The organism is Rummeliibacillus sp. SL167 (assembly GCF_007896505.1).
GTDB lineage: Bacteria > Bacillota > Bacilli > Bacillales_A > Planococcaceae > Rummeliibacillus > Rummeliibacillus suwonensis.
Window position 1 is genome coordinate 1,240,085 of the sequence record NZ_VCBM01000001.1, and the last position, 57,671, is coordinate 1,297,755.

A 57,671-nucleotide genomic window follows, 5' to 3' on the forward strand; every position below is an offset into this window, starting at 1 on the left:
CTGAAAGCCCCGCAGTAACGTAGTGACGAGGAGATTGAAGCCAAGCCCGTGGAAAGCGCCGTCTGGAGTGGAACAAAAACTTCTGAATATTAACGTTCATGTTGATTAGAAATGTTCGTGTTTTTCATCTGGATTTTGCATTATGAAATTGATTCATTTATAAATCAGTAGGCCTTTTTAAATGAAATTGTTACAATGAACTATATATTAGAAAAATTGGATGTGAAAATGATGGATGTGGAAATGGTGATGCAGGAGTTTGAACAACTTGGAAAAGAACGAGCGAAAAAAACATATATACGTAATGGCGCACATGAACCATTGTTTGGGGTGGCTACTGGTGCTATGAAGCCATTGTTCAAAAAAATCAAGAAAAATCAACCATTAGCAGAGCAATTATATGCCACAGGCAACTATGATGCTATGTATTTTGCTGGGATGATTGCAGATCCATCGGTGATGACTATGGAAGATTTTGAACGTTGGATAGATGGCGCTTATTTTTATATGCTGTCCGATTTTGTGGTTGCTGTCACTTTGGCTGAAACAGACATTGCACAAGAGGTTGCTGATCAATGGATCGCAAGTGGTGAAGAACTCAAAATGTCAGCGGGTTGGAGCTGTTATTGCTGGCTATTAGGAAATCGAGCAGATAGTGAATTTAGTACCACAAAAATTGCCAATATGCTTGATCAAGTAAAAAAGACGATTCATCATTCTCCTAACAGAACAAAATCAGCTATGAACAATTTTGTTTACACAGTGGGCATTTCATATGTGCCGCTACATGAAAAAGCAGTGGAAACAGCGAATGCTATAGGCCCTGTTGAGATAAACCATACAGGCAAGAAAAAAACGATTTCCGCCTCTGAAAGTATTCAAAAAGAGGTTGAAAGAGGAAAACTAGGTTTCAAACGGAAATATGTCAGATGTTAAAATCAACTGTGATTCCACGATCCAAAAATGCATTGATGGTACAAGCAGATTCGTGAATTAACTCAAACAGTTCCTATTGTCCATCCTAACGCGTCGCTTGTAACTCTAAAAGTAAGATACATACCAAATTATCCCAAATAAATATCGAAAAACGTTAATGGTTTCGCATCGCACGGTCAATATAATAGTCGATTCCTTCAAAAGGATGGGCTTATTAAGAGAAATATACCCCATCATGAGCCGCTAACTCAAGCTGGGGTATTCTTTATGATTAAATGATGACTAAGTGTCACATACTTTCCTCTAAAGATTGATGACTATATAAAAAGAAAGCTAGATCTTTCCCCTACTCTACATATAATTTAATAGAGTCTGGATCAAATCCTAGTACCCAGTGTCCATTAATGTTTGTTTGAGGCACACCAAGCTGTCCAGTAGCTTGCACAAGTTTTGCTGCAGCGTTTTGGTCTAATTGAACATTAACCTCTCTATAAGGAAGACCCACACTGTTTAAATAATTTTTAAGCATCGTGCAATATGGACATGTACTCGTTGTATAAACTGTAATATCGTTCATGAAGATTCACCCTTTCAATTTATAATATACCTATATGGGTATATTATAATGACAGAAACAATTAGTCAATGATTATGTTCTTTATTTATGGTTCAACATAAAAATCTGTTTTCAACATAAAAAATAGGCAATTCATTATATCATCTTATCCTCAAAATATAGCTACTTCATTGATCCCCGCAACAGCTTGCTTTCTTATGGAATGTTGAATTTGCTTCCTTAATTAACACTGACAAAGTGAACGAGTATACATTTTCGAAGACTTGAACAATCCTCCCACTTCAAACAACCATAAGGCGACATTGAAAACATGAGTTAATGTGTTCTTTCGCATTTTATGTATGATGAAAAATCATTATTCAAATGAATCAATTTTACAAATCATGTTCTTCTTGAAAAATTGGGCCATTTAATGCTGACTGATTTTAATGGTGACATTGAATGGACTTCCTGAATCAACACCGCACGAAGAAAATGCTTGCATTTTCGAGGACTCGAGCAAGCCGCAGCGAAGATCTTTATAAATGGTCCTGAAAATACAGGATTTTTCAAAAATTGCACCAAGTAATTCCTAATTTTTATAAAATCAACGCACGTGTTTCATTATAAGTATATGTTTGGATAAAATCCGTGAAAAGGCACCCAAATCTAAATATTAATCTCAGACATATTGGTGAGTAAAACGTGAAAAACTTCCAATTAGATGTCCCACGTGAGAAACGAAACAGTTCATAATAAATGTTCATATTTTTTATATAGATCCTTGCTTTATGGTATTGATCCTATTATAAGGATTTTTAGAATCTACCTTCTAATAGATATCTAAGAGATTGTATTGTTTAGCGAACTCAATCCAATAGCTTCGTTTAGAATTACCCAGTTTGTTACTTATATTTCTTCGATGATTTTCTACTGTACGAACGGAGATTCCCAATTTTTCAGCAATCTCTTTTTGAGAATTGCCAAATACTGTTAAGATAAACACATCTTTTTCACGTTGAGTTAAAGGAAGATCCCATGGCGTTTTTTTATCGTTTATCACTTTTCCATCTTTTTCTACAATTTGTTGATTGGCAAACAATTTTTCACCATGAATAATCTTTTTTAATTGTTCCACTAATTCATCTCGCTTTAGCTGCTTGATCAAATAGCCATCTGCACTAGCTTCATAGGCTTTTCGTTGATATACCTCTTCATCATACATGGAAAATATAACGATTTTAGCGTGTGGGAGAATCCGACGTAGCTCCCCAATCGCTTGCATACCATCCATTCCCTCAGGCATTGATAAATCAAGTAAAATCAGATCGAATGGATGATTCAGAGCTTTCACAATTGCCTCTCTTCCATCCTCAGCGAAATGTGTTTCTTCAATTTCAAACAAATCTTCTAACAAAAATGCTAATCCATCTCTTACGACTGGATGATCATCTACAATTAACATCTTCATCTGTCATTTCTCCTTTAACTTAATCGAGCCTATTACTTTCGTCCCCTCTTCTATATTACTTTCCCAATCGATTTTGCCACCAATCATTTCCATTCTCTCGATCATATGATAAAGACCGAATCCATTCTTTTTAGATGCCAACACATTAAACCCTTTTCCATTGTCTTCTATTTTAAAATAAAGTGTATCTGCCTCCACTTTAAAAGAAATATCGATAGCTGTAGCTTGTCCGTGTTTGACTGCATTTCGAACAGCCTCCTGGATAATACGATAAATATGCAATTCTTTCTCCTTATCTATCATGGCGATATCTTCTATATGTAAGGCAATCGCAATTTTATAAATATATTCCCAATCCTTAACGCTATCCTGCAGAGCTTGTTTGATCCCTAATTGATCGATAATAACCGGTCGAAGTTGTTTGGATAAGCGCTTAATATCTTCCATTGTTTGCTGTAGAGTATGGTCTAATAATTGCAGATGTTTCTGATACCTGTCATTTATCGTCGCCCCTTTTAATCCTTGCAAACCTAAAAATACACTATATACACTTTGACCGATATGATCATGTAATTCTTGGGTCAAGCGTTTTTGAGTTTCCTCTTGAACTCTTAAGGTATCATGGACAAGCAGCCTTTTAATCTTATTCTTCTCTTTTTCCATATTCCATTTAGGATCACGAACAGTAAGAATAATATAAGATTCATCCTCAATTTCAATACGCGACGAACTCATTTCTAATGATTCATCCACACCTTCATAGGTAGGCATATGCGCTTGGAACAGAGGAAGGGGATTATCTAATGCTAATATACAACGCTGTTCTCCAGGCTGAACTTCTCGAATCCGACAATAAGAACAATAAGGTACAAGTCCACCTATATGCCAGCCGGTTAAATCTTTTGCTTTTTGATTTAAATAGTAAATGCTACGTTGTTCATCCATTAAAATAACGCCATCTGATAAATAATTAAGGATGATTTGAAAAGCTTGCCTATCCATTTGATTGCCTCCTATACAAACCCTATAACTCGACCGTATCAAACAAAAACCATTAAGTCAAAAATGAAGATTTCAATCCGTTTTCTCGATAATTCAAGCGTTATTTTAATATAAAAAAGTAGATAAGGTACAAGTTAGTAACTAATTGATGTTAGTATTAATTTTGAAAATAAAACCGTATGAAAACAAGGGTTATAAATTTGATTTCATACGACCTATTTATTTTTAAGAAGGTTATGTTCCAGCCTTCTCATCATATTTTATTATAAAATCATTGAATGTCTCAAACCCATTGGCTGTATCCACCTGTCATGTTTACTACATTTTCAAAACCTTTTGCTTTTAACAAGCTAATAGCAATTGCTGAACATCCACCAGCCTGACATTGAAGGATTACTTTTTGTCTGCAGGTACTTCGCTTAGTCGATTCTTCAATGTCCCAACCATGATATGTTTAGCACCTTCGATATGACTTCATTAAATTCTGTTAAGTTGCGTACGTCGATCAATTCAGCATTTTCTTTTTCTAATATTTCTTTTGCTTCAAGTGGTGTTACATTTTCATAGCTGTCTAATTTTTCAGCTTGTTCCATCACTGAATCCACATCTGCATAACCTAACACATAATCGATACCGATTGAACGTAAAGCGATTAATATATCTTTCATTTGTTCCGGTTTTGCTAATAGGTAAAGCGGTTCTTTATACTCTACAATCCATCAGACCAGTTTGTAAAAGAATTATTGAATGGAATGTTTACTGTACCAGCAATAAAACCTTTTGCATATACATCAGATGGACGAGTATCAATTACTTGGTTGCCCTCTGCAATCAGTGTTTGTAGTTGTTTGTAAGACTCTATTACTTTTACTTCTGGTAAATTTTTTATTAATTTGATGCCAACTTTATTGACTGATTTCATCACAGCAAAGTAGTATGGCGGTTCTGGTTGACCGTCTAATAAATCTTTGATGAAATCTGCCTCATTATCATATTGCAGGGCCCAGTTGAATTGTTTTTCATAACCAACAGTTGAAGATGGTATTGCCCCTAATGCTTTACCACATGCATTACCTGCACCGTGAGCAGGCTATACTTGCAAGTAATCTGGTAGTGCTTTAAAGCGTTCAATTGATTTGTACATTGCTTTTGCACCAACATCTGCAGTCCCAGCTATACCGGCTGCTTTTTCAAGTAAATCCGGACGACCGACATCACCTACGAATACGAAGTCGCCAGTGAAGATCCCCATTGGCTTGTCAGCTTTGCCACCTCGATCTGTTAATAAAAATGAAATACTTTCTGGCGTATGACCTGGTGTATGCATTGTTTCAAAAAGTAGATTGCCAATTTTAAATTGATCACCATCTTTTAATAGTTTATGTGAAATACCTTCTAAATTTTGATATTTCCAGTTTTCATCTCCTTCGTCAGAAATGTACATGGTTGCATCAAAACGATCCGCTAATTCTCGAGAACCTGTTACAAAATCAGCGTGTATATGTGTTTCAAGAGAACCTACAATTTTCATGTTTTCTTTTTTGGCTAATTCAATATATGGTTCAACATTACGCATTGGATCAACTATTACTGCCTCACCAGCTTTTTGACATCCAACCATATACGAAGCATGTGCTAACTTTTCATCATAAAAATAACGTAATAACATATGGAATTTCTCCCCCTTTTCTTATATACGAAAATGGCTAAGTCCAAGTCCCTCATTTTTTCTAATTAAACTGATTGCTATTTACCTTTTATTTTAATGAGAAAAATCAACTTATTGAGTGCATATCTTCTTTTAAATAACCATCTTCACAAACTAATTTATACCCCAACGGGTATTTTGTCAAACAATATAGATATGGCTGTTTTTAAACTCATTAGAATCTCTAGATAGGCATTTTCTAAAAGCAATTATTCGATCTTGTACTCGCTTAATGTGCCGCTTGTATAATTTTCTAGCTGTAGCTTCCCACTCTTCATCTGCGATTAGATGCCATCTATGTAGCTTTGCATATTCGACACATCATTGGATAATTATTCTATATCTTTACTTTGATTGTAATTAAATCAATGAACTTTTTCTTCAATATGTTTCAATGACCTATCAGCCATATAAAATTAAAAAATCCCCCAATCTCTATACTTGCGAAAGGGGAATTTTATAACTTAAATTGTATTCTATTATTGTCTGAATAGTTTTGGGGACAGGCACCTAAAACTTGATATTTCCTTCGTAATACTTTAAAGCCAGCCATTTTATTAGAGGTGTGTTTTGTAACAAGTGAGAAAGATGCAGCTGCCTATCATAAAAACTTTAAAAATCTATGTCAAGCAATTGCCAAAGTGATTGCAGAGGAACTTGGATACAAGAAAAAAGTGACAAAAGCTAGTAAAGCTAAAAATAAAACGTCTTCTTACTATAAAAGTGGCACAGGTTTATACAGGATTAAAAAAAATTGTGGAGCATATGACGGAGTGAAATTTAGTGGCTCTAAAAAGATCCACAAGCTGAAAAAAGGAGAAGTCTTTACGATTGTGGACGTGGTGTGCTGTGGATCGGTATATCGCTTAAAAACGAAATCCGGATTGTTTATCACTGCCAATAAGGAATATGTTGAAAAAGTATAAAATAAGCCCTTCTGCCGTTTGTCTGGTAGAGGGGCTTATTTATTGTAAGGTAATTTAAAAAACATATACAAGAAGTACTGAAATGATAATAGTCTGAATTAATGTGATTAATGAAAATCTCTTATAATCAATATCATTAGAATTAATGATGAGTTTTTGCCCAACGATGTTCAGGATTAACATCAAAATGAGTGTAATAAAGAATGTTTGTAACATGTTATCCTCCTTTTATTCTCAAAAATGGTTTACTTTTGAAGTAAATAGTATTACCCTTAAATAGTACTATAACATATTTTGTAAACGGAGGTAATTGTAATGAAGAAAGTTTTAATGATTGTAACATTAGCATTTGTATCCATCTTTTCATCTGTATCATTTGGCATATTCGATTCAACAGCTTTCGCTGCTGAATCTGAAGATGCACAAATTTTGACACCCGATCAAATAAATGAAATGAATACAGTGTTAGAAGATTTAAGAAAACAAGTGAACGAAAAATTAGATCAAGGGGAAACAGATATAACTGTATATGGTAATGTAAGTTTTCAAGATGAACCAGTATGTTTATCGTTTAAAACTGAAGACTCGGGCTTTAAAGAACCATTCAGTTTGATAGATACAAACAGCATCCAAAGTACAGCAAGTTCAGCAAAACAAAATAGGTCTTATCGTGCAATATTAAAGAATACTGCTGGATTTAACTTTTCGCACGAACTATCTGGAAACTTTTTGTGGGGTTCGGGTAAAGTAGGTAAATACACTTATGATGCAACCTTATACGGTCCCCTCTACGGTAAATCAGATAAGACAAAAGCTACGAGACTAGATAAAAGTGTCGTTGAAATATCAAGCACTGGAAAATTTAGAGCTTTAAAATATGCACCTGTTGAGTACAGTACACATATTGTAGTAAGACTTTATGGTAGTGGTACGTATAGTGTAATTAAAGCTACAATGGGATAATTTAATTTATTTAGCGAAAAAGGCAGTCAGAAAAGACTGCCTTTTTATGTGTGTTAATAATCCCTTATTCACTTTCTAAGCCTATTCCATTTTTTTAGTGGTGGAGGAGAGTACTTTGCCAGCGACGGACGTTATCGAGGAATTGCGAAAGTTGAAAAGGAAGATCATTGAAGTGCTTGAAAGCATTTAGAAATACATATGAACGAAAAAAGACTAGGACTCACATTTTAAATGAGCACCTAGTCTTTTGGTTCAAGTTTTCCACTATATACATTTATGGAAAAACCTATTATATATTTATGATATGTGGTATTATAAATAAATAATAAAAGAAATGGAGATGCAGTTATGATTTTGAAAAAATTTATAAAATTATTTGTTGTAGCATTAAGTTTTGCAGTAGGGATAACATTATTGTCACCAGATCTATTAGCATCAGCAAAAACTAATGATGAAAATGAACTTGTCACAGATCAGGATTCAGAAATTAAAATTGATTTATCAAATGGTAATACACAAGAAAGTACATATGTTGATGAAAATGGTACAAAAGTTACATTTGGTGCAGAACCTGAATTAGAAGATAATGAAGGAGTAATTATGCCACTTTCTACAGAAACTCTTCCGAGCGGTACATCAAAATGGCATATTTATTGGTATTCGGGTGCTGTAAATATGTCTTATCATATTAAAGTAAAACGTACTAGTTCTAGTACGAAAATTTTAGATGCATACGATCTAAGCGTTTCTTCATTTGGTTACTCTTTAAGTGATACTTCTTTTACTCATACTTCAAAAAAGGCTGAGTATAGTGCAACTGCTACAATATACACAGGGTTGTTTAGTTTAAATGTTTATTTAAAAGCTAGTGTTAGTGGTAAAACATTAACCATTAAAGCTAAAGCATAAATTGTATTAGAAATTGGGAAGGAGTGAAAGTGGATATGGTAGCGACGACAGTTCTTATTGTTTTTACAGCAGGTCTAGTTTTACTCATAAGATTTTTATTTAAAAAGTATGCCTCAAGTGGTAAACATTGAAATAAGCAGAAAGATAATTTACTTTATTAAAAAACAGAAGACCAGGACTCACATTTAAATGAGTACCTGGTCTTTTTCGTTCATTCACTTTTTGGTTCAGGTCCATACCATTTCACTGTGTGGGTGCCTGTCACTTGAACTTCATCACCGATCTTTTTCATCTTCCTCCCAGTTTTCTTTCATTTCGTTTAAATAATTCCAAAAAAACTCTAAAAAATTGCTAGCTTCTTCAGAGTCATAACTTCCGCTATCAACATCCCATGATATTACCGGACATTCACCGTTATTCATCTTATTGGTGTCTAAACAATATGCGAAAGCATCTACATCAACAATTACTACAATCCCATCATTTAAGCCATAAAATTTTCGATAGTTTTCTGTAGTCTTTACTACTGCCGCTCCTCCAAAATTATATCCTATTATTTGTACACCAAAAATTCCACCTGACCCATATTTTCTTAAAAACCACTTGTAACTTTTAGGTAATATAACATTAAGCTGTCTTTCAATGAAATTAATCTTTTCCTCATCAATACCTCCAGTAAAATCTTTTTCTTTACGAAATTCTTCGATAAATTTCTCGACAGTGATAAAGTCCATATAATTCACCTCATTTGTTTTCTATTTCAAATTGTTTCGCTCTCCATTTCCAATATCTTAACCGAAAATTGTTATATTGAGCTTTCAAAATTAGATTATTCCTAAAGCTTTCTCCATTTTCTTTTAGACCATGTAATATCTTACTATATTCTTGATGCAGACTTCCAGGTATCTCTACCATAGAACCTGGCTCTTCCTGAAGTAGATGATGTAGATTAATTTGGGATCCATCCTTTGCAAATGGTGCATTCCCATCCTTCATTAATTCTAAATTTGTTTTTCCCGCTTCAGTCATTTGATTTATATCTAAATCTTTTAGTGTATAAACCCTTCTATCGATATCTTTTATTTTACCCTTAGCTTTAACTTTCCCTTTTATTTCGACAGCATTGTATTTTTCACCCAACCATGGTACTGATATGCTTTTTCCTGTGAATGATACTCTGCTTGTATTAGAAACTTTTTGTGCTTTAGAAATCAACTGATCTCTCAAGCGAACGCTATTCACCGTATTATAAGGCACACCCCCTGCGTTCACGTTCACACCAACTAATTGGTGTTGGGGCGCATACGGATACAGGTCGAGCGTCGGGATTTTTTGGGCTGCGCCTTTTACTTTGTGGACGCCTACTTTAGCAGTGGCTTTGACTGTGGTCATTCCTGTCTTCGTTACAGCGCCTAATCCTTTGGTGCCCACTACAGATAATTGTGTGGGTGCCTGTCACTTGAACTTCACTTGAACTTTAAGGCTTCTCATTACTAGACGTTATTGATTTTGTCTTTATAAACTTTTAAAATTATTGTGTTTAAATCACTGATTTCTGAGAAATGCCATTCAAACGTCGTTAGAATTCTATGAAGTTCAAATAACATTTTCTCTATTTCATCACCATTGTTCATATCTAATGAACCAAAATTGTTTAATATAATATCTAAATCTCTAGTTAACACCCTAAAATCCTCAAGGTTCTCGTACTGTTCATCTAAATCTTCTTTATTTACAATATTAATATTTGAATTAAGTTTATCTAGTATGTCCAATATTCCTTCTAACTTCTTATCCATATAAATTCCTCCACTTTTATTTCCACTCCTTAACTACTCGTCCAAGTGCTTTCTTAGTCTTGTCAGGATTTAAAGTACCATCTAAATTCAATACGTATTTCACATTCCCTGTCTTATCTATTACTTCCAAATGGTCTTTGTGTAATGCGTCAAGATAAACTCCATAACCCTTTTTCAGATATTGGTTATCAGTTTTCTTTTCCACCTTATCAATTGATTGTCCATCATACTTTACTTTTGATTTTGATAAGGAATTACTTATTATTTTTCCAAATTCCATATCAAAAAACTCATTCATATTTGATACAGGTTTAACAATACCCTTAGTAACCGCACCACTTCCCTTACTTTCCACCTTCGCCATAGAAATCAACTGATCCTCAAGCCAACGCTATTCACCGTATTATAAGGCACAATACCTGCGTTCACACCCGCTAATTGGTGTTGAGGCGCATAGGGATACAGGTCGAGCGTCGGGACTTTTTCGGCTGCGCCTTTTACTTTGTGGACGCCTACTTTAGCAGTGGCTTTGACTGTGGTCATTCCTGTCTTCGTTACAGTGCCTAATCCTTTGGTGCCCACTGCGGATAATCCGAGGGTTCCTAATGCGTAGGATATCCATTGTGCGCGTGACTTGGCATCTCCATTAATGACATCCCACTGAAATGATAATGAATCCAATTAAAATAATTCGAATTTAAAAAGCCTTCAATCTTTGTAAAAATTAAAGACTTTAATTGTAGCTTATTGTCAGAATTGTGTGGGTGCCTGTCACCAAAACTTTATAGTACAATATCTTGATAACCTACTTCTTCTACAATTTCATCTTCAATTTTTATTCCTAATCCATTTTCAATATTCCAAGAGACATCGCAAAGTAAACCAAGTCTTCTTTTTCCATTCTTCCTTACTCTTCTTACAATTAATTCAGTTGGCTTCACTAATTTTTTTAAATCTGAGATAGAATCAATTTTTGAAGCAAAATTGTCTGCTTCTGAATCACTTCCTAACATCTCTCTATACTCTTCATAGTTTTCATTATAGTAATCATATATTTGCTTTTCTGCCTCATTTATTATATTTTTCATATCTTCAGTAAAATGAAGAAATGCCTCTCTCTGTACATTTGAAAAATCAGCACTTTCATGTGCATCAACACTTAATAGTATTTCTTTTTCCAAATCAAACATTCTAATAGTTGTTTTTCCTCTCCAAAAGTTATTTTTATATTCAAGTTTGCCAAATAAATCATCATTAATCATTGTCATTCCTAATTATTCTCCTAACTTAACTTTTATATTATATTCGCCAATTCCACCCAAATGTTTAAAAACACTATTGATTTTACTTGGCACCAATTGTATTGTTTCCAAGTCATTAAGTTCATGCCAAGTATATTTATTATCTTCTCTCCAATCAGCTATATCTTCTGCTGTCCATTTTTGATCCGGTGTACTCCACTTTTTAGCCAATTCTTCATCAGCAGTTGAAAAATTTGATTTTCTATCATTAGTCATGTTTTCTAATTTAATTTTTCCTTTGGAAAATGGAGAAAAATCTGGCATTCCATTTTTGTACTCAACTCCGTCAACACCAGCCTCATCAAGATATTTTTTGATTTCTCCAGTCTTATCAGAGATAAATAACGATTCTGCTCGTTCGCTACTCCATTCACCTCTATTAACGGGTGTAGTTTTTACCCTTTGCTCATAAGTGCTATATTTAGGCTCCACGTCAAAACCTCTAGTAGAGTCTATCCACCTAGCTTTCGCCGTACCCTTATCACTACCTCTAATTGTGAGGGTGCCTGTCACCAAAACTTCATCTATACGATAACCGCCATACAATTAACTTACAGTATATTTATTTCCATTTATAACGATGCTTTTTGCTTCAACTAATAATAAAGCATTCCATATTTCCAACGCAAAATTAGCATTAGAATAATATTGATTTACCCATTCCTCTTCTATTGATGAGGGCTTAATTTGTCCTATTCCCCCAACATAAAAATCAATTGACGTTAATTCTAAATAGTCATCTTCCTCGACATTAGCTTTTGTATTAAGCCTTTCTTCACCGGTATTTTCAACGAAATACCATGCCGTTACTCCTTCAAAAATCATTTTATACTTATTTTCATAGCCGTTATCCATTGTCTTCAACTCAAAACTAATAGTGTTTTTCAAGATATCAAATTCATATCTTTCAATAATCGCAGCCCACATTTCATTGAGTAAATCGGATAATCTATCCTCCATATTATCACTTTCCTTTATATGATTTTATCATTATATCAATCTGTTTTAGTGCGTCATCGGTTATATCAATATGGGGAAGGCTTCTATCATTAAATATTTTACCATCACGAGTTAGTGAGCCTTTTCCATCAATACTAACTCTAAAATATGGTTTATTTCTCCCTCCAGAACCTGCTTCCATGACCTTACTGTAATTGTGTGGGTGCCTGTCACCAAAACTTCTTGCTCCACAAATTCCTTCATCTCTAAAAATATGTATCAAGTTCAAGCCTTGTTCTTTACAGTATACTTTAATTTCCTCTTCTTGATACTTCAAGCTGTATCCATCTCTTGCTTGTCCTTGAGTCGAGACTCGTATATACCCAACAACATTCAACTTCTCACTCTCCCCGTTACATAAATTTTAATTTTCGTAACGCTTTTAACGAATAGCGAGTATTATACGACCCTCTCTAGTAAAAATACAACCAAATTTTTGTCTGCCCTGTTGCTAAACTTGTAACCTTCTTACGTAACATACCTTTTATCGCCACGAGCTTTGTCATTCTCGTTAGTTTTAGCCATTCCATGTCATAACTACCCCGGCTATATAAAATGTCATCTCGCCTATTTATCCAACCTAAGTATTAAAATGATACTCCATGATGGTACAGCCATCATGAGCTATCGATTCTCAAACAAACCATTTTCTTATTGTCTCATACAAATTTTTCTAATTTAATCTAAACTAAAGTAAAAAACCCTTGAAAAGCGTTTAGCCAATCAAGGTTTTAAAATATTATTTATAAACAACTTTACATTTCCATTGTGGATATTGTTCGTTAAAATCATTTAAGAGGTTAATGAAGATTTGAGAATCTTTTGGTAGTCTCTCTTCAACGTTGCTCCACCCCTCAAAAATCAAAGTTTCAGGTAATTCAATTAGTCCAGTAATTGCATCCCAAAATGCATCCCAGTTCATTCCATAAAAATCGGGTAATTCAAGATTCTTTTTTAACAAACAATGAAGATCAGTTGAATTTTGAACTGCACTCACATCCAATATAAGTTTATCTTGTTTTGATTCATTCTCCTGTGTCATCAATATAATCCCTCTTTATTTATAAGTTCCGATAAAATGAACTGTTTTATAATGATCAGTAGTTATATACATTTGCCCATCGTTAGAATAAAGTAGTCTTGAACCAGGCTGTTTACTTCTTGCCATTGTGTTATTTAGGCCAACATCCGCTTCATACCACACTCTTCCAGGTGCATTAGGTAGCACATTTGTAGTGTTTTTGAATACATCTCCACCAAGTTGCCCACCAGATACATAGTTATTAAGCGCTTTTCCCGGTTTCCAGCCGTTTAATACAGCCACATCCTTATTAACATAATTTGAAGGTAATTTTCCAGTTTGCCTTAAACTATCTACTATTGGATTAGCTGACTCAGTAACTTTAAGACCTTCCTTGTATTTAGCATGTAATGCGATATTGTCTGCCCCGGATTTACCCTTACCCTTACTTTTCACCTTCGCCATAGAAATCAACTGATCTCTCAAGCCAACACTATTCACTGTATTATAAGGCACAATACCTGCATTTACACCAGCTAATTGGTGTTGTGGCGCATAGGGATACAGATTGAGTGTCGGGATTTTTTGGGCTGCGCCTTTTACTTTGTGGACGACTACTTTGGTAGTGGTTTGGCTGTGGTCATTCCTGTCTTCGTTACAGCTTCTAATCCTTTGGGTGCCTACTGCGGATAATACGATGTTTCCTAATGCATAGGAGATCATCTCGCTCGTGAATTGGCATCCCCGTTGGTAACATCTCGTTTAAATGATAATGAATCCAATTAAAATGATTCGAATCTAAAAAGCCTTCAATCTTTGTAGAGATTAAAGACTTTAATTGTAGCTTATTGTCAGAATTGTGTGGGTGCCTGTCACTTGAACTTATATTTTTTACCGGAATCTACTCTGTTTTTACAAAATGCCTAATCTAAGCCTATTGTCTAGGTTAAGTTCCCACAATTCAATAATTGGAACCATATTTTTTGAACGATTATTCAACTCTTCCCCTTCAGCCCAAAGATATGGATAAATTAAAATACCTTTATCTCCTGAAACATGACTAACATCTTCTTTCCAATTATTCCACCGAAAATCCTCATAAAACACTTTTAAATTTCCATTTAATGACCAATTTATAAAATCTGCATATCCCATTCTTAAATCTTCCCACTCTAACGTGTCCGGTGCTAAATAAAAAATATTACCTACTTCACCATCAAATACTCCACCGTTTAGAGCAAAAAAACCACCGACTGCATCGTCAGCAACTAGCAATGAACCTTTTTGAAGTGTTGCTTTACCACCCGCATCAATTTGATTCCATGAAGATATATCTCTACTTAACCTATCATGACCAGATCCAAGTATTCGTAACCAACCATTATCAATTAGCATACCACCTGTATTATAAATAATAGAACCTAAAACAGACTTTGTAGACACTTGTAGTTTTACAAGTACCTCCCCATTAGAACTTGTATTAGCAGAAAGTACTTCTACATGGTTGATCGCGTTTTTTATCCATTCTTTGATGGTGCCCCAAGTTTCAGAAGGTATTAATAAATCATTTAGCAGTTTCATGTATTTACCTCTTTTCATATCATTTTATTATTTTAATTTTTACTTTTGTTCCATCAGGATATGGACGTAATTGATGTCCCATTGTTGATCCAGAACCTCTATTATCTGATTGAGGAATAGGTCTTACACTTGCTCCTTTTCCTCCCTCTTCAAACATTGCAGGGGGATACTCATCTAAATCCTTTCCTGTAACTTTATTCAGCCCTTTTAATGATTCTCTTCGATTCGCTTTTGAGGTATCGCGCTTAATTGTTAACTCAGATGGCTGACCATTTTTTTGAGCATCTTCGATATGCTTTGCTGATTCAGGGTATTTACTTTTTGAAATTGTCACTTCAACATTACCCGTACCCTTACCGCTACCTCTTGCTTCCATCTTCGCCATAGAAATCAACTGATCTCTCAAGCCTACACTATTCACCGTATTATAAGGCACAATACCTGCGTTCACACTCGCTAATTGGTGTTGGGGCGCATACGGATACAGGTCGAGCATCGGGATTTTTTGGGCTGCACCTTTTACTTTGTGGACGCCTACTTTAGCAGTGGCTTTGACTGTGGTCATTCCTGTCTTCGTTACAGTGCCTAATCCTTTGGTGCCCACTGCGGATAATCCGAGGGTTCCTAATGCGTAGGAGATCCACTCGGCACGTGACTTGGCATCCCCATTGATGACATCCCGCTGAAAGGAATCAGTAATGGATTTCGAAAGATAATCGTACGTTTCGATGGGATGAGCAATGGCATCCATTGTCCTTTCTATTGTTTTTACGGGATGAGTGGCGAAGTCAAATATGCCTTTTACAAAGTCTTTTCCCGCTTTAAGGAGACCCTTTGAGATGCCCTCCGCGGTTTCCAGCATAGTGACGATTTGTTTTTGGTCATCATCGAGATTTTCGATGCCTATTTCTTTCGCGATTTTTAGATACTCACTTGGTGTGGAAGCTTTTGCGAGTTTCTTTTGCAGTTCTTCGATGCGATCCACTTCTTCTGTCTCTACTCTTGAACAGGTACTTCCCACCTCATCCTTCAGCCAGCTATCTAGCTGATACTGGCTTAATGTGCCGCTTGTATAGTTTTCTAGTTGTAGCTTTCCGCTTTTCATCTGTGATTGGATGCCATCAATGTAGTTTTGCATATTCGACACATCATTGGATAATTCTTCAAAAGCTTTACTTTGATTGTAATCAAATTGGTGAACTTTTTCTACCGTAGACTGAATCTGTTTTTGAGCGTCCGTCACTTCCTCCAAAAAAGAGGCATCATTTAATGACGGTGTTGCCACAATATCTTGGATGGAAAGAATCGTTTGATTGGCCTCATCTGTAAGATTGATGGTACGATTGGCTGTGTTTTGGAGGCTAGTTTTTAAGTCCTCTGTTAAAAAAGCTTCGTCGATCCGGCCATTTTTGGCGGATTCTAGCTTTTGTAATTCATGGTCCATAGCTTTTAGTTGACGCTCGTAATCAGCTATAAAAGCTTGGTAATAGGAGATAAATGGCAGGTGCACTTCTTGATAATAGGCTCGAATTGCCTCCCCACTTTCTCCTTTAAAAGCATCTTCCAGCGCCAGTATCCCTTGTACCGCTTTTTCAATCTCCGCCATCTCAGTTTGTTTATTTTTTAAGGACTTGAGCGTTTTCTCGATGCCATTCTGTAAACCTGCCACATCTAGTACTTTTGTGATAACGATCCACCTTCCTTTACGTTTCGTTCAACTTAATGTCGTTTTGCGTTTCAATGTGTGCTAGCTAAACCGGTCGGGATATCCACCACTTTTTACTACTTCGTAATGAAATGGATTTTCCTACCTCTTCTATCCCTTCATAAGCATAAACAGTTCATTTAATTGTGTGGGTGCCTGTCACCAAAACTTACATGCTCCGAATATTACTGAACTGGTCCCATAAATTCAGTAATAATAAGAATATGTTCTTTCAATTTGACTATTTTTAGATTCTCTACTTTTTCTGCTCCACCTAAACCTAATAGAGGTGTATAGCCGAAGCACTCATCATAGTTAGGGGCACTGTATTTACTAATCGCTTCAGGATAAGGCTGCCACATTAATTCATCGTTCATAAAGTCATTATCTTTTAAGTCATCAAAAAAGAATTCAAATCCAGATGAAACAACATTAACATATCCTTTCCTAAAGTTTAATAAATTTACATACTTATCTTTTTCCCATACTATAATATCACCCATTGCGGTTGTAAAAATAGGAATGGCCTGCTCATACCTTAGATAACTTCTCTCTAAAATACCTAAATAATCGTCTGGATTAATAACTTTTAAAAAGTCATTTGCGAAAGTACCAAAACCATATTTTTCCATGTTTCTATTAATTCTTCAGGAATTTTATCCTTATATTTTAAAATAACATCTTCATCTACTGTTTCATGTTTAATAAAATCGCTAAATATAGCTTCCAATTAACATACCCTCCTTTGATTATTGGGTTAATTTCACATTTAAATAAGTATTCTTTAGCTGCTCAGGTGACATATTCTTTGCAATTTTCCTAATTTGCTCATCAACAATATCAATTCTATATTTCCATTGTGAACCTATCGAGGAATTTACTCTTTTATCCCCCATACCTCCAATAGTGTCTGCTCTTCCTCCAGCTATTTGATCTGGATTATGAAGCGCTGCTTTTGTTTCCAGCCATTCTGAAGCTTGCTTTGTCGCATCTGCTCTGGAGAATTGTGTGGGTGCCTGTCACTTTCAACTCTCCGCAATAAAATGCAAATTATTAATAGTTATTTTTCCTTAACTTAGAAGATAACCGTTTTATCAGTTAATAATTCTTACTCTATTTATCTGAATTATTTTCTAACTCTTTTAAAAAATCTGAGTCAACCCATACTTTTTTCACTTTGTATCCCTCCTCTGATTCCTTTATGTCATCTCTCTCAATAGAATTTAAAAATTCATTAAATGTTTCCGCAATAAAATGCAAATTATTAATAGTTATTTTTCCTTCTTCGTAGTTAAATTCTTCTTCATGATCCCAAAAGTAAACATATCCATATCTATCTTCTGATAGATTTAAACATACCAAATTCCCGCCTGCATCTCTTCCAATTGGAATACAGGTATTAGGTATTCTATTTTTATATGTTTCAAATTGGCTTATTAAATCATCGTCTGCCCCTAATCCAAACATAGATGTAAAAATAAACCTTTGCTCTCCATTTTTATAATAACTACTAATGCTATTTTTTACATAGCCACCATTATGTTGCCGCAGAAATTCACTATAATCATTTGGCAACTCATAACCAATTTTTTTAGAAAATGCAATTAATTCATTTTCATTAAATCCTTCATTTGAAACTATGTTAATCATAAAACACCTCCACTATTTTTTCTAAGGTTTTAGACCTTTATTAATCAGGGAAGCACCACCAGTGTGCCTTACTGCTCCATGAATATCACTTGGAACCAACATCATCGTTCTTCCATCTTCTACATGATGCCATGTATATCCTGCTGGAGTATTTTTAAGACCTAATACCTCATTAGCTTTTTTAAAATCATAATAATGGTCCCCGATTAATCCATCTATTTCTAATTTAGCTTTTGAATAGGGTCCAAAGTCAGGGAAGCCTTCTTTCGAAAATTTGACACCTTCAGGATACTTTTGGTCTAAATCACTACTTAGTTTATAAACTTCTCCAGCATATTTTTTATTTATTATTCTAACCCTGTCTAAGGTATTACCCGTACCCTTAGTACCGCTACCTCTCGCCTCCACCTTTGCCATAGAAATCAACTGATCTCTCAAGCGAACACTATTCACCGTATTATAAGGCACAATACTTGCATTTACACCAGCTAATTGATGTCGGGGCGCATACGGATACAGATTGAGCGTCGGGATTTTTGGGGCTGCGCCTTTTACTTTGTGGACGCCTACTTTAGCAGTGGCTTTGACTGTGGTCATTCCTGTCTTCGTTACAGCGCCTAATCCTTTGGTGCCCACTACAGATAATCCGAGGGTTCCTAATGCGTAGGAGATCCACTGGGCGCGCGACTTGGCATCCTCATTGATGACATCCCTTTCAAATGATAATGAATCCAATTAAAATAATTCGGATTTAAAAAGTCTTCAATCTTTGTAGAGATTAAAGACTTTATTTGTAGCTTATTGTAATTGTGTGGGTGCCTGTCACTTGAACTTAAATTTCAAAGGTGTTTTGTTATAATAATCCGTTTTAAATTATTAAAAAAACCTTGAAAGGCATTAAGCCAATCAAGGTCAACAAACTAGAAAATTACAATATTGATTCTCTATCTAAATCAAAGATATCTATTTCTTCCTGTTCAAATAATTCTTCTAATGAATCTGTTCCTTTTTCTTGAGCAAATAGATACTCATTCTCAGATATTGGAACAGCTAGCAGCCAAGTCACTTTTTTGTTTGGAAACTCAAGAGTCTTTAAATCTTCCCACAAGAAAGGTGACACAAATAACACATGTTTCATCTCAGTATTGGGATAATACATCTTTATTATATCTCGAAATACTTTACCATGGGAAACTGAAAATTTTGAGTTAATAATACAAAATGCACAGCTTGCCAGTATATTGGGAAATTGCTCATAATCTGTTGCACTTGCTCCTACTATTTCTATTCGCAAAGGTGTTTCATCAACAGTCAATTCAATCGAATGGTCAGATAGTCCAATAGTTGAGTATGATGATACACCGTCAAAGGGCCTGTTGACTGTTGTTAGCATATCTATGTTACTGACATTATTTTCGTCCCAGTATTTCGAGACACTAGGTTTACCCCCAAAAGCATGTAGTGCTGTCTTTGCAATTATTTTATTCTCATTAGAAATACTCAAAGTAAACCTCCTTATGCATCTTTACAATTTTAATCTCCGAAATAATTGTCGGTCAAGTCTTCACCTTTATGGCTTCTGTTAGAAGAAGGTAATTCAGGTCGGTAATGGTCTGGATTATTGTGTTCATCTAGAAACTCTTTTCTTGAGATACCCCTTTCTTGGGCACTCCGTTGATGCTTTCTAAATTCGTATCCAGGTTTATGTCCCATATCCCATGGTTCTTCTTTTTTCATTACTTTTCCAGTACCTGGGTCTCTTACTTCACTATCTGCACCTTTAGCTTTTTCCCAAGCTTCATCCCTAACACCTTTTCTATAACCTGAAGGACGGCTATATGTTTTGTCAATCTTATCCGTACCCTTAGTACCCGTACCGCTACCTCTCGCCTCCACCTTCGCCATAGAAATCAACTGATCTCTCAAGCCAACGCTATTCACCGTATTATAAGGCACAATACCTGCATTTACACCCGCTGATTGGTGTTGGGGCGCATACGGATACAGGTCGAGCGTCGGGATTTTTTGGGCTGCACCTTTTACCTTGTGGACGCCTACTTTGGTAGTGGCTTTGACTGTGGTCATTCCTGTCTTCGTTACAGTCCCTAATCCTTTGGTGCCCACTGCGGATAATCCAAGGGTTCCTAATCCTTTAGTAAATCTTCATCTAAAAATATATCAATATCATCTAATTTAATATCATTTTTTATTGCATGATTCTTAAATTTCAAAATAAATTCTTTGAAAGAGTTCGCAATAAGATAAAAATGTTCCCTTCCATCTTCCTTCTCCATTTCTTCTTCATGATACCAATAATAAACTTTATCTCTATAGTCCTTTTTCAAGCCTAAACATATCAAGTCTCCCCCACCTGCATCTGCAATAGGCATAATATCAGTACCTAAAATCTCATGATAAGTTTGTACAGCTATCTCAATATCATAGTTATTATTTGTAATTCCATAAAAACAATGTATTGAATCAAAACCATCTTTTGGAGTTACAGGTGTACGCTCAATTGGATGGTACATTATGTCATCTTTAATAAAACTTCCTCCATATTCAAGTAAAAATTCTTTATAGTCCAATGGAATATTTACATTATAAATACGTTCTATCTTATTAACACTGTCTTCATAATTATTTCTTTTTACTACTATCATATCCATATCAACAATCTTATTTAATGTGCTTTTTAGTGCTTCATTCACTTATATTTCCTCCTCTCAAATCAGATGCAGAACCAATATGAGGTATATTTCCATGCAGATCAGTTGGAATCAATTCAATTTCAGTAGAACTTTTATGGTGTGGTGTTAATCCTTTCTCTTTAAGCCAAAACTTTGCTTGATTAATTGATTTAAATCCTTTTAACTGTTTAATTTTTTCATAAACTAAATTAAAATCATTTTTAGTACCATCTAGCATCCCCTCTTTAAACTTGATAGAACCTTTACTCCAGGGTGTAAAATTGGGTCTTCCCTCTTTAAATTCTATACCTTCATCATTCGTTATTTTTTTAACCTGTGGTTTTTCTGAATACCATTTCGAATTACCAGGTTCACCTTTCCATTGACCATTTCTTCTTGGTAACCTTGTTTTAGGACTACCTATACTTTCCACCCTCGCCATAGAAATCAACTGATCTCTCAGCCCAACACTATTCACCGTATTATAAGGCACAATACCTGCATTTACACTGGCTAATTGATGTTGGGGCGCATACGGATACAGGTCGAGCGTCGGGATTTTTTGGGCTGCGCCTTTTACCTTGTGGACGCCTACTTTGGTAGTGGCTTTGACTGTGGTCATTCCTGTCTTCTTTACAGCGCCGAATCCTTTGGTGCCCACTGCGGATAATCCGAGGGTTCCTAATGCGTAGGAGATCCTGGGCGCGTGACTTGGCATCTCCATTGACTACATCCCGTTCAAATGCTAATGAATCCAATTAAAATAATTCGAATTTAAAAAGCCTTCAATCTTTGTAGAGATTAAAGACTCTATTTGTAGCTTATTGTCAGAATTGTGTGGGTGCCTGTCACTTGAACTTTGGAAATCAAGTGTCTGTGGAAAGAGTTATGGTGTCTATTCACCAATTTTCTTCATCTTCTTCCCAGTTTTCTTTTTTTTCGTTTAAATACTTCCAAAAAAATTCTAAAAAATTGCTAGCTTCTATAGAATCATAACTTCCACTGTCAACATCCCATGATATTACCGGACATTCACCGTTAATCATCTTATTGGTATCTAAACAATATGCAAAAGCATCTACATGAACGATTACTACAATTCCATCAGATAGACCATAATATTTTTTATACTCTTTAGTAGTCTCTACTACTGATGCACTTACTAAACCATAACCTAGAATATTTATACCAAATATACCGCCTGATCCATACTTTCTTAAAAACCACTTGTAGCTCTCTGGTAATACCACATGAAGCTGTTCTTCAATACTATTAATTTTTTTTTCGCTTATCCCTCCAGTAAAATCACCATCATTGTACTTCTCAATAAATTTCTCAACAGTTTCAAAGTCCATTTTGTCACCCCATTTATTTTTCCACTTCGAATTCTTTTGCTCTCCATTTCCAATATCTTATTCTAAAATTGTCATATTCAGCTTTTAAGACAGGATCATTCCTAAAACTTTCTCCATTTTCTTTTAGTCCATGTAGCATTTTAGAATACTTTTTGTGTAAACTTTCGGGTATCTCTAACATAGTACCTGGTTCTTCTTGAATTAAATGATGCAAATTAACGATTGATCCATCATTCGCAAATGGAGGACGCCCTTTCTTCATCAATTGTAAATTTGTTTTCCCTGTTTCTGAATCTACTCTATGAATATCTAAATTTTTAATCTGATAAACCCTTCTATCGATATCTTTTATTTTACCCTTAGCTTTAACTTTCCCTTTTATTTCGACAGCATTGTATTTATCACTCAACCATGGTACTGATATGCTTTTTCCTGTGAATGGTACTCTGCTTGTATTAGAAACTTTTTGTGCTTTAAAAATCAACTGATCTCTTAAGCCAACACTATTCACTGTATTATAAGGCACAACCCCTGCGTTCACACTCGCTAATTGATGTTGGGGCGCATACGGATACAGGTCGAACGTCGGGATTTTTGGGACTGTACCTTTTACCTTGTGGACGCCTACTTTGGTAGTGGCTTTGACTGTGGTCATTCCTGTCTTCGTTACAGTGCCTAATCCTTTGGTGCCCACTGCGGATAATCCGAGGGTTCCTAATGCGTAGGAGATCCATTCCGCACGTGACTTGGCATCCCCATTGATGACATCTCGTTCAAATGAATCAGCGATGGATTTCGAAAGATAATCGTAGGTTTCAATCGGATGTTTAATGGCTTGGATAGTGCCTTCTATTGATTTTCCAGGATCGTCTATAAAATCATCGATTCCTTTTAAAAAGTCTTTTCCCACTTGGAGGAGACCCTTTTGGATGCCCTCCGCCGTTTCCAGTCTAGCGACGATTTGTTTTTGGTCATCATTGAGATTTTCAATACCTATTTCTTTCGCGATTTTTAAATACTCACTTGGTGTGGAAGCTTTTGCGAGTTTCTTTTGCAATTCTTCGATTCGATCGACTTCTTCTGTCTCTACTCTTGAACAGGTACTTCCTACCTCATCCTTCAGCCAGCCATCTAGCTGATACTGGCTTAATGTGCCGCTTGTATAGTTTTCTAGTTGCAGCTTTCCGCTCTTCATCTGTGCTTGGATGCCATCTATGTAGTTTTGCATGTTCGACACATCATTGGATAATTCTTCAAAAGCTTTACTCTGATTGTAATCAAATCGATGAACTTTTTCTACTGTCGTCTGAATTTGTTTTTGGGCGTCCGTCACTTCCTCCAGAAAAGAGGCATCATTTAATGACGGTGTTGCCACAATATCTTGGATGGAAAGAATCGTCTGGTTAGCCTCATCTGTGAGGGTGATGGTACGATTAGCTGTGTTTTGGAGGCTAGTTTTTAAGTCCTCTGTTAAAAAAGCTTCGTCGATCCGGCCATTTTTGGCGGATTCTAGCTTTTGTAATTCATGGTCCATGGTCTTTAGTTGACGCTCGTAATCGGCTATAAAAGCTTGGTAATAGGAGATAAAGTGAAACTCCATCAGTGGGGGTTTTCTTCATCCCCCACTGATGGTTAGTTGAACCAATCGGACTTTTACGGGCAGTTGATCCTCCATCTATCTTTCTCGTTTCTCTCTAAATCTTCTTGAGATGGGGGTCTTACTGCCCGTTAAAGCGGGATAAATGGCAGGTGTACTTCTTGATAATAGGCTCGAATTGCCTCCCCACTTTGTCCTTTAAAAGCATCTTCTAGCGCCAGTATCCCTTGTACCGCTTTTTCAATCGCCGCCATCTCAGTTTGTTTATTTTTTAAGGACTTGAGCGTTTTCTCGATGCCATTCTGTAACCCTGCCACATCTAGTACTTTTGTAATAACGATCCACCTTCCTTTACGTTTCGTTCAACTTAATGTCGTTTTGTGTTTCAATGTGTGCTAGCTAAACCGGTCGGGATATCCACCACTTTTTACTACTTCGTAATGAAATGGATTTTCCTACCTCTTCTACCCCTTCATAAGCATAAACAGCTCATTTCAGCATTTGATGGTGATCTCCCAGCTTTTCATCCAGTTCGATCATGCTCTGAACAGCTTGTCGGCTGGTTTTCTCGTTTTGTATTAATAAAATTTTGTAGGATTCTAACACTTGTCCGATCGTTTGATGGAGATCCTTCCATTTCTGGATGACCGTTAGAACATTATCCTCACCGATTGCAGAAGGGAGCGAAGTCTGAAGCGTATTTGTGGAAGATTTCATCTTAGAAAGGGCTTGGTCAATGTCCGTTTGTTTGATTTTAATTTCCGTACTCATCCCATCGCGTCTCCTTTGATTTCAGTTATTTTGCTTTTGCCTTCTCTTTCTCCTTTTCAGCGGCAAGAGCTTCTTCCAGACTTTGAATCGTCTGCTTGATCGTACTGATTTCACTTTGTAAGCTGCTCGTCTTGTCGCTTATGGCCTTATAAACAGCATCAAATTGTTGCGCGTCTAGCTCAAGATATTTTGTCTGCATCTGTTCATGGCGAGTTTGATCAAACTTATTAGCTAATACCCCTTGCCAGGTATGACTGGAGAGGTCAGGTTGCGTCAGCTTTTTTTCATACCCAATCAATTCTTGTTGATATATGTGTAGCTGATTGCTACAGGTCTGAAGCCTTTGAAGTTGATATTGCTTTTCACTTAAAAGTGCATAGTAATACGCTAAAGACATAGGTTCCTCCCCCCTTTTATAAAAAACAAAAGTTCTCTAAACTCTTTCAGAATCATTCAATAAGTACCATCCATTAAAAATAAAATATGATTATGTTAATATTTATCAATTATACCATGTAAAAAACCGACTATTGAGATTAAATTTTCCTATTTGTTTCAATACAAAATAGGAAAAATAAACTAATTACTGGTACCCAAATCTCAGACTATCTAAAGAAAAAGTCCTTAACCCCTGAAGAGATGAAGGACATCATTTGCACCCTATTGTCTGAATTATTTCAGCGCCTATCACCTGTAATTTGGACTACACAATATGTGATAGAACAATACCTCCGTATAGAAATGCCGCTAAAATAACGAAAGCTGGATGCACTTTTCGAATATGCATCGCAAAAAAGGCTACCGCTGCAATACCAAGAAATTGCCAAATTCCAATAGTCGTAAAAGATTCTTTAGCTAATTGCCATGTTACAATGAGCATCATGATGGTTAAAATCGGTTGGACTAGCAATGTCATCCCCTTCACAATGGGCGATTGACGATGTTTATTTAATAAGTTCATCAATAAAATAAGGAGAATCGCAGATGGAGCAATCGTTGCCAGAAGTGCAATGATAACCCCTAACCAACCGTATTCATCGTACCCAACGAATGCCGCAATTTTTGTAGCGATAGGTCCAGGGAGCGCATTACCTAATGCTAGCATATTTGAAAACTCACTATTATCTAACCATTGGTAATGTTTGACGATTTCATCATACATCAATGGAATCGATGAAGGTCCTCCACCATAGCCAAGTATATTGGCAGTGAAAAAGGCGAAAAATAAATAAAGCAGAATCATGTCATTGCACCACCTTTTTTCCATTTCGCTAGCAATTTAAAATGGAACATACCATAAATAAGGAACAATACAACCGCTATGCCTGAGTTCAAATGAACCACTTGCAATAGAATATAAGCGCTAGCAAAAGCAATGATCCCTAATACAATACCAAGTCCTTTTAATGTTTTCTCTCCAAATCTATAAGCCATTTCTCCAAGCATCACCGCAACGACTGGCATGACAGCGGCAATCATCCCTTCAATAATTTTAGAGCTACTTAAAATAGAAACGATCGAAAATAATGTAATCATAAAGAGGGTACTCGGTAAGATGTGACAAATGATCGCCCATACAGCACCTGTTTTCCCCTTTAACATATAGCCTAAATAGCCTGCCATTTTAGTGGCAATAGGTCCCGGTAATGCATTCGCAATGGCTAAAATTTCTCCAAAATCTTCATCATCCATCCATTTATATTTTTTCACCGCTTCATGGCGAAAGAGTGGCATTACAGAAGGTCCACCGCCAAATCCTAAAATACCTGTTCGAATCATTGATATAGCAAGTTGTTGATAAACTTTCTCCACAATCTTCCCCCCTATAATTTCATGCCAATACGGCTTTTATAACGTTTAATCAATATTTGACAATCGACGCTCATAATACCTGGTAATGGATATAATCGCTTCTCCAAAAATTCTTCCATTTCTCTATTATCTCGAAATAATCCATGCATATGAAGTTTACTAGGTCCTGTCATATGATATAAGCTCGATACTGCTGGATCACTTGCTAAAATTTCCGCTACTTCTTGCAAATTTTTGGGCTCGACTTCTACATTAAAAAAAGCAGAAACTTGAAAACCAATTTGTTCTGGATTAATAACAGCTGTAAAACGTTCAATAACACCCTTTTCTAATAACGCTTGAATACGTGCTTGTACTGCAACACGTGATAGATTAACTTTTTTCCCTAAGTCAGTAAATGAGATACGGCCGTTCTGATTTAAAAGCTCAATAATTTGGTGATCCATTTCATCTAATTGTATTTTTCCCTCATTCATCATGTCATCCTCCTCATTTCTTTTCGTACAACTTCATCTATATTTGCTTTCAGTACGAATAATATTTGAAAATAATCAATTCTTTTCTTCATAAAGAGAACAATAACATTTACGAAATGTCCTTTTTCTTACACTTTATATTATCGTAAAACATCACGTTTTTTTATAAAAAATGCAATTTTCTGCGATTCATTAATAGAAAGCGGTTTCAAATATCTATTATTTAACACAATGTATTAAAAAATGATTTTATTCATTCAATTCGTAATACAAACTCATATAATACTTTTCCTTTCGTTTTATAAATAACGGTTAAAGCCTTCTTTTTTACAAAACAACATTGACATCGTATAAAGTGTTATGTTTAATAACATTTAAAAGTTACTTTTTTTATCATTTATAATTTTTAAAATTAAATGTTAGAAAAAGTAACACAAAAGGAGGAGATTTCTATGAAAACGAAAAACCCAATTGTCTTGATTGTTCTTTTTTCACTTGGTTGGGCATTTATGTATGCGGATCGGAATATTCTGTCACCTGTTATGAGTATTATTCAAACAGATTGGGGGTTAAACAAAGGTGAACTTGGTTTAATTTCTACAGTATTTTTTATTGCTTATGCCTTTATGCAAATTCCAGCTGGATTTTTGGCTGATCGGTTTGGACGTTTAAAAGTTTTAGTTATCGGTTATATCTTATTTGGAATAGGGACAATCCTTAGCGGCTTTGCACCAAGTTTAATGATCTTTTTATTGGTGAGAATTATTACAGGACTTGGCGAAGGTATGTATTATGGACCTCAATATGCTATTTCTTCCAGTACCATTTCTAAAAAATACCGAGGGATTTCTTCGGCTCTTATTAATAGCGGAATGGCAATTGGGATTTCACTAGGGTTTATTGCTTCTAGTTATTTCACATTTACACTAAAGAAAGATTGGCAATTCTCATTTTTCTTTTTTGGAATACTAACCATCATTGTTGCCGCTTTAATTGCGTTTTTTATAAAAGATGACTATAAACCTATCAAAAATTCACAGGCTGTTTCAAAGAATCAAAGAATAAGCATCAAAGCATTATTCAGTAAAAATCACATTATCACTTATATCCTAATTTTCTGTTCATTATATGGTTTTTTTAGTATGATTACGTGGCTGCCATATTATTTACAAACAGAACGCGGAATTGAAGGTTCTAAAACTGGAATCATCTCTTCACTTGTTCCATGGGCTGCTATTCCAGGAGCTATCTTATTTGGCTATTTATCTGATAGAATAAAAAATAAAAAAGGCATTGTAATTTGCCTTGCCTTATTAGGGACCGCCTGTCAATTTATCGTTCCTTATACCGAAAATTTCTCGCTCATGATTGCAGGATTAGTCATTTATGGCTTAATCGGTAAGTTGGCATTAGACCCCGTTTTAATTGCTTATATTGCAGATAACACACATCCATCTATGTATTCTAGAGCATATAGCATCTTTAACTTTGCAGGCATGACATCCTCAATCTTTGCTCCATATATCACTGGTTATTTAGCAGATATTACTGGGCATATTGAAATCGGATTTTATTTATCTGGTGTGTTATTGCTTATTGGCGGGATTGCCTTCTTATTTACAGAAAGTCCACTAAAAAAGACAATGAACACGACAAATGATCCAACACATCCATTTCAACACTCAGATAAAATCGCACATAGTTAATAAATATTAAAAATAAGGAGAGATGTATATGAATCAAACAAAATCGACGATTGGCACAAAAACAATGATTGTTAGTCCACATTATTTAAGTTCAATGGCTGGTGCTCGTATTCTAGAAAAAGGCGGAAATGCATTTGATGCAGCTGTTGCTGTAAGCGCATGTCTAGCAGTTGTTTATCCTCATATGACAGGTGTTGGCGGAGATTCATTTTGGCTGACGTGGCATGAAGGAGAAAAAAGTTTACGAGCTTACAATGGTAGTGGTCGTTCAGGCTATAAAATTCATCGTGGTTTATACGAAGAGGAAGCAGAGATTCCCACACGGGGGATTCGGAGTGCTATCACAGTCCCTGGTATGGTAGACAGTTGGAATGCTATTTTAAAAGAATACGGTCGTTTAACATTACAGGATGTCCTCGAACCAGCAATTGAATATGCACGAAGAGGTTTCCCTTTATCACCTGATCAATATACTACCACCAATCAAGTGGCTGATGTGTTACGTGCAACAGAGACGACTGCTCATATCTATTTAACAGATGGAAGCACACCATCTCTTCACAAAAAGTTCATCCAAACAGATTTAGCAGCTACTTTGACGACGATTGCCATAAAAGGACGTGATGCTTTTTATAAAGGGGAAATTGCAAAAGAAATCGTTTCATATATTCAACAACAAAATGGTTATTTAACCTTAGACGATTTTGCCGATCATCATGGTAATTGGACAGAGCCCATTTCAACAACTTATCATGATTATACTGTCTATCAAGTCCCTCCAAACTCACAAGGTTTTTCTGCTTTAGAAGCGCTCAATATTTTAGAAAATTTCGATTTTGAGCAGATTGAGCAAGATTCCTATGAATATTATCATATTCTAGTAGAGGCATTAAAAAAGGCATTTAAAGATCGTAATACTTATTTAACAGATCCAGATTTTTATCAGGCACCATTCGAACGATTATTAAGTAAGACTTATGCAAAAAGACTTGCAACCGACATCCATATGAAAAAAGCTCACAATTTTTCCACTGTACCCCTTGGTCAAGATACAGCTTATGCAGCTGTTGTTGATGAGGAAGGAAATGCCGTATCATTTATTCAAAGCTTATATTTTGAATATGGTTCAGGTGTAGTTGCTGGTTCAACAGGGGTATTGTTGCAAAATCGAGGTTCTTTTTTCTCACTTGACCCAAATCATGTCAATACATTAGAGCCTCATAAACGGACATTTCATACCTTGATGCCCGCCATGGCTTTTTTAAATGAAAAACCTCGAATTATCTATGGCACACAAGGCGGTGAAGGACAACCGCAAACTCAGACCCTTATGTTTACACGCATGGCTCATTATGGTATGAATCCTCAACAAGCTGTTTCTGCACCACGCTTTGTTTGGGGGCGCACTTGGGGTCAAAAAAGTGAAGCATTAAAAATCGAAAATCGTATACCACAGCAAGTTTATAAAACTTTAATAAATGCTGGACACAACGTTCAAATTGTTCAGCCCTTCGACGGCGTAATGGGTCATGCGCATGCAATTCTTATCAATGATGACGGTTTCCGATGTGGTGGCACAGATCCCCGCTGTGATGGTGCCGCAATTGGCTGGTAAAGGAGAGGAGAGAGACATATGAAAAACGATTTAAACGCATTTATCGATGCTGATATTACAATAGAGGCAACACAAAAAGGGGTTTTAGATGATACAACATTTGCAGTCAAAGATGTTTTTGCAATAAAACAGCACAAAAATGCTGCGGGTAATCCCGATTGGTTAAAAACACATGATGCTGCCACATCCAACGCCTACGTGATTGACCAATTACTAAATTCGGGAGCTACGTTAACAGGGATTACTCATACAGATGAGCTAATGTATAGCTTAAACGGTGAAAATATTCATTATGGTACGCCAGTAAATCCGCGATATCCAAATTGTATTCCGGGAGGATCTTCTAGTGGTTCCGCTGTCGCCGCCGCATCAAGGATAGTTGACTTTGCTATTGGTACGGATACAGGAGGTTCTACTCGTATCCCCGCTTGTTATTGTGGTATTTATGGATTCCGCCCTTCTCACGGTACTATTGATATGGCTGGCATTATACCGTTAGCGCCTTCTTTTGATACTGTTGGTTGGATGTCCGAAAAAATAGAAACTCTAAGTAAAATCGCAAATGTACTTTTGCCAATAGATCACTCTTCTAATCACTTTCAAACGATTTATTTAGCAGAAGATGCGTGGCAATTAATCGAAGAGAATGCAACAAAAACTGTTCTACAAAAACAACTTTCATCTCTAATTCAAGATCATTTTACTGTAAAAACGATCACATTGGCTGATGAATCACTTGCTGCATGGAGTAAATCATTCCGTTTATTACAAGGGAGAGAAATCTGGCAAACCCATGGTGAATGGATTACCAAAGAAAATCCAACATTTGGAACTGATATTGCAGACCGCTTTCAATGGGCTTCGACGATAAAAGAAGATGATACATGGCAACAAGCAAAACAATTGCACCGTTCGATTCAACAAAAATTAGATAATTTGTTAAATAAAAATGGATTACTGGTTATTCCGACAACACCTGGATCTGCCCCAGAAATTGGTCGCTCATTAGTAGATGTTGAAAATACACGTACTCGTACAATGCAGTTAAGTTGCATCGCAGGGCTGTCTGGTTTACCACAGTTAACAATCCCAATAACCACTGAAGACGGTAAAGCAGTTGGCTTATCCATGATCGCAGGGCGAAATCAAGATCTCGCTCTACTTCAATGGTTACTAGAAAGAAAACATCTATTGATGAATTAAACGCAAAGCAATAGTACAAAGCATCCATTCTATGGATTGAATGGTATTTCTCTTGGATTAGACATTATTTCTCGGGAATTAGATTTTATTTTCCACGGATAGAACTTTATCCTTGGACTGATCATCATCCATGTGAAATACCTTCAATTTTTCATTCAATTTTTGATAAATGATTTTCATATAAGCTTCACTACATTTCCCTACTGCCTCGTCTAATGCCATCCATTGAATGGCGCTATTTTCATCTGGCTTTACTTTGGTTTGCTCGTTTTCATCTGCTTCGATCAAATAAGTGACGTTTAGATGCACATGTGTTGCAACATGCTCTCCTCTTTTCACATGTCCATCTACACCAAGAATTTCAATCGAGTAAATTTCCTCCGATAGGGGCTTGATATTTGTTAGTCCTGTTTCTTCACCTGTTTCCTTTAGGGCAACATGCAGAAGATCGGCATCTCCATCAGCATGTCCGCCTATCCAGGACCATGACTGATAAATATTATGAAAGGCCATCAAGACTTTGGTACGATTTTGGTTGACAATCCAAGCAGAGGCTGTAAAATGAGCAAATTCATTTTCCCTTGTTAGTATATTTGAAAAGATATCGGTATATCGTAACATGACTTCCTGATCTTTAGCCTCTTGTGCGTTACTGGCTTGATATGCTGCTAGTTGATCTCTTAAATTCAAGTGACTCGTCCTCCATTGATCGAACTCTTTTTATCATTCCAATTGTAGCTTTAGAATACAAAATGGTCAAAATCTCTTGTAACAAGATGACACAAAAAAAGCACCCTATACAGGATGCCTTTCCTACTTCATTTTTGAAAAATTAAAGTTTTGTAACGTTAGTAGCTTGTGGTCCACGAGTACCTTCTTCAATACCAAATTCTACACTTTGACCTTCTTCAAGTGTTTTGAAGCCGTCACCTTGGATAGCTGAGAAATGTACAAATACATCGTTTTCGCCTGGAACTTCAATGAAACCAAAACCTTTTTCTGAGTTAAACCATTTTACCTTACCTTGTGCCATTTAAATAACCTCCAACAAATGTAATTTAATAATTTATCTTCCAACCCCATATAAAAAAACGCCTTTCAAAATGATCGATACAAATACGATCACTTTAAAAGGTGAATGTTTTGTTTACGATTAGCCGAATCAATTATTAATTTGCTTAATTATATAACGGTTTCTTCCAATTGTCTACTAAAAATGTTTTTTCTAATCCTAATCAATCTTATTGAATGAAAATGGATGAAAGAGGTAATAATTCCACTTTTACAATATATCCAGCCATACTTTAATAGCCGTAAGTAATATAAGAATTGCAAATAACCGTGCTTTTGCAAAACCTTCAGCCATAGATTCTTTTCCTTCAGGCATCGGAAGTGTATGCATCCCCTGTTTTTGAATTAAGTTCAATCCTTCGAATGTAAAGAAAACACCTACTTCTTTATCCGAAGCTGCTGCTGCAGTCGCCATATTGAATACTTTATAGGCATCCAAAAGATTACCATTACTTGCGATAATCGCTACTCTGTTCAACAATCGAATTACTCCTCTTGTTAAATAGATTTCGTCAAATCGCCTTGCCAGTCTGTCATACCAAGTAAAACATTATATACTTTTGTAAAACCTGCTTTTGCTAGTTTTTGAGCCGCTAGATCACTACGCTTACCGGTACGACAAATCACATAGATGTCTTGATTTTTATCCAATTCTTCCATACGGCTGGCTAATTCACCCATTGGAATAGATTTTGCCCCGTCAATATGACCAAAAGCATATTCAGCTTCTTCACGAACATCTAAAATAAGAGCGCCATTCCCAATGCCTTTTTCCATTTCTTCAATTGATATAATCTGTTCATGTATTTTTTCCACAACCGTATCATCCGAGCATTTTCGGAGATAGTGGAATAACACGCCATTTTCTTCTGTCACACTTATATATTGATGACCAACAGATTCCGACCAAGCCGGTAAATCTGCTTTAGATCCTTTATCCGTTGCTTGCACTTCTAAAATTTGTCCGTCAACTAGGTTATTCATAGCTTTTTTGGTCTTAACAATCGGCATAGGACACGACAATCCTTTAGCATCTAATCGAACATCCGCTTTTATCAAAAAAATAAGTCCTTATTATACTATATAGGGTATATAAAATTCAAAAAATTACTCTACTTCGCCTTTCCAAGCTGACATGCCGCCAACCATATTTGTGACATCATATCCTAAAGAATCTAAAAATGCCGTTGCTTGAAAACTACGACCACCAGAACGGCATATCATAATGTATGGTTTCTTTTTATCTAAGTCAGGTAATTTGGCTTCCAATAATCCCAATGGAATATTAATGATTCCTGGAATATGACCAGATCTCACTTCTATCACTTCGCGAACGTCGATTAAATTTAATGCTTCACCATTTTCTAGACGTTGTTGTACTTCTTCAGCTGTAATTTCTTTCATTTTACTCATCCTCTCCAAGCGCTCATGCCACCACGAACATTTGTAATTTTTTGATAGCCTAATTTTTTTAATTGCTTGCATGCTTGGCTGCTTCGCATGCCACTTTGACAAATAACCACAATTTCCTTATCTTTTGGTAATTTGGAAAAATCGGAACCTAGTGGGATGTTCTTAAACTGACGAATATTTCTTCCTTTATATTCGCCAGATGTGCGAACATCGATAAACACTTTATCCCGATCATTGAGGATCGTCTTTAATTGCTCTGTAGAAATCGATTGAATGCCTTTTGCTGGCATCATCCGCCAAGCAATAAATGCTACAACTAAGACGATGATTACTGCTATTTCCATCATGTTTCCTCCTAATATTAATGAAGACATAAAAAAATGAGCGTAATTTTTAAACCGCTTTATCATTTTTAATTGATCTCAAAAATTATTTGTAGTATTAAAACAGATTTTGCTATGTTTTCATTTTTTCCTTTTCACCCACTATATGCATATACCTGTATAGGTATTACAAATTTAAAAATATAAAAAAACGTTTGTTTATCATCGGCTTTTTACTAGCAAGTTAACTGCGTCTTGGATGGATTCATTCATAACAGATAAATCACCATCAGCATCTCGTACGCATTCAACCAAATTTTCGCTAACAATAACGCCTATTGCTCGATCTACACCTGAACGTACCGCAGAAAGTTGTGTGATGACTTCCTTGCAATCTTTGCCTTCTTCCATCATGCGTATTACCCCTCTTAACTGGCCTTCCATACGCTTAATGCGGTTTACGACCTTACTATCATATGTCATAGCTGCACACTCCTTTCTTTATATGTTGTATTCCCATATATACTTTATGATATACCCATATAGGTATGATGTCAACAAAAAACAAAAATTTTTGATCGAAGTATCTTTAAATGCTATTTGACTAGGAATAAAAGTGCTGTAAGAGCAAATACAATTCGTCATTATGCGAATAATTCCTTTTGGAGAGTGCATAAATGAACAGAGCGAATATTCTCCTCTATCGAGCAAATAAAAGCGAATGACTTGTAGGATTGCAGCATTAGCCTTGTCCAAACAGATCATTGAGATTTATACAAAATAGCATCACACCATTTTACTTCTGTGCAATGCTACTATTGTTTAAAATCTTTATACGTATACCCTGGGAATCGCACAACAGGCCATTTTTTCTTTCGTAAAGCATTCATCAGCTCCGACCCCACGTTTAAATTACTGCTGACAATTTGTTTCGGGGTCATTGCCATCCATTGTGTTAAAGAAATATCAGCATACTTAGGGGCTTTAAATACTTCTAAATACCAAAGAGTTTCATCACCTGTGTTTTGAACATAATGCCCATAACAGAATGGTACATATCCCACATCACCAGCTCTCACGTCAAACGTTCGAGCTGTCGCATCAGCGGCATATGCTGTCAAATAGAAGCAATAAAAAAATTCAGTTCCAATTAGGACTGAAGCTTTTTTATTGTTTGATTAAAAAGGGAGGAATGAAAAAGGACTTGTCTCAACAATAGACAAGCCCCTTTAAGTAAAAAAGCAATGCAACTTCTCTTATTTTCCTCTTACAAACAGCATTTTAAACCACTGGTTCACCAAAAAGGGAATAAAGGATAAGACATAAATATAGCCTAATTGAAGTGAGCTTAAGTTGGCTACTTCAAATACCCTTGTCAATGAAGGAAGTAATAACACGAAATGTAAGCACACGACGCCGATTAGAAAGGCAACCCATGTATATTTGTTTGAAAATACACCAATTGTGAAGACGGATTCCTTCGATCTAGAGTTGAAACCATGTATCAATCTTGATAAACATAACGTTGCAAATGCCATTGTACTCGCTGTTAGTGTATCACCTGTTGATAATCCCATTTGGAAGGCAATAATCGTTGAAATAGCGATTAAAATCCCTTCAAGAATCATTTGAATTGTAAATTTTTTACTTAATAATGGCATATGGATATTTCTTGGCTTGTCCTTCATCACTTTTTTATTATGTGGTTCTAACCCAATGGCAATCGCAGGTAAGCTATCTGTTAGTAGATTGATAAATAATAGATGTACAGGCGCAAATGGAACAGGTAAATTAAATACAGTCGCATATAAAACAACAAAAATCGCTCCTGCATTTCCTGATAACAAAAACATAATAGCGTTTTTAATATTGGCGTAGAGGCTTCTTCCGTTCGCTATAGCTTTAATAATTGTTGAAAAATTATCATCTGTTAAAATCATAGAAGAGGCATCTTTTGCTACCTCTGTACCAGTAATCCCCATCGCTACACCGATATCTGCTTGTTTCAGTGCAGGACCATCATTAACTCCATCCCCTGTCATCGCAACAACATTGCCCTTTTCCTGCCAAGCTTTAACAATCCGAAGTTTATGTTCAGGTGATACACGAGCATAGACAGATAGATCCTGAACCTTGTCTTGTAACTGTTCGTCTGTTAATCCTTCAATTTCATATCCTTCAATCGCCTCTGATGGCTCTTTTAAGATTCCGATTTGCTTTGCAATGGCAGTCGCTGTTATTTTATGGTCACCTGTTATCATGACGGGCTTTATCCCTGCTTTTATACAGCTTTCAACTGCTGACTTAGATTCCTTTCTTGGAGGATCCATCATTGCGATCAAACCAACGAAGATTAGATCTTTTTCATCTTCTATATCGATGGTTTGCCTTCTATCCATGTTTTTGTATGCAATAGCTAAGACACGTAGACCATTCATGGAAAAATCACGATTCACGTCTTCGATTTTTTTACGATGTTCTTCCGTAATATGATAGACTCCTGATGAAGTCTCCATCTTAACCATTCGTGATAAGAGAACATCTAATGCACCTTTGGTGATCATCACATTTTGCTGATCAACACGATTCATCGTACTCATTAGCTTTCGATTAGAATCAAAAGGAATCTCAGCTATTCTAGGATGTTGCTCTCTAACAGCTATTTCGTTCAGGTGATAGACTCGTCCTAATTTAACAAGTGCTGTTTCCGTAGGATCACCAATTTCTTTTTGGTCACTTGTTACGGCATCATTGCATAATTGTGCCATTAAAAGAAGATCTTTTTCGATTTCATTTTTGGTGTTTAAACGATCATATGCTTTAACAGTTTGATTGACATAAACTTGTTGAACGGCCATCTTATTTTGTGTGAGGGTTCCTGTCTTATCTGAGCAAATAACCGACACGCTTCCCAAGCTTTCAACAGCATAAAGCTTTCGTATAATGGCATTTTCCTTTGCCATTTTCTGAGTTCCGAAAGCCAATACGATGGTGACAATTGAGCTTAACGCTTCAGGAATTGCTGCAACTGCCAGTGATACTGCGAACATAAATGATTCAACTAACGCTCGTCCGCGAACAAGATCAATGGTAAAAATAAATAGACAGATCAGTGTAATACCTAAAGCTAAATTCTCACCAAAATGATCAAGACTGACTTGGAGAGGTGTCTTCTTTTCCATCGCTGTATCCAAGAGATTGGCGATTTTCCCAATCTCTGTTTCCATTCCAATCGCAGTCACAATAACCGTACCACGTCCATTCGTCACAAAACTCCCACTGAAGACCATATTGCTCTTATCCCCTATGGTTATATTGTCGCCTTGAATGGGATCTGTACTTTTGGCTACAGCTAATGATTCTCCTGTTAAGGAACTTTCATTGATTTGAAGAAAATGACTTTCCAATAATCGCCCATCAGCACTAACATAATCGCCTGCCTCTAATAAGAGGATATCTCCAACTACAATCTCTTCTGAACGAATCTCCACAATCTGATTATTTCTTATCACCTTTGCTGTTGGAGACGTTAAAGCCTTTAAATTATCTAAAGAACGTTCAGCTTTCATATGTTGAACAGTTCCAAGAATCGCATTTAAAATGACGACAATCATAATAACGATTGTACTTTCTACTTCGCCTAATAAAAGCGAAATGACAGCGGCAACCATTAAGATAATAACTAATAAATCTTTAAACTGTTGAAAGAAAACAGCTAATGTACTTATCTTTTTCCCTTCTGTCAAGATATTTAGCCCATATTCTTCTTGCTTGATTTGGACGTCATAATCACTTAAGCCTTCATTAGTCACTTCCAACTTTTCCATAACTTCTACCGATGATTGTTGATGAAATTCTGACATTCACATCCCCTTTCACTATAATCATTAGAAATATAGACATTGCAGTAGATAGAGTGAAACTTCATACAATGAGGGTTTTCTTCCCCCCTACTGTGTGTTCATTGAATAATAGGCTTTTACAGGCAGTGGATCCGATTTATCCGCTTGTTTTTCTCTGTCTAGAATTTTTCACATATAGGTTGGGAGCAATCGCTCATGAAAGTTTCGCTTGAGTCTTGATGTGTAGAGCAACTGCTGTTCGTGTGGATAAAAAACCTCTCTCTATTAACCTAAATACGATTAGCTCTTATAATATATTCCTGATATTTTTCAGTATGATTAGATTTGCTATAGAAATGAAAATTTTTTAATTTGAAGAAGGTTTTCCTGATTCTATTCCGAGATTTTATGGCAAGGTATACAGGAACAACTTATATGAAATGAAGATAAAAAATAGCTTTTATGATGAATTTTTAACAATCTTTTGTTTCTTCATAAAATTTCTATATTTTTATGGATTTCATAGTTTCCGATGATGATATAAAAATGATAAGATGTGGTTAGAATTTTAATCTTTCAATATCAAGAGGAGATGATCAATTTGAATAGCCGACTAAATAAAGCAATTTCTATCACAATGATAACAGGATTGATAGGGACTGCTACCATTTTAGCAACCCCCGATTCATCGGCAGTTTTTGCTAAAAGCGTATACCAAGTTAAAAATGGAAAATTAGTTTCGGCAAAAACAGGGAAAATTGTAAGGGGTTACAAAGTATATAAATCAATCCTCTATAAAAATGGAAAGAAATATACAGGTAGTTATAAAAACTATCGATATAAAAGTGGCAAAAAATTAACAGGCAGTTATAATGGATACCTGTACAAAAACGGCACAAAGCTGACAGGTACTTATAATGGATATCTATATAAAAACGGCACAAAGTTAACGGGCGCTTACAATGGATACCAATATAAAAGCGGTAAGAAATTAACAGGCACAAAAGATGGTATAACTTATCAAGATGGAAAAGTAGTATCTGCACAAAATGTGGAGAAAGTTAGTAATACAGCGATTGTTTATGTGCAAGACACCCACCTACTAAATCGCTTAAATGAGATTATGGGTCATAAAAACCTAACGCAAAATATGAAAGTAGCAGATTTAAGAAATTTGAAGGGAACATTATCTTTAGATGGAGACACCGATGAAAGAGAAATGTTTGGAATGTTTGATATTGAAAACATTCAACCATTAGCATTTTGTACAAATATTAGTGAATTGTCTATTGCTAATAATGCGATTCATAACTTAAGCCCTCTTGTAAAATTAACGAACTTAAAAAAATTAAATATTCGCTTTAACAATATTCAATCCATTGATTCACTTCAAAACTTAGTCAACTTAACTGATTTGGATGTATCCGGAAATACATTGAAAAAAATCATGATCGTTAGCAACTTGACAAAATTGCAAGTATTAAGTGCATGGGATAACAAAATCCAAGATATTGAAGGTGTTAAAAGTTTAACAAATTTAGAAAAACTCAAACTGAATGACAATAAAATCAGAGAGATTTCAGAAATTGCTTCTTTGACCAATCTTAAAGAAGTAGATTTATCTAACAATATCATCAAGGACATTCAACCGCTTAGTGAGTCTAAAAAATTAGAAACACTCTATTTATCTTACAATAGTATTTTCTCGGTAGATGCATTAGAAACATTGACCAATTTAAAAACGCTTTATGTGAATGCTAATTACTTAACATCGATGGATTCACTTACAACATTGAAAAATTTGACTACCTTGCATATTGAAGAAAATGATATTCCAACTTCAGCGATTCTTCCAGCTGGAACATGGTCATACATGGAAGATTATGTATATGATTTGAATGACTAATAATGTGAAAATTTACATGGTGGATTTCTCTTATCCATCCACCGTATATTCGTTGAACCAATCAAGCTTTTATTGATAGTTCCTGCTTATGGGATACAGAGGCAGGGCTGTTCAACAGAAAAATACCATTCATCATCAGCTGAATGGTATTTTTTATGGTTCCTATTCTTTCTAATTCTAGTTGGGGGGTTATAAATCTTATCAAAATATTGATTTTCCTATCCATCCACTAACTTACAGATTTTTGAGGACTATAGTCATGAAATTTTTTCTAAATAATAAATCTTTTCAGGATAACTATAATCACCAAATTTCTTATTATTGATTCGAATAAAATCTTCTTTTATATTGATAAAGATGTTATTTTGAAATATCTTTTTATTTGATTCGCTAAGCTTATTGTAAATAGGTTTATATTGACTGCCTGTATCTGTATTTTGCCAAACCATAAACTGCATCGCTCTTGGTATAGCTATAAATATATTGTTTTGAATAGTTGGATTACTAACACCACTTAATAGAATTCCTCTAGTTGTATCGTTAGGATCTGCATCGTTCCCAATATTCGTAAATGAATTATTTTCAATAATTGGACTAGACCAGTTCATCACACGAATCGCATCTGAATGCATACTTTGAATGGTATTATTGCGAATAACCACATTTTGATGTAGGCTACCTTCCGAATACTTATGTGTACCTATTGCACGATCTAATCCATCAAATCTGTTACGAATGATGAAAACATCGCTATTCGCTTGTTTATCGTATTTGCTCCACGCATGCGTAAATCCTTTTGTCGTAAGATCAGGTGTATCTAGATTGATCGCTTCTTTATCACGTCCATCTACATGACGAGAGGAAATAAAAGAAGAATTTTTAATCGTTACATTCTTGGATGCATCCAATTCAATAAAATGACCACCATTCATATTTTTAAATTGAATATGATCGATCGTAACATTCTGGTTATGCCCCATTACAATTCCCAATGACTGATCATCATAATTCATATCAATAGAAGCACTTCCTTTGCCAATCATTTTAATATTTTTTTCACCATTAAATTTACCATAAACATGCTTTTTTTGAGCTCTTGATGGACGGATGAATTGAAAAAGCGAATGAGATGGTAGCATCTTTTGTGTCCCAGTACTTGTTTCTTTCACAATAGTCACACCATTTTCAAGCTGGATCGTTACATTTGAAGGAATATATAGAGTATTGGTAATCTTATAGGTTCCCTTTTTTAAAATCAGTTTGCCGCCACCGTTTTTCTCTAGTCTTTCGAGATATGAACGTAGCAAATAATAGGTTTTTGTCTTACGATTATATGTAGAAAATTTTTGCATTTTAGTATCTAATACTTTTGATGCTGTCGTGACCGTATAAGTTGGCTTTGTTTTTGCATTGACCGTTGAAGGGGTTCCTTTTGCAAAACAAACCCCTACTGTAAAGATTAGTGTAACCACTAAAGTTGCTGACGACTTCTTTAGAAGACGTTTCAATACTCCTTTTTCTTTTGAAGTTTTCATATTAAATCCCTGCCCTTTTTCCAGTTATGCTACAAAATTATGTATAGTTACTACTATTATTTATACTATTCTAGAAAGCTATATAAAACATTCACATTGGATGTAAGATTTTCTTATCTTACAATGTAGCTTAGCTAAACCAATCGGATTTTACCAGTAGCTGAGACCCTAGCTTTTCCAAGTAAAGTATGGAGCAATCGCCGATGAAAGTTTGTTTGATTCTGATGTGTGTATATATTACTCGTTAATGCAGGTAACTTATATTTACAGGCGTGTTTATTATCCAATTTTTCTCTGAAATATAGGGAGCTAATTTCTGCCTACTCAACACCTCTAGTATATCTATTCAGTATAACGTATATTTAAGAAAAAAATCTACTAGTAATTGTAGCAAATCAAATGGATATGGTTCTTTATCAAAAAGCTAGGTTGCAAGTTGAGTGGTACAGAGCTAGCGTGATTCCTAGGATATTAGCAGCAGCTAGGGAGAATAATTTAAGGAACGGGGAGTCTAAGAACGCCACGTCCCTCTTTGACCAACGTCCCGTTACCCTGAAGCGGCTCATCAGACGTCCCTGAAAACATATTGGCAGAACGGAAGTCACCCCAAGTTACAGTGATAACTATGAATAAAACAAAGAAATAACTTACAGACCATCTTCTATAAAAAAGCGCACAAATACTAGAACAGCAGTATTTGTACGCTTCACATGGTATTAGAATTAATACTTTGATAGACCCTTTTTACCTTTTTACAAATTAATATATTGACACTTTACGCATGTGATTTTACTTTATTGGTATATTTACGGTGGATTACTTCACCAGCCTGTTGTGGGAAGGTTCGGTCACCAAGTAAAATGATATGGCCGCTAACAATAACGGCATCCATCCCTTCATTGTATTGACGCGGCTGTTCATAAGTTGCCTTATCAATGATCGTTTCTTCATCAAAGATGACAATATCAGCAATCATGCCTTCACGAATAATTCCACGATTTTGTAAACCTATGATACGCGCTGGTTGAGATGTCATGCGACGAATCATTTCTTCAAGCGATGTTAGTTTTTCTTCACGAACGTATTTTCCTAAGATTTTCGGGAACGTTCCATATGCACGTGGATGAGGTTCCCCACCGAGGAGGCCATCACTGCCAATTGTTCCCGCTGGATGTGTCAAAATTTTACGAACATCATCTTCATTGATCACGAAGTCGATCATACCTATATTATTTTTTTGGCTTAAAATCAGATTAAGTGCAACTTCAGCAGGATTGGGATTCACATCAATCGCTGCGATTTCTTGAATGGTTTTACCTACACAGTAAGCTTTTTCTTCAGAATTAACGGAAGTAACAATGATGCCATCCCATCCTGCCCAACGTGAAATACTATCCCATCCCCTTAAGCCTGTCTTCATTTCTTCAATCATTTTGAAACGTAGTTCTGGCTTTTCCAGTCTTTCAAGCAATTTTTCCGTACCTCCATCATGTACCCATGGTGGTAAAATAGCGCTTAGCATTGTACTACCAGCGGTATATGGATATTGGTCAAAAGTAACTTCAAGACCGTTTTGACGCGCCTCATCAATTTTTTTAATAACCTCTGGTGATTTTGACCAGTTATCGCGTCCACAGTTTTTCAAATGTGAAAAATGAAGATGAGCTCCAACTTCTGTCATCATATCAATCAGCTCTGTCATAGACTCTAAAATTTCATCACCTTCACTGCGTTGATGAATAACAAGTGGCACACCATATTCAGCTATCACTTCACAAAGTGCTTTTAGTTCACGCATATCCGCAAAACAACAAGGCGGATATATTAAACCAGTTGAAAGGCCAACCGCTCCCTCTTCAAGCGAACGACGAAGTACATTTTGCATTTGTGCAATTTCCTCATCGGTCGCGTAGCGATTCTCAAGTCCCATTACTTCCATTCGAATATTGCCATGTGGTGCAAGCGTTGCAAGATTATAGCTTGGTTTTTTATCTTCGATTTGTGATAGATAGTCCCCTACTGTCATCCAATTCCATTCAATATCAGGAGTACCATCAAGTCCAGCTAAGTTTTTGCGCCAATTTGAAACATGCTCGTCCGGAAGTGGTGCTGCTGCGATGCCATCTTGCCCAAGAAGATCTGTTGTGATACCTTGACGAACTTTTGCTTCAATAATACCCTGCTCTAAAATAACCAAGTCTGAATGTGTGTGCATATCGATGAAACCTGGGCTTACGATATGTCGCTTGGCATCGATTTCTTTTTTCGCCTTTAAATCTGTAAGCTTCCCGATTTTTTCAATTTTATCATCTTGAATAGCAATGTCGCTATAATACCAAGGAGAACCAGTCCCATCAATGATTTTTCCGTTACGAATGATTAAATCATACATGTTCTTCACGTCCTTTTGATTGTGTAGGTAAAGCTGTTAATGCTGCCATAAGTGCTGCATAACCTGTTACCGCTTGCGTAAGTTGAGATAGTTGAATATATTCATCATCAATATGAGCCAGATATTCAAAAGATGGACCATATCCAATTGTAGGAATTCCGGCTTCTCCAGCAAAATGACTTCCATTCGTACAAAATGAGTAATGTGTTAATACAGTGGTTGGTTGAACTTGTTGTAATGCTTCTAATGAAGCTTTAACAAAATCTGCTTCTGCATCATACACCCATGCAGGGAAAAAACGTTCCGCTGTAATTGTGGCACCTGTATAACATTGTTCTGAACCTTTTGAGTAATAAGCTTTTGCTTGGAAGGTTGGATCTTCACTTGAGATTTCAGCAATTACTTGTTGAATGCTTGCTAGAATAGATTCCTTTGTTTCACCAACAAGAGTTCTACGATCGAATGTTGCCGTACAATTAGATGGCACAACAGATTTACCTGGATATGGAGCAGACTTAATATCTGTTAATTCTAATAATGCATCTCCTAAAACAGGATGATTGGGTAAGGGGACTTTTTTTACAAGATCCACTAACTTCATCATGTGATAGACTGCATTGACACCTGCTGAGGGATTTGATGAATGTGCCGGTTTACCAATCGTTTCTAAAATAATTTCTGCACGCCCTCGTTGACCTATTGCAAGTTGTAAATTCGTTGCTTCTCCAATAACAACATAGTCAGGCTTTTCTACTCTCGTAATGCTTCGCGAAGCAACTCCTTCAAAACATTCTTCATGAACACTGCAAGATACAATGATGTTCCCTTTAAATTGTTTGTTCGTTTGCTTAGCAAAATCGATGGCTGCGATAATCATTGCGCTCACAGCACCCTTCATATCGGAGGTTCCACGACCATACATCTTGTCACCCACGATTTCTGGATAGAACGGTTTTTTTGTCCAATGTTTGCTATTAACAGGGACTGTATCGATATGCCCATCAAATAATACAGTGGGTCCTTCATTTTTTCCTTTGATCTTCAGTAATACATTCCCTACTTCATCCACATGTACTTCATCAAAATATTTTGCTGCAAAGTCTTGGATTTCTTTTGCAACAGCTTCTTCCTCTCCCGAGTAACTTTGATGTTTGACAAGGGATTGGCATAATTCAATAACTAGTTGCGCTGTATTCATTTATTTGTTCCTCCTTGAAATTGGCATATTGACCATGCCATACAATGTTTTCATAAGAGTTTCGATCTGTATCACCTTCAGTAGAAATCACTAAAATTCGAGCATCTGCCCCTATATGCAAAGTTTCGACAATTTCATTTGAAGCTTGTAGTTGCAATGCATAATAGAGAAGTCCGAGTGTAACAGCACCTGATTCTCCAGAAATGACACGAGGATCACCCGTTATCGGATTGCCATATACACGCATTCCAAGTGCAGCAATTTCATCAGTACATGAGAATGCCGCAGTTGCCAAATATGACAATAGGTCATATGCAAAAGTATTAGGTTCCCCACAAGCAAGACCTGCCATAATGGTCTGCATATCCCCATCCATCGTTTTCATCTTGCAAGTTCTAAAAGATTCAAAAAAACAACAAGCTGGTTTCGCTTCAACAATTCCGATGGTTAAATCCCTCTGCAAAAATTGGTTAAGGCTTACAGCGACAGCTCCAGCAAATGAACCAACACCCGCTTGTAATAAAATATGTGTTGGTGGCTCTAATTGTTGTTCCTCTAATTGTTGAACGATTTCAAGTGCCAAAGTGCTATAACCTTGCATAATCCATAGAGGAATTTCTTCATATCCATCCCATGCAGTGTCTTGAATCATGATCCAGCCGTTTTCTTTCGCGAGCGTTGCACAATGTCGAACACAATCGTCATAATTCAAATCCGTTATTAATACATCAGCACCTTCCTCTTGAATCACTTTTAAACGTTGAGTAGTTGAACCTTTTGGCATCCGTACAACAGCTTTTTGCCCAAGCTCTCGTGCAGCCCATGCCACTCCGCGTCCATGATTACCATCCGTCGCCGTTATAAATGTGATTGGCTGTAATTTTTCTTCTGCTTGTTGTTTTAGCATGTCGAAAGATAAGTTTTCAAAAGGAAGATCGAGGACTCTCGCCATATATTTTCCAACTGCTACAATGCCACCTAATACTTTGAAAGCATTTAAACCAAATCGTTGCGATTCATCTTTTACCATGATAGAAGCAACTCCACATTTTTTTGCTAATTCCTTCAGTTCATAGAGAGGCGTTTTTGTATATCTAGAATGAGATTCTTGAAAATTTAAAATATTTAGAATTTCATGTTTTTGAAATGGTGTACGATGTCTTCTTTCCAATGGCTTTGGACCAAATGGATTTTTGGCTATTTGAATACCTATCATTTTCCCCTCCTAAGCAAGAATGCGACTTAAAAATGTATTTGTACGTTCATGTTGTGGATTACGCAGAACCTGTTCAGGTGTCCCATCTTCTACAATCCTTCCTTGATCCATAAAAATGACCCGATCTGCTACTTCATTTGCAAAACCCATTTCATGTGTAACAACCACCATTGACATACCGTTTTTGGCAAGATGGGTCATAACATTCAATACTTCTCCAACAAGTTCGGGATCAAGTGCGGAAGTTGGTTCATCAAAAAGCATTAATTCTGGTTCCATGGCAAGTGCTCGAGCTATTGCTACCCGCTGCTGTTGCCCTCCAGATAGATTAGAAGGATAAAAGTCAAAGCGTTCACTTAGACCTACTGTTGTTAATAATTCTTCTGCTTTTCTTTTTGCAGTCTCTTTATTTTTCTTTTTTACCCAGATAGGCGCTTCCATCACATTCTCTATAGCTGTTAAATGTGGGAATAAATTAAACCGTTGAAATACCATACCTAATTCTTGACGTATGCGTTTCTTCGACTCTTTCCCTTGTACAAGATCTTGCTTATAATACATTTCTCCTTCTTCAATTGCTTCCAAAAGATTCATACAACGTAAAAGCGTACTTTTCCCGGAACCTGAGGGCCCAATTATTACAGTGCGTTCGCCTTTTTCAATCTGCAAATTAATATCATATAATACTTGCTTTTTTCCAAAATATTTATTGACATGACGCATTTCAATCATAAACCCTCATTCCTTTCTCCAAGCGACTCGCAATAAACATTAAAACGGATGTAATGACTAGATAGATGGCTGCAATGATGAGATAGACCTCCAAACTATGGAAAGTTGATGTAATGATTGATTCTCCTGTTCGGAACAATTCCGTAATGGTTAATAACGATACCATAGATGAATTTTTAACCGTCATAACAAATTGATTGACCATAGCTGGTACTAATATTTTTAACGCTTGTGGACCGATAATACGATACATGGCAAGTGGCTTCGACATTCCCAGCGCGGCTGCCGCCTCATATTGCCCTTTATCTACTGCTTGTAACGCAGATCGTACAATTTCAGTCGCATAGGCCCCTGTATTCAAGGATAAACCAAGAACTGCAGCTTGAAATGGTGTAAATTGTACCCCTAATTGAGGAATACCAAAATAAATGATGAACAGTTGTACTAACAATGGTGTCCCACGAAATACCCAAACGTAAAATTCCGTTATTTTACGTAAGATAAAAATAGGCGAAAGTTTACTAAATGCACCCAAAATGGCCAGCACTAATCCGATGACTAAAGATAGAAATGAAATTTGGATCGTCATCCATGCCCCTTCGACTAAGGCAGGGATAAAAGGAGTTAATACTGAGAAGTCTAATCCCATATCATCTACCTCCTATTGATTGTTTTCTAACCATTTTTTAAATAGTTGATCTTTTTCCCCACTTTTCTCCATTTCGGCCAATACCTTATTGACCTCTGATATTAAACTATCATTCCCTTTTGAAGCAGCAATTCCTAGCTCTGAATGATCTAGCTCTTTTCCAACAATTTCGAGATTGCTATCAGGATATGTTTGGAAGTAACCTAATTGATTTAGGTAATCATTAACAACCACATCTACTCGACCTATTTCTAAGTCTTTTATCGCATCCAACGCTTCTTTGTAGGCTACGATTTTAATGTTAGCACCCTCTGCCTTTAATTTTTGTGCAACTTGTTCGCTTGTCGCCCCTGCTTTCACACCAACTTTTTTACCATCTAAATCTTTTTTAGAGGAAATACTTTTATCATTTTTTGCTTTAACAAGAACCATGCCTGTATCTAAGTATGGATCTGCAAAATCAACTACTTCTTTTCTTTCATCTGTGATATACATTGCCCCAATCACTAAATCCACCTGCTTGTTTTGTAGTGATGGTACAAGAGCTGTAAATTGCATTTGTTTCCACTCCACATCTACACCTAATGCCTTTCCAATCTTGTTTCCTAGATCAATATCATAACCAACTAATTTCTGTGTTTTTTTATCCAAATATTCGAATGGATAATAGTCACCAGTTGCAATCACGATTTTTCCCTTTTTCTTAATACCATCTACTGTGTTATCCTCTGAAGATGTATGAGCATCCTTCGCTTTTGAACTGCTGTCATTAGACCCACACCCAGCAAGTACTAAACATACTGTTGCAAGCATAACCCAAATGATGTTTTTCAATTTCATATTTTCACGCCTCCTTAGTGTTAAGAAAACTAACTTTAGTCTAGCTTTCTTTTATGAATAAAGTATAAAATGAATAAAAAAATCGCAAAAGTCTCAAAATGAGATAGATTTATATTAAAAACGTATTTATTTACGTTAAAAAATATGACATCATAGTTATATAAAACATCACATATAAATTATAAGTCTCATTTTGAAACAAAAATCTTATTTTGAGATTGGAGCGGAAAAATATGAACAATTTTGATCTAAAAACGATTCAATTGCCTATTCAGCAAATCGTTAATGCTATTGCTTCTGTTTTAAAGATAGAAATAGAGGTTGCAGATAAGCATCTTTTTCGAGTAGCCGGTACCGGTCAAATAAAATCGCAAATTTGGAAAGAAATGAATGGTGAGGACCTCATTTATAAACGATGTATTCAAACCAAACAAACGATAGTTATTGAAAATCCTGGATTTAACTCATTTTGTTCTGGTTGCTTACACTTTGGGCATTGTAAAGAGCATGGGGAAATTTGCTGTCCGATAATATTAGATGGTGAAGCTATTGGTGTCATCGGTTTAATTGCTTTTGATAAAATCCAGCAGCAACGACTTTTTACACATAAAGTAGAAAACATTGCATTTCTTGAACAAATTGCACAAATAATCGCTACAAAAATGCAAGAAACAAAATTTTACAAAAACTATATCGTTTCGCAAAAAAAATATCGACGATTTTTGATTACGTCGATACGGGTATTATTTCCATCAATCAGGATGGTGCATGTGAATATGTCAGTAAGGGAGCACTCCATATGCTCCATATGGATGAAGCAATCGAACCTTTTGTGCTGCAACAACTACTTGAACAAGCCGAAAATATACCCAATAGTGGCAGAACAGTTTTTATAGATATTCATGATACAATCCATAAATTTCATATGAAGTATCAAAAAATTGAAGGAAATCAAGCTGTCATTATGCTAGATAACCCTAAAAATATCGAATCTATCAGCCATTCACTACTAAATGTACCTTTGCAAAATCAAAGATTAATAGGAAATCATCCATCCATTCAAAATATCCGTAACAAAATGAGTAAATTTTCCAACAATTCTATGCCCATCCTTATTATTGGTGAGCAAGGGACCGGGCGGAGTTATATCGCAGAACTAATTCATCAGCAAAGCCCATTGAAAGACAAGCCATTTCATCGTTTCAACTGTTCATACTATTCTGAGGAACAACTATTAAAACAATTATTTGGCTATCATATGAATACTGAATATCTTAAAGGAAAACTAGAACTGGCACACCAAAGTACAATTCTGATCGAAGAAATCGAAACGATGCCGATTAATGTACAAGCCCGATTCATGAAATTTTTAGAAGATGGTCTTATTTTTCGAAAAGGAAAACTTTATCCAATCAATACTCGCATTATCGTTTCGTCTAACCACTACCTCATAAAACAAATGAAAGAAGGTCTTTTCCGTAAAGATTTATATTACAAACTTAATATTACACCTATCCATGTCCCCACCTTACACGAACGAAGTGAAGACATATTACCTTTGGCTGAAAACTTTTTGAAGCAAAATAGTCCAACTAAAAGTCGCCAGTTCTCTCGTGAAGCAAAGATCATTTTAGAAAATTATACTTGGCCTGGAAATATCAAAGAACTAGAAAATGTTATAGCCTATATTTGCGATATGACGGAAGATCCAATTATCTGTCCACAGCATTTACCTGAATTTTTAACAAGACTCGAACAGCAAAATAATATTGAGAAATTTAATCTACAAACGATTGAAATAAAGACCATCACTGAAGTCTTAGAGACCATCAAACGTGTTGGTGGTAGCAAGGATCAAGCTGCACAGCTTCTTGGAATTAGTCGAGCAACGTTATTTAGGAAAATTAAGGATTACCAAATAGGTCTATGATTCTGCATTGACACTCATATCAGCGTACATTTTGATACTATTTTTATTATCAAAAATGATATGTCAAACGTGTTTATAATCCAATTATATCCATAAAAATATGAGGTATTAGCTGATTTCCGCTACGGCTTGCACGACTCATGTGGGCGAATGCTGAGCCGCTTCGGGGCATCAGGCTGTTGGTCACGGAATCGTTGCCACAGGACGTGGCGCACTACAATTCCGCTCCTTCAATCGCTCCGTGCAGGGTCTCATCTGCTCGCTTTTCCCGTGGGACATTAAATTGGCTTCACTGAACTGGCACCGCACGAAGGAAATGCGTAGGCATTTTCGAGGACTTGAGCAAGCCGCAGCGAAGATCTACATAAAGTGAAACTGCCATCCATTGGTTTCTTTTCCCCCCACGGATGGTTCGCACGCGGCAGTTTTTCCTCCCTTTTCTATAACTTAAAGAAGGAATCTTGCTACCTGTTAAAGCGGGATAAAGGGAGCTAAAAATACAGCATTTTTTAATGGTACCAAATATTTACCCTAGTTTTTCCTAATCAATACACCTGATGATATGTAGTACTTTTCACTACCGTCGCATTAAAATAGCTTATTCTATCTGTATAAGCAGATTTTTCCACGCTTTATTTTTTAATTGAGTTAAGATAGCTATTCATCACTCTAAAATTGATGCGTACCCTCATTTAAATTTGAAATATTGTTTAATAACAAGCGTGTTGATTTTACAAAAAATAGGGGTGTCTGTTTAGTATAACTCTGTATTTTTAAGACCATTTATATAGATTGGAGCGGAGGCTTGCTCGACTCCCTCTTAAAATGTTGTTATATCAACGTTTGCTAGAGTTTTTTCGTGTGAAAAAAATTTTTTCTTGGCCAAGATAGAGTGAGACCCAGTTTGATATTCCCATTTGTTTAAATAAATAACAATGTTAGTGTACGCTCCCGCGGGAAAAGCGAATAGATGAGACCCCGCAGCGTAGCGAGGAGGCTCAGCATTCGCCCGCAGGAAAGCGAGCAAGCCGTAGCGGAAATCAACGAATCCCCCTATTTTTATGGATTAAATTGGATAATCAACACGCCTGGTTTAATAAAATACTACTAAGTTAGTCAATATACAGAATATACTTAATATGGTAAAAAATTTAAGCAAAATGACTTATCCCCCGATTAAATCCCAAATTAACGGCTTAAACATAGTTAATGAGTCATTAGACATTAATAAATAGGTAGATACAAACAGTTTATGCACTTTCTCAGCTCCTTCCTGAAATTTATGACTATTATTTCAAAAATAATATAAATTAGGTTATAATGTTAATAATAGTTAACTAGCATTCTTGATGGAGGTATTTAAATGTATGTAGGTAAAGTAATAAGGGATATTCGAATAAGTAAAAATATTCCTTCTAATAAAGTTTATAAAAATATATTAAGCAGACCTGCAATTGCAAAGTTTGAGAAGGGATTAAGTGACACCACTGTAGAAAAATTTTTTGAAATTATAAATGTACTGAACATCACCTTAGAAGAATTTGAAGTAATTTATAAGAATGATGGAAACAAGGATTTACTTTACACTCGAAAATATATAGAGGCTTACTATAATAAAAACGTAGCTGCTTTAAAACAAATAACATTTGACGCTAAAAGGGACTATCTTGTAACTGGTAATGAAAAGTTTAGACATTATCAAGCTTTAGTATCACTTCTAATAGATGATTTGAACGGTACCAATGAATATCGTGAAGAGTTAGATGTCATTCAAAACTATTTAATGAATTGTAATAGTTGGGGATACTATGAAGTTACATTGTTTACCAATACTTTAAGTTTCTATTCTAACGAGTTAATTGATTTGGTATATTCACGAGCAAAGAACACACTCCTTATGCTAAAAAATATAAAACGATACCGGAATGAAGTCGCATTAATGTTGTTTAACATATTAGAAATAAAAATAGTTTCTAAAAACGTTAATAGCGCTAAATTTTATTTAACTGAATTGAACAAAATTAAATTAGATGTAGTAGATAACATGTACATACAGGCAATGATAAAATATTTTACAGCTATCTTAAATTTAATAGATGGCAAGTGTCAGGAAGATGCCATTTTATATATAACTAAAATGTTTGACTTCTTAGGATTAGATTCAAAAAAAGATCAGTGTCTCAGTTTTTATAACAAAGTAAAAACACTATATAGCATTGCCTAATGATAGATCGAGATTCCTGCATCCTGTAAGATAAAATGTCTGAAAATATTGGTATTATTGAAATCATTTTTCTAACATCAAGATAATAGTTTCCTTTTTTTCATCAGCACTTAGATCAATACCGAAATAAGTAAATCATATACCTTCTAAACTGGAAATTTTCATGCTTTAAGCTTCACACTCCTAATCGATATAATATTCTTGTGAGAATAGACAAATTGACCAACTTTGTCGTATAAGTTAATTTAATGTTCTAAAAAGTGTACTGTGCTTTTTTGTTTAATAATTGAATCTAAAAAACTTGAGAAATAAGTTTTCTCAAGTTCCTTAATCTCTATTTGTAAAAAATTGTAGTATGATACATTTCATTAGTGTTCAAATTCTTCTATATCTATAACCATATTTCTTATAGAGCTAATACAAAGAAGTATTAACGCTAGAATAAGAATCAAACTTGCATTCATTATTATCGTACTTTTTAAACCTAAAATAGTCGGTAGCCATCCTCCTAGTAGGGCACCAATTGGCATGAAAATTGTAATTAATGTTTTGATAGTTGTATTCACTCGACCTAACATATTTTCAGAAGGAATTTTTTGGAAAGCAACCGTAAAAATAACATTTATGATTCCAATAAATATGCTAGCTAAAAAAGAAAAAATATAAATAAAAAATCCACCTATCGAAATTCCTACTAGCCACGATAGCCCATAAAACAAAACGGTACTTATAATAATTGAACCAATTTTTAGCTTTTTAGAAACGAAATTACTAATAATCGACCCTACCACACTTCCTAATCCGGAAACTGTAAGCAATAATCCATAAGAGATCGCAGATTCCGTAATTGTTGTTGCTATTGCTGGTAAATTTACAGTAAATGTTGCTAACAATAGATTTAATACAAGAAACGGAATAATTAACGCTAGTATCTCTTTCTTTTTAACAAACCTTAAACCTTCCTTAAGATCTGTAAAGTATGTGCTTTCTTCTTCATGTTCTAATTTCTTGGCATCCTGATGATCTCCATTTATCTTGAGTCTAAAGAAAAGTAAAGCTGCGAGTAAAAATAGAACCGCATTACCTAATAAAATTGAAGTTACGGAGGTAACAGCAATTAAAATCCCAGATACTGCATTAAAAAATAAATCTATCCCATCGGCAGCAATCGCCATAATGGAGTTAGCTTTTGTTAAATCCTTATTTACCACAAATCTAGGAATTAATGAGTTTTCGATAGGGTAAGTAAATTCTGAAAGAAAAGCAAGAAATGGGATAATGAATAAAATAATGTAGATCACAGTATCTCCACCAGAAGAATACAGTAAATATAAAATTAACATTAATATAGCCTGTAATAGGGTAAAAATAATTAAAAATCTCTTTTTATTACATTTGTCAATAATAGGTCCGTAAAAAAATGAAAAGACTTCGGGCAACATAAATAATGCCCCTGCTATTCCAGTAAATAAAGTATTTTGGGTTAATTCAAAAACTAACCACATTATAGTAATAAAATATAAACTATCTCCCATATTAACAAAAACCCGACCAAAAAAAAGGTTTGAAAAATTCTTATTTATAATCATATCTAATACCTTCAATTTTCTTATTTTTTGTTAAACTCCATAATTCCTTCGATTAAGGTATGTTGCTTTATTCCGTCTATTTTACCTGGAGCAATTTTTAGTACATTATCGGTTTTATTCATTTGAACGATCTCCATAGAAATGTTTCTAAAGCCAAAGCTGTTACGTGTTGGAATATGAATATGATTATTTTCTAAGTATGAATCAATGTACTCCATAAATTTATAAAAGTAATCATTACTTTCTGTCTTAACAAATAAGAATGGTGATTTATATTTTGGATTTAATAGAGAAGGATGGATAACTTCTAAATGGCTATTCTTCAAACAGCTTACAAAGAAAGTTACATTATCTAATACTTTATTAATATAGCAGGTGTGTTGATTATCTATTTTATTCCAATTAAATATAGACAAAAAGAGAGATTCCTCTTGTAAAATGTAAGTACGACCAAACATTTACGAAACGAGGAATCTCTTATGAACAAGCATACCACGTTCCAAAATATGATTCAAAACTTTCTTTCAGAAACCGAGCTACAATCCATTTTAAAAGAATTCAACTATGCAGAGACAGCGCGCAAATGCACCGTTTCTACACTCCTTTCATATCTTGTCGCAGCTGCGGCGAATGAGTGGAAAAGCTTACGACATTCGGCTGATGTAGGTGCCAGCTTTGGATTAGTTTCCGTCGACCATTCGTCCCTTTCTAAGCATATGAAGGCGCTCGATTATGCCATCATCAAGCGCATTTTTGAAGTCCTCATTGGGAAGTTGAATCGTGCTACACAACGGTCTTTGAAGATGCCGAAAACCCTTTTGTCCATTGATTCCACAACGATTACGGTGGGGAAGACACGCTTACCGTGGGCGGTTTATCACGGTGAACGTTCCGGCATTAAATTGCACGTTAGCTTCTCGAATGAAACCGGTATGCCTCTTCAAATCGTTGAAACAACAGGCTTAAAGCATGATGGACCCATAGGTAAACAACTCGAAGACAAGCGCTTTATTCTTGTCGGAGACCGCGCTTATTTTTCGATTGATAAAGTGGATTCGTACGTAAAAGACGGGCAAGATTTTGTTTTTCGTTTGAAAGACAACATACAATTTAGTCGTAAAAAATCACTCAAAGGCAGTCGTACCAATAGTTCTAACGTGACGGCTGATTTCACATGCATCATCGGTACATCACAAAAACAAACACAAAAGCGTCATCGTGTCGTTCAATTTACGGATTATGAAGGAAAAGAAATGCGTGTGGTGACGAGTTTGATGAATGTCACGGCGGAAGAAATAGCCAATATGTACAAGTCTCGTTGGGCGATTGAAACGTTTTTCCGCTGGATCAAACAAAATTTAAACGTACCTGTGTTGTTTGGCACGACGAAAAATGCGGTGTTCAACCAACTATTCGCAGCGCTCATTGCGTATGTTTTATTGAAATGGTTGTACGTTCAAGTTCGTAAACAAATCAACCGAAAACCCTTGTCACTCACAGGATTTCAGCGATTGCTTCTTTGTGATGCTTTGCCTTTTGAATGGCGGCTGACACTCAAAGAAATCATCGAAAGGCATCGTTTGGTTTATGATGAAACTGTATAATTTTGGTTAATCAACACACGTGTTGTTTCATAATAATCTCCTAGGAATACTCCATTTAATTCCCCTTTAAACATAATTCTCAATAAATGTAAAACATTAAATATAGTACTCATTCCACTAGAAAAAAACATTGAAAAACCCGAAAAATTGTTTATATTAGTATAATGTTTATCTTCCCAAGATCTATAATTGATAACTCTCTCGTACTTAAAGTCAACCTCACTATTGTTTAAGGTCCAAAAATCTTGAGGATATGAAGGAGACTTATAAACATGTTCTGTGTGAAGAAAACATTTCTTTTTCCACTCAAATCTAATCTCATTAGCAATCGCTTCTAAAATAGTTTCAACTTTTGACAAATCGTTAAAATTTAAATTATTAGGTATTTCCACATGATCGACATTAAAATTCTGCTTTAATTTAATTAATTCATCAAGTTCATTTTCTAATTCAATTTTCTTATCAGCTAAAGTAGAAATCACTAAATATCTTCACCCTTTCAACAATATCTCCTTCTATAAAATAATATTCTTTAGGAAAAGGATAATCATGTAAATGCTTAGAATTCGCTTTAGAGTATGCACCAACTGGACCAAATATAAAATTAGAATTAATCTTTAAATAATTTTTATCTAAGAAAATATTGTTAACAAAAAAATCAAGTTCATAGCAGGTAGATCCATGAATATTGCATAAAACAGCATTAGTATTATTTTCTACAGTTTTGGGAGGAAAGATAAGGTTTGGCTTATTCCAAGTAAAGGATCATTGTATAGATTGGAGTGGAGGTTTGCTCGACTCCCGTGGGAAATGAGACCCCGCAGCGTAGCGATTAAGGAACGGAGTTTAAGGGCACCACGTCCTGTGGCAACGACTCCGTGATAACATCCTGTTGCCCCCAGCATTCGCCCGCAGGAAAGCGAGCAAACCTTCGCTGTAATCAACGAATCTCTCTATTCTTATGGATTAAATCGGATAATTAACACACCTGATATGATTTTTAAATACCCGAGAATTCAGATATATTATCCAACCAAATGGTATTGATTGGAACAATTCAAAAACGAGCTGAAAACTATTTTCGTTTAGTAAAAGTGCTGGATACAAAAGGAAATATACTACATTTGATCACCAATAGCTTTGATTTAGAACCAGCAGAAATGTACAAATCACGTTGGACCATTGAACTTTTTTTAAATGGATGAAATAACATATGAACATCAAAAAGTTCTATGGACAAAGCGAAAAGACCATTTACAACCAAGTGTTTATAGCCCTAATTGTTTTCTGTCTATATGTGTTAGCTCAAATTGATTCGAAGAATGAACGGAAAATCCTACAAATAAGCCGTTATTTGAAGGCAACATTATGGAAGCCAGCACACCTGGATTCGGAAAATGAAAGGGAAAGTCGTACCCTAATCCATAAAGTCGTCGTTGCATCAGTTCAATTGTA

58 protein-coding genes and 9 pseudogenes are annotated in these 57,671 nt (G+C 35.6%); 13 read left to right on the forward strand and 54 right to left on the reverse strand.

All coding sequences use genetic code 11. The features are described 5' to 3' along the window. The first annotated feature begins 231 nt into the window (after positions 1-231). A complete protein-coding gene (locus FEZ13_RS05540) occupies positions 232-936 on the forward strand; it encodes a DNA alkylation repair protein (RefSeq protein ID WP_146552751.1) in 705 nt (234 codons plus the stop codon). A 346-nt stretch (positions 937-1,282) separates the two neighbouring features. Here the strand turns inward: FEZ13_RS05540 and FEZ13_RS05545 are convergent, their stop codons facing one another. The 7 genes from FEZ13_RS05545 to FEZ13_RS20425 form a co-directional block, all read right to left on the reverse strand. Further along, positions 1,283-1,513 carry a glutaredoxin family protein gene (locus FEZ13_RS05545; RefSeq protein ID WP_146551783.1) on the reverse strand — a complete coding sequence of 77 codons (231 nt, stop codon included), beginning with the start codon at positions 1,511-1,513 and terminating at the stop codon, positions 1,283-1,285. A gap of 811 nt (positions 1,514-2,324) precedes the next feature. Continuing rightward, positions 2,325-2,963, reverse strand: coding sequence for a response regulator transcription factor (locus FEZ13_RS05550; protein WP_146551784.1), 639 nt, complete (start codon positions 2,961-2,963; stop codon positions 2,325-2,327). A gap of 3 nt (positions 2,964-2,966) precedes the next feature. Further along, positions 2,967-3,965: a sensor histidine kinase gene (locus tag FEZ13_RS05555; protein ID WP_146551785.1), complete on the reverse strand. Its 999-nt coding sequence runs from the start codon at positions 3,963-3,965 to the stop codon at positions 2,967-2,969. A 283-nt stretch (positions 3,966-4,248) separates the two neighbouring features. Then, entirely contained in the window at positions 4,249-4,401 is a 153-nt protein-coding gene (locus tag FEZ13_RS20410) for a rhodanese-like domain-containing protein (RefSeq protein ID WP_370467680.1), read from the reverse strand. Further along, on the reverse strand, positions 4,397-4,633 hold the full coding sequence (locus tag FEZ13_RS20415) for a hypothetical protein (RefSeq protein ID WP_370467621.1): 237 nt from the start codon (positions 4,631-4,633) through the stop codon (positions 4,397-4,399). The genes FEZ13_RS20410 and FEZ13_RS20415 overlap by 5 nt, the downstream gene beginning before the upstream one ends. A gap of 41 nt (positions 4,634-4,674) precedes the next feature. Then, complete coding sequence (locus tag FEZ13_RS20420) at positions 4,675-4,887, reverse strand: rhodanese-like domain-containing protein (RefSeq protein WP_370467622.1); 213 nt, start codon at positions 4,885-4,887, stop codon at positions 4,675-4,677. Positions 4,888-5,055: 168 nt separating this feature from the next. Continuing rightward, on the reverse strand, positions 5,056-5,634 hold the full coding sequence (locus FEZ13_RS20425) for an MBL fold metallo-hydrolase (RefSeq protein WP_370467623.1): 579 nt from the start codon (positions 5,632-5,634) through the stop codon (positions 5,056-5,058). Positions 5,635-6,236: 602 nt separating this feature from the next. On the opposite strand from FEZ13_RS20425, the gene FEZ13_RS05565 reads away from it, so the two are divergent. The 3 genes from FEZ13_RS05565 (at position 6,237) to FEZ13_RS05575 (ending at position 8,471) form a co-directional block, all read left to right on the forward strand. Further along, positions 6,237-6,599 (forward strand): DUF5776 domain-containing protein, encoded by a 363-nt coding sequence (locus tag FEZ13_RS05565; RefSeq protein ID WP_146551786.1) that lies wholly within the window; start codon positions 6,237-6,239, stop codon positions 6,597-6,599. Between the two features lie 315 nt (positions 6,600-6,914). Beyond that, entirely contained in the window at positions 6,915-7,562 is a 648-nt protein-coding gene (locus tag FEZ13_RS05570; protein WP_146551787.1) for a hypothetical protein, read from the forward strand. Between the two features lie 348 nt (positions 7,563-7,910). Next, positions 7,911-8,471 carry a DUF5626 family protein gene (locus FEZ13_RS05575; RefSeq protein ID WP_146551788.1) on the forward strand — a complete coding sequence of 187 codons (561 nt, stop codon included), beginning with the start codon at positions 7,911-7,913 and terminating at the stop codon, positions 8,469-8,471. Between the two features lie 275 nt (positions 8,472-8,746). Here the strand turns inward: FEZ13_RS05575 and FEZ13_RS05580 are convergent, their stop codons facing one another. The 29 genes and pseudogenes from FEZ13_RS05580 to chrS form a co-directional block, all read right to left on the reverse strand. Further along, positions 8,747-9,205 carry an SMI1/KNR4 family protein gene (locus FEZ13_RS05580; RefSeq protein WP_146551789.1) on the reverse strand — a complete coding sequence of 153 codons (459 nt, stop codon included), beginning with the start codon at positions 9,203-9,205 and terminating at the stop codon, positions 8,747-8,749. Positions 9,206-9,215: 10 nt separating this feature from the next. After that, positions 9,216-9,911: pseudogene (locus FEZ13_RS05585) on the reverse strand (HNH/ENDO VII family nuclease); the annotation flags it as partial. 53 nt (positions 9,912-9,964) lie between these two features. Then, positions 9,965-10,270, reverse strand: coding sequence for a hypothetical protein (locus FEZ13_RS05590; RefSeq protein ID WP_146548947.1), 306 nt, complete (start codon positions 10,268-10,270; stop codon positions 9,965-9,967). 16 nt (positions 10,271-10,286) lie between these two features. Beyond that, positions 10,287-10,634, reverse strand: a complete 348-nt coding sequence (locus tag FEZ13_RS19955; protein WP_255473054.1) for a hypothetical protein — start codon at positions 10,632-10,634, stop codon at positions 10,287-10,289. Between the two features lie 5 nt (positions 10,635-10,639). Continuing rightward, positions 10,640-10,951, reverse strand: coding sequence for a hypothetical protein (locus tag FEZ13_RS05600; RefSeq protein ID WP_146551791.1), 312 nt, complete (start codon positions 10,949-10,951; stop codon positions 10,640-10,642). A gap of 101 nt (positions 10,952-11,052) precedes the next feature. Then, entirely contained in the window at positions 11,053-11,538 is a 486-nt protein-coding gene (locus FEZ13_RS05605; protein ID WP_146551792.1) for a DUF6985 domain-containing protein, read from the reverse strand. A gap of 6 nt (positions 11,539-11,544) precedes the next feature. Further along, the gene (locus FEZ13_RS05610) at positions 11,545-12,003 is read right to left on the reverse strand and encodes an HNH endonuclease (RefSeq protein WP_255473055.1); all 459 of its coding nucleotides are present in this window, start codon (positions 12,001-12,003) and stop codon (positions 11,545-11,547) included. 114 nt (positions 12,004-12,117) lie between these two features. Beyond that, on the reverse strand, positions 12,118-12,531 hold the full coding sequence (locus tag FEZ13_RS05615) for a YxiG family protein (RefSeq protein ID WP_146551794.1): 414 nt from the start codon (positions 12,529-12,531) through the stop codon (positions 12,118-12,120). Between the two features lie 220 nt (positions 12,532-12,751). Beyond that, positions 12,752-12,907, reverse strand: a pseudogene (locus tag FEZ13_RS05620) (recombinase family protein); the annotation flags it as partial. A gap of 402 nt (positions 12,908-13,309) precedes the next feature. Continuing rightward, positions 13,310-13,612 (reverse strand): barstar family protein, encoded by a 303-nt coding sequence (locus FEZ13_RS05625; protein ID WP_255473056.1) that lies wholly within the window; start codon positions 13,610-13,612, stop codon positions 13,310-13,312. 15 nt (positions 13,613-13,627) lie between these two features. Further along, complete coding sequence (locus FEZ13_RS19960) at positions 13,628-14,314, reverse strand: ribonuclease domain-containing protein (protein ID WP_255473057.1); 687 nt, start codon at positions 14,312-14,314, stop codon at positions 13,628-13,630. 189 nt (positions 14,315-14,503) lie between these two features. Continuing rightward, the gene (locus FEZ13_RS05635; RefSeq protein WP_146551796.1) at positions 14,504-15,172 is read right to left on the reverse strand and encodes a DUF2625 family protein; all 669 of its coding nucleotides are present in this window, start codon (positions 15,170-15,172) and stop codon (positions 14,504-14,506) included. Between the two features lie 19 nt (positions 15,173-15,191). Then, complete coding sequence (locus FEZ13_RS05640) at positions 15,192-16,841, reverse strand: T7SS effector LXG polymorphic toxin (RefSeq protein ID WP_146551797.1); 1,650 nt, start codon at positions 16,839-16,841, stop codon at positions 15,192-15,194. A 221-nt stretch (positions 16,842-17,062) separates the two neighbouring features. Beyond that, positions 17,063-17,607: pseudogene (locus FEZ13_RS05645) on the reverse strand (T6SS immunity protein Tdi1 domain-containing protein). Between the two features lie 19 nt (positions 17,608-17,626). After that, a pseudogene (locus FEZ13_RS05650) lies at positions 17,627-17,872 on the reverse strand (polymorphic toxin type 15 domain-containing protein); the annotation flags it as partial. Positions 17,873-17,990: 118 nt separating this feature from the next. Next, positions 17,991-18,527 (reverse strand): SMI1/KNR4 family protein, encoded by a 537-nt coding sequence (locus tag FEZ13_RS05655; protein ID WP_146551798.1) that lies wholly within the window; start codon positions 18,525-18,527, stop codon positions 17,991-17,993. A gap of 21 nt (positions 18,528-18,548) precedes the next feature. Next, positions 18,549-19,262 (reverse strand): HNH endonuclease, encoded by a 714-nt coding sequence (locus tag FEZ13_RS20305; RefSeq protein WP_222434397.1) that lies wholly within the window; start codon positions 19,260-19,262, stop codon positions 18,549-18,551. Between the two features lie 193 nt (positions 19,263-19,455). Beyond that, positions 19,456-20,031, reverse strand: a complete 576-nt coding sequence (locus tag FEZ13_RS05665; protein WP_146551799.1) for a suppressor of fused domain protein — start codon at positions 20,029-20,031, stop codon at positions 19,456-19,458. A gap of 29 nt (positions 20,032-20,060) precedes the next feature. Next, a pseudogene (locus FEZ13_RS20430) lies at positions 20,061-20,381 on the reverse strand (HNH/ENDO VII family nuclease); the annotation flags it as partial. A gap of 290 nt (positions 20,382-20,671) precedes the next feature. Then, a complete protein-coding gene (locus tag FEZ13_RS05675; RefSeq protein WP_146551800.1) occupies positions 20,672-21,238 on the reverse strand; it encodes an SMI1/KNR4 family protein in 567 nt (188 codons plus the stop codon). Then, positions 21,231-21,941: an HNH endonuclease family protein gene (locus FEZ13_RS05680; protein ID WP_146551801.1), complete on the reverse strand. Its 711-nt coding sequence runs from the start codon at positions 21,939-21,941 to the stop codon at positions 21,231-21,233. Before FEZ13_RS05680 ends, FEZ13_RS05675 begins: the two co-directional genes overlap by 8 nt. Positions 21,942-22,116: 175 nt before the next feature. Then, positions 22,117-22,572 carry an SMI1/KNR4 family protein gene (locus tag FEZ13_RS05685; RefSeq protein WP_146551802.1) on the reverse strand — a complete coding sequence of 152 codons (456 nt, stop codon included), beginning with the start codon at positions 22,570-22,572 and terminating at the stop codon, positions 22,117-22,119. A gap of 13 nt (positions 22,573-22,585) precedes the next feature. Next, positions 22,586-24,172: a T7SS effector LXG polymorphic toxin gene (locus FEZ13_RS05690; RefSeq protein WP_146551803.1), complete on the reverse strand. Its 1,587-nt coding sequence runs from the start codon at positions 24,170-24,172 to the stop codon at positions 22,586-22,588. A gap of 128 nt (positions 24,173-24,300) precedes the next feature. Further along, a complete protein-coding gene (locus FEZ13_RS19380; RefSeq protein ID WP_186725784.1) occupies positions 24,301-24,486 on the reverse strand; it encodes a T7SS effector LXG polymorphic toxin in 186 nt (61 codons plus the stop codon). Between the two features lie 172 nt (positions 24,487-24,658). Further along, on the reverse strand, positions 24,659-24,940 hold the full coding sequence (locus FEZ13_RS05700) for a YwqI/YxiC family protein (protein WP_146551804.1): 282 nt from the start codon (positions 24,938-24,940) through the stop codon (positions 24,659-24,661). 25 nt (positions 24,941-24,965) lie between these two features. Then, a complete protein-coding gene (locus tag FEZ13_RS05705) occupies positions 24,966-25,337 on the reverse strand; it encodes a YwqH-like family protein (protein WP_146551805.1) in 372 nt (123 codons plus the stop codon). A gap of 306 nt (positions 25,338-25,643) precedes the next feature. After that, on the reverse strand, positions 25,644-26,183 hold the full coding sequence (gene chrA, locus FEZ13_RS05710; protein ID WP_146548952.1) for a chromate efflux transporter ChrA: 540 nt from the start codon (positions 26,181-26,183) through the stop codon (positions 25,644-25,646). Next, positions 26,180-26,755, reverse strand: a complete 576-nt coding sequence (gene chrB, locus FEZ13_RS05715) for a chromate efflux transporter ChrB (protein WP_255473133.1) — start codon at positions 26,753-26,755, stop codon at positions 26,180-26,182. Before chrB ends, chrA begins: the two co-directional genes overlap by 4 nt. 8 nt (positions 26,756-26,763) lie before the next feature. Further along, positions 26,764-27,231: a chromate efflux transcriptional regulator ChrS gene (chrS, locus tag FEZ13_RS05720; RefSeq protein WP_146548953.1), complete on the reverse strand. Its 468-nt coding sequence runs from the start codon at positions 27,229-27,231 to the stop codon at positions 26,764-26,766. Between the two features lie 449 nt (positions 27,232-27,680). On the opposite strand from chrS, the gene FEZ13_RS05725 reads away from it, so the two are divergent. From FEZ13_RS05725 to FEZ13_RS05735, 3 genes are read left to right on the forward strand one after another with little or no spacing between them, the layout of a single operon-like run. Beyond that, the gene (locus tag FEZ13_RS05725; RefSeq protein WP_146551806.1) at positions 27,681-28,934 is read left to right on the forward strand and encodes an MFS transporter; all 1,254 of its coding nucleotides are present in this window, start codon (positions 27,681-27,683) and stop codon (positions 28,932-28,934) included. 28 nt (positions 28,935-28,962) lie between these two features. Next, positions 28,963-30,549, forward strand: a complete 1,587-nt coding sequence (gene ggt / locus FEZ13_RS05730; protein WP_255473058.1) for a gamma-glutamyltransferase — start codon at positions 28,963-28,965, stop codon at positions 30,547-30,549. 18 nt (positions 30,550-30,567) lie between these two features. After that, a complete protein-coding gene (locus FEZ13_RS05735) occupies positions 30,568-31,752 on the forward strand; it encodes an amidase (protein WP_146551808.1) in 1,185 nt (394 codons plus the stop codon). A gap of 78 nt (positions 31,753-31,830) precedes the next feature. On the opposite strand, the gene FEZ13_RS05740 is transcribed toward FEZ13_RS05735, so the two are convergent. From FEZ13_RS05740 to FEZ13_RS05780, 9 genes and pseudogenes are all read right to left on the reverse strand, one after another. Further along, positions 31,831-32,442: an NUDIX hydrolase gene (locus tag FEZ13_RS05740; protein WP_146551809.1), complete on the reverse strand. Its 612-nt coding sequence runs from the start codon at positions 32,440-32,442 to the stop codon at positions 31,831-31,833. Between the two features lie 142 nt (positions 32,443-32,584). Next, positions 32,585-32,785 carry a cold-shock protein gene (locus tag FEZ13_RS05745; protein WP_146548958.1) on the reverse strand — a complete coding sequence of 67 codons (201 nt, stop codon included), beginning with the start codon at positions 32,783-32,785 and terminating at the stop codon, positions 32,585-32,587. A 294-nt stretch (positions 32,786-33,079) separates the two neighbouring features. After that, a pseudogene (locus tag FEZ13_RS05750) lies at positions 33,080-33,304 on the reverse strand (DsrE/DsrF/DrsH-like family protein); the annotation flags it as partial. A gap of 17 nt (positions 33,305-33,321) precedes the next feature. Then, positions 33,322-33,882, reverse strand: a complete 561-nt coding sequence (locus tag FEZ13_RS05755) for a sulfurtransferase TusA family protein (protein WP_146551811.1) — start codon at positions 33,880-33,882, stop codon at positions 33,322-33,324. A 48-nt stretch (positions 33,883-33,930) separates the two neighbouring features. Continuing rightward, the gene (locus FEZ13_RS05760; RefSeq protein WP_146551812.1) at positions 33,931-34,227 is read right to left on the reverse strand and encodes a rhodanese-like domain-containing protein; all 297 of its coding nucleotides are present in this window, start codon (positions 34,225-34,227) and stop codon (positions 33,931-33,933) included. A gap of 5 nt (positions 34,228-34,232) precedes the next feature. Next, entirely contained in the window at positions 34,233-34,580 is a 348-nt protein-coding gene (locus FEZ13_RS05765) for a rhodanese-like domain-containing protein (RefSeq protein WP_146551813.1), read from the reverse strand. A gap of 201 nt (positions 34,581-34,781) precedes the next feature. After that, positions 34,782-35,042 carry a metal-sensitive transcriptional regulator gene (locus tag FEZ13_RS05770; RefSeq protein ID WP_146548966.1) on the reverse strand — a complete coding sequence of 87 codons (261 nt, stop codon included), beginning with the start codon at positions 35,040-35,042 and terminating at the stop codon, positions 34,782-34,784. Between the two features lie 332 nt (positions 35,043-35,374). After that, positions 35,375-35,659: pseudogene (locus FEZ13_RS05775) on the reverse strand (cupin domain-containing protein); the annotation flags it as partial. Between the two features lie 156 nt (positions 35,660-35,815). Then, positions 35,816-38,422, reverse strand: coding sequence for a cation-translocating P-type ATPase (locus FEZ13_RS05780; protein WP_146551815.1), 2,607 nt, complete (start codon positions 38,420-38,422; stop codon positions 35,816-35,818). Positions 38,423-39,002: 580 nt separating this feature from the next. Here FEZ13_RS05780 and FEZ13_RS05785 point away from each other — a divergent pair. Next, positions 39,003-40,307 (forward strand): leucine-rich repeat domain-containing protein, encoded by a 1,305-nt coding sequence (locus tag FEZ13_RS05785; RefSeq protein ID WP_186725785.1) that lies wholly within the window; start codon positions 39,003-39,005, stop codon positions 40,305-40,307. Between the two features lie 257 nt (positions 40,308-40,564). On the opposite strand, the gene FEZ13_RS05790 is transcribed toward FEZ13_RS05785, so the two are convergent. From FEZ13_RS05790 to FEZ13_RS05820, 7 genes are all read right to left on the reverse strand, one after another. Further along, entirely contained in the window at positions 40,565-41,842 is a 1,278-nt protein-coding gene (locus tag FEZ13_RS05790) for a right-handed parallel beta-helix repeat-containing protein (protein ID WP_146551817.1), read from the reverse strand. A gap of 775 nt (positions 41,843-42,617) precedes the next feature. Continuing rightward, positions 42,618-44,234 (reverse strand): N-acyl-D-amino-acid deacylase family protein, encoded by a 1,617-nt coding sequence (locus tag FEZ13_RS05795; protein WP_146551818.1) that lies wholly within the window; start codon positions 44,232-44,234, stop codon positions 42,618-42,620. Next, entirely contained in the window at positions 44,227-45,432 is a 1,206-nt protein-coding gene (locus FEZ13_RS05800; protein WP_146548972.1) for a YgeY family selenium metabolism-linked hydrolase, read from the reverse strand. Before FEZ13_RS05800 ends, FEZ13_RS05795 begins: the two co-directional genes overlap by 8 nt. Continuing rightward, complete coding sequence (locus tag FEZ13_RS05805) at positions 45,407-46,648, reverse strand: diaminopropionate ammonia-lyase (protein WP_146551819.1); 1,242 nt, start codon at positions 46,646-46,648, stop codon at positions 45,407-45,409. Before FEZ13_RS05805 ends, FEZ13_RS05800 begins: the two co-directional genes overlap by 26 nt. A 9-nt stretch (positions 46,649-46,657) precedes the next feature. Further along, a complete protein-coding gene (locus tag FEZ13_RS05810; protein ID WP_146548974.1) occupies positions 46,658-47,380 on the reverse strand; it encodes an amino acid ABC transporter ATP-binding protein in 723 nt (240 codons plus the stop codon). Further along, entirely contained in the window at positions 47,373-48,029 is a 657-nt protein-coding gene (locus tag FEZ13_RS05815) for an amino acid ABC transporter permease (RefSeq protein WP_146548975.1), read from the reverse strand. Before FEZ13_RS05815 ends, FEZ13_RS05810 begins: the two co-directional genes overlap by 8 nt. 12 nt (positions 48,030-48,041) lie before the next feature. Then, positions 48,042-48,869, reverse strand: a complete 828-nt coding sequence (locus tag FEZ13_RS05820; protein WP_146551820.1) for a substrate-binding periplasmic protein — start codon at positions 48,867-48,869, stop codon at positions 48,042-48,044. Positions 48,870-49,102: 233 nt separating this feature from the next. Here FEZ13_RS05820 and FEZ13_RS05825 point away from each other — a divergent pair, with 233 nt between their 5' ends. The 3 genes from FEZ13_RS05825 (at position 49,103) to FEZ13_RS05835 (ending at position 53,023) form a co-directional block, all read left to right on the forward strand. After that, entirely contained in the window at positions 49,103-49,765 is a 663-nt protein-coding gene (locus FEZ13_RS05825) for a GAF domain-containing protein (RefSeq protein WP_146551821.1), read from the forward strand. Beyond that, positions 49,669-50,799 (forward strand): sigma 54-interacting transcriptional regulator, encoded by a 1,131-nt coding sequence (locus FEZ13_RS05830; protein WP_146551822.1) that lies wholly within the window; start codon positions 49,669-49,671, stop codon positions 50,797-50,799. Before FEZ13_RS05825 ends, FEZ13_RS05830 begins: the two co-directional genes overlap by 97 nt. A 1,363-nt stretch (positions 50,800-52,162) precedes the next feature. Next, entirely contained in the window at positions 52,163-53,023 is an 861-nt protein-coding gene (locus FEZ13_RS05835; RefSeq protein ID WP_146551823.1) for a helix-turn-helix domain-containing protein, read from the forward strand. A gap of 368 nt (positions 53,024-53,391) precedes the next feature. Here the strand turns inward: FEZ13_RS05835 and FEZ13_RS05840 are convergent, their stop codons facing one another. Both FEZ13_RS05840 and FEZ13_RS05845 read right to left on the reverse strand, forming a co-directional pair. After that, complete coding sequence (locus tag FEZ13_RS05840; RefSeq protein ID WP_146551824.1) at positions 53,392-54,612, reverse strand: MFS transporter; 1,221 nt, start codon at positions 54,610-54,612, stop codon at positions 53,392-53,394. A gap of 20 nt (positions 54,613-54,632) precedes the next feature. After that, positions 54,633-55,028, reverse strand: a complete 396-nt coding sequence (locus FEZ13_RS05845; protein WP_146551825.1) for a hypothetical protein — start codon at positions 55,026-55,028, stop codon at positions 54,633-54,635. A gap of 63 nt (positions 55,029-55,091) precedes the next feature. Here FEZ13_RS05845 and FEZ13_RS05850 point away from each other — a divergent pair. Both FEZ13_RS05850 and FEZ13_RS05865 read left to right on the forward strand, forming a co-directional pair. Next, a pseudogene (locus FEZ13_RS05850) lies at positions 55,092-56,226 on the forward strand (IS4 family transposase). Between the two features lie 1,000 nt (positions 56,227-57,226). After that, positions 57,227-57,637 (forward strand): annotated as a pseudogene (locus tag FEZ13_RS05865) (transposase); the annotation flags it as partial. Positions 57,638-57,671: the final 34 nt, after the last annotated feature.

Coding starts and splice junctions, on each gene's coding strand:
- FEZ13_RS19955 (WP_255473054.1), bottom strand. CDS start 10,634: ATGGCGAAGGTGGAAAGTAAGGGAAGTGGTGCGGTTACTAAGGGTATT.
- FEZ13_RS05770 (WP_146548966.1), bottom strand. CDS start 35,042: ATGACATATGATAGTAAGGTCGTAAACCGCATTAAGCGTATGGAAGGC.
- FEZ13_RS05700 (WP_146551804.1), bottom strand. CDS start 24,940: ATGAGTACGGAAATTAAAATCAAACAAACGGACATTGACCAAGCCCTT.
- FEZ13_RS05830 (WP_146551822.1), top strand. CDS start 49,669: ATGCTCCATATGGATGAAGCAATCGAACCTTTTGTGCTGCAACAACTA.
- FEZ13_RS05790 (WP_146551817.1), bottom strand. CDS start 41,842: ATGAAAACTTCAAAAGAAAAAGGAGTATTGAAACGTCTTCTAAAGAAG.
- FEZ13_RS05735 (WP_146551808.1), top strand. CDS start 30,568: ATGAAAAACGATTTAAACGCATTTATCGATGCTGATATTACAATAGAG.
- FEZ13_RS05820 (WP_146551820.1), bottom strand. CDS start 48,869: ATGAAATTGAAAAACATCATTTGGGTTATGCTTGCAACAGTATGTTTA.
- FEZ13_RS05575 (WP_146551788.1), top strand. CDS start 7,911: ATGATTTTGAAAAAATTTATAAAATTATTTGTTGTAGCATTAAGTTTT.
- FEZ13_RS20420 (WP_370467622.1), bottom strand. CDS start 4,887: ATGAAATCAGTCAATAAAGTTGGCATCAAATTAATAAAAAATTTACCA.
- FEZ13_RS20415 (WP_370467621.1), bottom strand. CDS start 4,633: ATGAAAGATATATTAATCGCTTTACGTTCAATCGGTATCGATTATGTG.
- chrA (WP_146548952.1), bottom strand. CDS start 26,183: ATGATTCTGCTTTATTTATTTTTCGCCTTTTTCACTGCCAATATACTT.
- FEZ13_RS05570 (WP_146551787.1), top strand. CDS start 6,915: ATGAAGAAAGTTTTAATGATTGTAACATTAGCATTTGTATCCATCTTT.
- FEZ13_RS05835 (WP_146551823.1), top strand. CDS start 52,163: ATGTATGTAGGTAAAGTAATAAGGGATATTCGAATAAGTAAAAATATT.
- FEZ13_RS05815 (WP_146548975.1), bottom strand. CDS start 48,029: ATGGGATTAGACTTCTCAGTATTAACTCCTTTTATCCCTGCCTTAGTC.
- chrS (WP_146548953.1), bottom strand. CDS start 27,231: ATGATGAATGAGGGAAAAATACAATTAGATGAAATGGATCACCAAATT.
- FEZ13_RS05800 (WP_146548972.1), bottom strand. CDS start 45,432: ATGAATACAGCGCAACTAGTTATTGAATTATGCCAATCCCTTGTCAAA.
- FEZ13_RS05765 (WP_146551813.1), bottom strand. CDS start 34,580: ATGGAAATAGCAGTAATCATCGTCTTAGTTGTAGCATTTATTGCTTGG.
- FEZ13_RS05540 (WP_146552751.1), top strand. CDS start 232: ATGGATGTGGAAATGGTGATGCAGGAGTTTGAACAACTTGGAAAAGAA.
- FEZ13_RS05590 (WP_146548947.1), bottom strand. CDS start 10,270: ATGGATAAGAAGTTAGAAGGAATATTGGACATACTAGATAAACTTAAT.
- FEZ13_RS05545 (WP_146551783.1), bottom strand. CDS start 1,513: ATGAACGATATTACAGTTTATACAACGAGTACATGTCCATATTGCACG.
- FEZ13_RS05655 (WP_146551798.1), bottom strand. CDS start 18,527: ATGATTAACATAGTTTCAAATGAAGGATTTAATGAAAATGAATTAATT.
- FEZ13_RS05680 (WP_146551801.1), bottom strand. CDS start 21,941: ATGGAGATGCCAAGTCACGCGCCCAGGATCTCCTACGCATTAGGAACC.
- FEZ13_RS05795 (WP_146551818.1), bottom strand. CDS start 44,234: ATGTATGATTTAATCATTCGTAACGGAAAAATCATTGATGGGACTGGT.
- FEZ13_RS05780 (WP_146551815.1), bottom strand. CDS start 38,422: ATGTCAGAATTTCATCAACAATCATCGGTAGAAGTTATGGAAAAGTTG.
- FEZ13_RS05805 (WP_146551819.1), bottom strand. CDS start 46,648: ATGATAGGTATTCAAATAGCCAAAAATCCATTTGGTCCAAAGCCATTG.
- FEZ13_RS05615 (WP_146551794.1), bottom strand. CDS start 12,531: ATGGAGGATAGATTATCCGATTTACTCAATGAAATGTGGGCTGCGATT.
- FEZ13_RS19960 (WP_255473057.1), bottom strand. CDS start 14,314: ATGATCTCCTATGCATTAGGAAACATCGTATTATCCGCAGTAGGCACC.
- FEZ13_RS05705 (WP_146551805.1), bottom strand. CDS start 25,337: ATGTCTTTAGCGTATTACTATGCACTTTTAAGTGAAAAGCAATATCAA.
- FEZ13_RS20425 (WP_370467623.1), bottom strand. CDS start 5,634: ATGTTATTACGTTATTTTTATGATGAAAAGTTAGCACATGCTTCGTAT.
- FEZ13_RS05635 (WP_146551796.1), bottom strand. CDS start 15,172: ATGAAACTGCTAAATGATTTATTAATACCTTCTGAAACTTGGGGCACC.
- FEZ13_RS05580 (WP_146551789.1), bottom strand. CDS start 9,205: ATGGACTTTATCACTGTCGAGAAATTTATCGAAGAATTTCGTAAAGAA.
- FEZ13_RS05625 (WP_255473056.1), bottom strand. CDS start 13,612: ATGACACAGGAGAATGAATCAAAACAAGATAAACTTATATTGGATGTG.
- FEZ13_RS05605 (WP_146551792.1), bottom strand. CDS start 11,538: ATGACAATGATTAATGATGATTTATTTGGCAAACTTGAATATAAAAAT.
- FEZ13_RS05555 (WP_146551785.1), bottom strand. CDS start 3,965: ATGGATAGGCAAGCTTTTCAAATCATCCTTAATTATTTATCAGATGGC.
- FEZ13_RS05690 (WP_146551803.1), bottom strand. CDS start 24,172: ATGGAGTTTCACTTTATCTCCTATTACCAAGCTTTTATAGCCGATTAC.
- ggt (WP_255473058.1), top strand. CDS start 28,963: ATGAATCAAACAAAATCGACGATTGGCACAAAAACAATGATTGTTAGT.
- FEZ13_RS05840 (WP_146551824.1), bottom strand. CDS start 54,612: ATGATTATAAATAAGAATTTTTCAAACCTTTTTTTTGGTCGGGTTTTT.
- FEZ13_RS05810 (WP_146548974.1), bottom strand. CDS start 47,380: ATGATTGAAATGCGTCATGTCAATAAATATTTTGGAAAAAAGCAAGTA.
- FEZ13_RS05550 (WP_146551784.1), bottom strand. CDS start 2,963: ATGAAGATGTTAATTGTAGATGATCATCCAGTCGTAAGAGATGGATTA.
- FEZ13_RS05725 (WP_146551806.1), top strand. CDS start 27,681: ATGAAAACGAAAAACCCAATTGTCTTGATTGTTCTTTTTTCACTTGGT.
- FEZ13_RS05745 (WP_146548958.1), bottom strand. CDS start 32,785: ATGGCACAAGGTAAGGTAAAATGGTTTAACTCAGAAAAAGGTTTTGGT.
- FEZ13_RS05685 (WP_146551802.1), bottom strand. CDS start 22,572: ATGGACTTTGAAACTGTTGAGAAATTTATTGAGAAGTACAATGATGGT.
- FEZ13_RS05760 (WP_146551812.1), bottom strand. CDS start 34,227: ATGAAAGAAATTACAGCTGAAGAAGTACAACAACGTCTAGAAAATGGT.
- FEZ13_RS05825 (WP_146551821.1), top strand. CDS start 49,103: ATGAACAATTTTGATCTAAAAACGATTCAATTGCCTATTCAGCAAATC.